This is a genomic window from Pseudomonas sp. Z18(2022), assembly GCF_036346535.1.
Lineage (GTDB): Bacteria > Pseudomonadota > Gammaproteobacteria > Pseudomonadales > Pseudomonadaceae > Aquipseudomonas > Aquipseudomonas yamanorum_A.
The window spans coordinates 1-57,671 of the sequence record NZ_JAOTOA010000002.1 but is presented as its reverse complement, the minus strand read 5'-3'; the positions used below and the strand labels follow the sequence as shown (position 1 = coordinate 57,671).

Here is a 57,671-nt window from a genome sequence, read left to right as displayed (position 1 = left end):
ACTCAACACAACCGAAGTTGTAGACCTCTTCCTCCCCCTGATCCGAGCTATGAATAGCAACTTTCCATGAGTCTGGCTCTCCTTCAACCAACCAAACAAGAGTTTCTCCATTATCCGTTACCGCCCAAGGAAGAAAAGAACCTTCCGCAGGGTAATCTGGTCTTGGATAGTCCGATAAAAACTCCTGCCTCATTACAGCATATGCATCTACAAAGTACTTACTTTTTTCAAAGTTCAAATTTGGGTTTTTTGAAAATGGGTCTAACACCCATACGAAATCGTCTACTGCTCCACATCCGTAAATCGATATAAGCTGTTTAAAATCATTTGGCAATCGCAGACCTACCTCAGACTCAAAAGTCGCCCAAGCCGCATTATCGAAGTTTCGCTGAGAGGGTGGCGAAAGAAGACTAATCAGTTTATCTATCATTCTTACTTAACTCCACTCACGTTCGGAATTGATACATCAAGGGTAAAACCGCTTGACCCACGAGCAGACAACGTTACACCGGTTGGCATTAGGTTTGTGCCTGTATAAACAGGCACCGCCCTATAGCTTACTGTTTCACCACTCTGCACTGCGCCCCTGACTTGACGCTCAAATGAACTCATATTCGGATGATTTGCGTTGCGCTGGAAAAGTGTTACCAAATTTCTTGCATCATCACCAGCCCCTCCTAGTGAATTTGCAAGCAAATGTCCTCGCGCATGGTTAGCAGGCTGCCCCTCAAAACCTGGAGGTCGAATCGCTGGGTTAGCGCTTGACCCCCCGCCCAATGAATCCTCCCTAAGGACTGCTGTAACCCCAGTAGGTCGACCAAGTGAGTCAAGCTCGCCAAGAATTACACTGCTTGGGGCATTTGGACTTGGCTTGGCAATCGACGGGTAGCTACTTTCTGGAATTGCTTTTGTCCCAAAATACCCCTCCGGCAGCGCACACGGCCCCGTATTGTGCACCCACGTCTTCAAATCCCCAACGTAGAACGTATGCCCCACATCAACCGTCAGGTTGTACGTTTCGCCCACTGGCAGATAGAGCTCCAGCGACTCAACCTCAGATGACGTGTTGTCCGTGTCGCCATCTGCCAAGGATTGCAGCAGGTCCCCAGGCTTCAGATCGATTACAGAGATAAAGTCGCGCTTGGCCGGTACGTAGAACGGATGGCCGGGGGTGACCAGCAGGGTTTCGCCTTCCGCTTTGCCGTCTGCGCGAACGCTTTTCAGTTTGAGGCGGTAAATCGGTTGGTCGGTGCGTTGATGGGTGGCCAGAATTTTTGCGGCGAAGGGTTTGCCGCCTTTTTCGGGTTTGCTCCAGACCACGTCGCCGACTTTGAGCGACTCGATGGTACGGTCGCCGTTGGGGGTCGAGACTTTAGTGCCGGCCGCGAAGCAGCAAGGCTCTTTGTAATTCGAGAGAACGACGTCATCGCGTCGAGTCGCGAACAGGTCATCGGCCCTGGCGAAGCTGCCCACATCACCGGTGTAGGCGGTTTGCTCGTATTTCCCAATCGAAGTTGTCGGGGCTGTCGCATTGGCGCCGGTGCGCTCGAAGCGCACGGCCGAGTCAAGGCTGTTGGGGCTCAGGCCATAGTTGGGGATGTCATCCGCAACGCGTACGATTCCGTTGCTGCCAAGCGTTTCCTGGCGCCCCACGTTGGTCAAACCGACGTCGCTACGGGCCACAAGTGCGCCGTCGGCCCTGACGACGCTTGAAGCCTCGCCAACCTTGGAAACCTGCCCAAATCGGCCGGAAGGCGCGATCATGGTTAAACCATCAGTCATTAACTCAGTGACTTGCGCCGCTGACTCATAGCTGTTGCCTTGCAAGCGCGAGACAAATTCTCTGCCCGTCTGCCTGGTGATCATTTGGCCGCCACGGTCCACCGTCGGGTCGGCAATCGGCCCCAGCAGGCCGTTGGTCATTTCCAGTGGGCTGCTATTACCTAAAAGCCCACCGACAGTCTTGGCAAAGCCTTGCACTGACCCCCATAGACTGCGGCCAGCCCCTACTGCCAGGCCTTTGGCAACGTCGCTGTAGTCAGTCGGTTTGCCGCTGTAATCCAGGTTAGTCTCGTAAAAATCCACCAACCCTTGGGTGTTGCGCCCTTTCGGATCACCCAGATAGTCGATGTTTATAGTGCTGTCTTTGTAAGCAGTCGGCCGAGTCGCGTGGAAATCAAGAATCAAGGCCGCTGTTTCATTACCTGAGTACCCCCGCTTACTGCCGTCTGCGGAAGCGTCGGTTCGGGCGTATTGATCTGCAATAGATGCAAGCGCAACACCCAGATGCTGCAAAGTAGCCGTGTCGATAGCGTCTACGTCTTTTTGCGAGATCGACTTGTTCCAACCTTCATCGGTGTTGTACGCCAGGGCAACGCCCATCAGTCGCGTGGCTTCTTCGACACTGATGCCTTTTTCCGCTGCCAGCGCCGGCGCTTGCTTTTCAATCAACTCAGGCGCGCTTGGGTGCAACTGCTCGTTGTACCGCTCAACATTGCCCGCCACCCAGGCGGCGTCATTCGGGTTGCCGTTAACCAGCGAGCCGGCGGCGATACCGATGAGCTGCGCGGTGGCGACTTTGAATTGATCATCGGTAGCGAAACGCTCATCCAGGTACTTACCGAGGTTCTCGTTCGCAATCGCCGTCAAGCCCTCCGCCGCACCGGCGGCAATGGCGCCGGTTTTGAAGTCGCCGCCTCGGGCCGCTGAGAGTGCGCCACCGAGGAGGGCATGCATCAAGACCTTCTGCGTCGAGCCGGGGCTCAGGTCCAGCTCGTTCGCGAGGTTGCCAAGGCCCTTGTTACCCGCTGCTGCGGCAAGGTCGAAACCTTGCGACACCAAGGCCGAGCCGAGGTTGTCTTTCAAGCTACCGCCGTTGATGGCGGTAGAGATGCCACTTTCGATGACGGCATGGGTGCCACCGCGCAGCACCGCATCCTGCGCTTTCTGCCAACTGAGCCAGTCACTGGAATAGCCTGGGTTTTGCACCGGCCCCGCCGTGGTGACTTTCGCGCCCGCACCGTCGGCCGGGCTTGCGCCCTTGAACCAATTACTGTCTGCGTAGTTCAACGCGCCGGTTGCAAGGCCGGCGATGGCGGCGTTTTTCAGGCTGCTGCTGCTGAAGGTGTCCTTTAGCGCAAGGCCGAGGTTGCCTTTGTTATTGATCGTGCTCACAGCACCGGTACTGGCCAGCGAGGTCAGTGCGGCGGTGGCCATCATGTTGCCAAGCCCGGCACTGGTGGCTGCAACCGCAGCCGACGTACTGGTCGCCGCAACCGCAGCTGTGCCGGCGGCCATGGTAGAACCGGCGCCTACAGCACTGCCCGCTGACGCTGCCAATGCGCTTGCACCCCCAGCCGTCACAATGGTGACAATGATGATGACCGCCAACATGGCACCCTGGCCCATGCCCGAGTTGCTGTACTTGAAGGAGTCATGCAGCTCTTTTACCTGGCGCCAATCCACGTCGCCGCGTTTCTCGGCATCCTTTAGCCAGGCCAACTGCGGGTCGGCCTTGACCATGGTGTCGATGGTCTGGCTGACGGTTTGCTGGTCGACTTGCTTGACGTCGATTTTCAGGCCATTGACGGCCTCGATGACGGTCTGCCCTTTGGCAACCAGTTCGCTCTGGCGCAGGGTTTCATCGGTTTTGCCTTTGCCCTTCATCGAGAACCAAGCCATGTCGCTCTTGCTCTTGGTATGGCTCTCGTCGTGATAGTCCTTCACGCCTTCAAACGTCACGGCGCCGCCGCTTTTCAGGATCAGGTCGTTGCCGCTGTTGAGCTTGGCGACCTGGTAAAGCTGGTCGCCGTTGCTAACCAGTGTCAGGTTGCCTGCGGTCTTGATTTCAGTGCCGACGTTGGTGGTTTGGGTGACTTCGTCGCGCTTGGCTTTCTTCGCGCCCCAGCCAGCGTTCTCCTTCATGTCATACAACGTATGCGTACTGTTCTGCGCCGCCAGCAGGTTCAACCTATCCCCGCTGTAAAGATACGCCTCATTCCCCGCACTGATCTTGCTCGCCACCAACGTGGTGTCGCGCCCGGCCTGGCTCGTAAAGTCCCCGCCTGCCGTCAACACACTGGCTAACTGCGTGGTCTGCTCATCCGCCGTCTTGATACGTTTCTTGCCGTCCTTCTCTTTGCCTTCGACGTTGTGCACATCGCTGACAGACGCAACGTTGAAATCGCGCCCAGCCTGAATATTCAGGTCCTTACCGGCAGTGGCGGTGCTGCCAATAATGTTGACGTCTTGCCCGGCCTGCATGTTGACGTTGCCGCCCGCCGTGACGCTGGCTGCAAGGTTTTTGACGTCGGTGGTGATGGTGGATTTTTCGCCGCCATCAATGGTGTTGTGGATCACGCTGGTGTCGCTGACGGCGACGAGGTTGAGGTCGCGGCCGGCGGTGAGGGTGGCGTCGTTGCCGGCGACCAGGGCGCCGTGGTTGTTGAGGTCGCGCCCGGCTTCAATGGCCAGGTTGCCGCGCGCGCTGATGGTGCTTGCGCTGGCATCGGTGAGGGTGCGCATGCCCACGCCTTCACGCACTTGGATCGCGGTGTTGTCGTTGGTGATGTCGCCTTTGAGGGTGGTAAGGCTGACTTGATTGCCGCGAATTTCGCCGCCCATGGCGTTGCGGATGCTGTCCTGGGCCAGCAGGCTCAGGTTGTTGCCGGCTTCGATCAGGCCGCCGTTGTAGAGGCTGCCACCACTCGCGGCGCTGAGGCTGTTGCTGGCGCGCAGGGTGCCGACGTTAACCAGGTCGCCACCGGTGACCAGGTTGAGGTCGCGGCCCTGGATCAGGCTGTTGCCGCGCACGTTGCGCGATTCGGCCTGGGCCAGGTAGAGCACCGGCACGAGGACGGTCTGGCCGTCGACCACGCGGTTTTCCATCCACACGATGTCGTGGGTCAGGGCGCCGACTTGCTGGCCGGTGAGGGACACGCCGACGCTCAGGCGCAGCGCGTCTTTGCTGGCCAGGGCGTTGTCCATCAGGTAGCGGAACTGGTCGGCGTCGCTGAGTAGGCCGCCGGCGAGGAAGCGTTGGCCGGTTTGTGCGAGTACCGCGTCGCGAATCAGGCGTGTCTCGTATTGGCCATCGCCGAGGCGGCGCCAGGCGTTGTCGCTGTTGAAACCGAGTTTGCCGAGCATGTAGTCGGAGCTGAAGAAGCCCGACGCGGTGGTGAACTCGGGGTTGGTTTCGATCAGGTAGTGGCTGGTGGGGTCGGCGCTTTTGACGAACAGGCCGTATTCACCCTTAGGCAGCTGGAAGTACGGCGAGGTGGTGGGGTCGACCGGGGCGAACGGCGTGCCGGTGTAGTCCACGGGCACGAAGCCGCCACCCGGCGCGAGGGTCACCACCGGCAGCACGGTGCCGGGCGCCTGGGCGCTGGCGTCGTTGACGTGCTTGCTGAGGTTGATATTGATACCGCCGACGGGGATGCCGGTCTGATCGTTGTCGAGGGTGCCGGTCAGTTGCGCCAGGGTGTTCTCGTGCAGCGTGCCGTTTTGTACTTTGTGGGTGACTTTGGACAGGTCGACGGTGCCGCCGGCTTGCAGGGTGGCGTCGTAGGCGAGGCCGCCGTTAGGGGTCCAAGTGGTGACGTCACTCGATTGCCGGAACGGATCGCTGTTGGGCGACAGGGCTTTCAGCGCTTCAAACGTTGTCTTGTTGAAATTCCCGGCCGCCGTCGCGTTGTTGAACGCAGGCACATCGACGTATTCCATGCGCTCCCACAGGTGCTTGTCGACATGCCCCGGGGTGCCGATGACAATTTTGCGTTGCCCGGTGCGCGTGCTGGAGCCTTCGTTGAGCAAATCCTGCGCGGTGATGCTCAAGTTACCGTTAGCGGCCATCAGGCTGTTGCGGTTCTGCACGGTGTCGCCTTGCAGCAGCATGTCTTGGCCAGCCACCAGCCGCGCCGAGGCCGAATCCTGGATCGCTGCTTCAAGGTAGGTCTCATTGATGGTGATGGTACCGCGCCGCCAGCTGTCCTTCTCGCCGCAGTGCTGCCCGCACACCCAGCTCAAGCTGCCGGTCTGGAGAGTTTGACCCAGCTCGAACTTGTCTTTGGCGTTTTCGATAAAGCCTGCGCTGATGCCGATGTAGCCTTCGCTTTCCACCGTGCCGGAGCGGTTGCTGAACAGCACCGCACGCCCGCCGTCCACGCCCGCAAACGTGAGGTTGCCTTTGCTGTAGACGTCGCCGTAGCTGTTGGCGAAACCGTTGGCACGCAGGCTCAGGTCGCCACCGCTGAACAGCAGCGAATCGGCGCCATTGGTGATGCCGTTGACGGCGGTGAGATTCACCGCGCCCTGGGCACCCATCGTGCCACGGTTGCCGATTTGTGCCGCTGCGATATCCAGTTGCTGACGTGCGGTGAGGAAGCCGAGGTTGTCGAGGGTACCGCTCAGTTTGAGCTGGGTGGAGTTGCCCGCCAGGCGTCCGCCGTTCTGGCTGAGGTTGTTGGCCGTCACGCTGAGGTTTTGCTGGGTGGCAATGCGGCCGCTATTGTTCAGGTCGCCGCTCAGGGTGATGCTCACGTTGCCGTCGCTGAGCAGTTCGCCGCCGTTGTTCAGGCTGGCCACGTCGAGGGTCAAGCCCTTGCTGCTGGCCATGCGGTCGCCGGCTTTGAGGGTCAGGCCTTGGGCGCTTCGATAAGTGAGGGCTTCGTTGAGCTGCAAGCGGCCCAGGCCGTCGACGCTGCCGAATGCCCAGTCAGCGGTGCCCATGCCATTGATGCTGCCCTGGCTGCCGGTGAGGCTGGCGGTGTTGATGCGGAACAGGCCGTTGCCCGCGTGCTGCAACTGGCCACCCTGGTTGTTCAGGTGCGTAGCATCAAGGCTGAAAGCTGTGCTGCCGAACTCGAGGGTGCCGTCCTGGTTGTTCAGCGTGCCGCTGAGGTCAAGGCTGCTGGAACCGGCCAGCGCACGCAGTTGCCCGCGTGCGCTGTTGTCGAGGTTGCCACCGTTGAGGGTCAGGCCCTGGTTGGCTTCAATCAGGCCGCCTTGGTTGGTGAGCGTGTCGCGTGAAGTCAGGTTGAGTTGGTTGCCGCTGATCTGGCCGCCCGCGCTGTTGTTGAGGGTGTTGCCTGTGATCGTCACCTGTTCTTTACCGAACAGCTTGCCACCTTGGTTGGCCAGGGCTTCGACGGTCAGTTGCAGGTTGCCGACCAGGCTGGCCAATGTGCCGTTGCTGGCGTTGTTCACGCTGTCGGCGGTGACGGTCAGGGTGTCGCCTTGCACGGTGCCGCCCGTGTTATCCAGGCTGCCGGTATCCAGTTGGGTATGTGCGCCGCCGCTGAGCATCAGGCCTTTGCGGTTGGTCGCGTCCTGGCCGCTGTAGCTCAGGCCCTGGTTACCGGCCAGCAGTTGGCCGCCATCGTTGTTCAGGTGCTGTGCAGCGATGTCCAGGCGCTTGCCGCGCAGGGTGCCGCCGCTGTTGTCGAGGGTGGTGAGCGCCTTGACCAGCACGCTGCGCTCGCCAGCGTCGATGACCCCGCCAGCGTTGGTCAGCAGGTCGCTGACGTTGAGGGTCACGTCGCTGCCATTACTGACTAGCGAGCCTTTGTTGCCGTTGTTGAGGGTTTGCGCGGTGACGTCAACCGAGGTGCCGATCAGGATACCGGCGCTGTTGTCCAGCCGCTCGCCTTGTACCTGCAACAGGCCTTCACTTTGAATACGGCCCTGGGCATTGAGCAACTGGCCCGGGCCCTTGAGCAGCAGGCTCACGCTCGGCGCGCCACCGGCCAGCAGGCCTGCGTTGCGGTTGTCGAGGCCAGAGGCGCGCACGTCGAGCTGGTCGCCCACCACGCGACCGGCGCGGTTGTCGATGTCACCGCCGGTCACGTCGAGCAGCAGTTGTTTACCGACGATTACGCCGCTCTGGTTATCCAGGTTCGCCGCGTGCAGCTCGATATCGCCCTGCCCGGCCTGCAAGCGTCCTTGGGCGTTATTGAGCTGTTGCGCCGTGACGAGGGTCAACTTACCGGTGTTGGCGCTCAGTACGCCGTTGGCGTTGCTGCTGAGGTTGCCGGCGCTGAGGTTCAGGTCGGTGCTGGCCTGGGCAAAACCCTGGCTGTTGTTGAACCCATTGGCGACGGTGAGGTTCAGTGCGCCGTTGTCGGCCTGGATCAGGCCCTTGAGACTGTTGTCGAGGTCGCTGGCGTCCACCGTAAGGGCACCTGCGATCAGCTTGCCGTTCTGGTTATTCAGGCTGCCGGCGTTGACGGTAAGGGTGTTGGCGATAACTTGCCCGCCGCTGTTGTTGAGTGCGGCGCTGGTCAGCACCAGGCTGCCGCCGGACATTTCGATGCGGCCTTGGCGGTTGTCCAAAGAGGCGCTGTCGAGGGTAGCGACCTGGCCTTCGCCGAAGCGAATCAACCCGCCCAGGTTGACGATGGCCGGTGCGCTGATCGCCAGGCTCTGCTCGCCGTACACACGGGCGGTGGCGCCCTGGTTGGTCAGCTTGGCGGTGCTGATGCTGACGGTCTTGGCCTGGATGATACTGCCCTGGTTGGTCAGCGCCTGCGCGGCGGTGATGGCCAACGCGCGACTGGCCAGCAGATCGCCGCTGGTGTTCACGGTTTGCGCGTTCACCACCACATCGCCCGTGGCATTGCGGCTGTTGTCCGCCTGTACGCCCGCTTCGATGATGCCCGGGTTAGTAACCTTGATCGCGTTGAGTTCGATGCGTTGGCCGGCAGCCAGGCTCTTCTGGTTGACCAGTTCTTCGGCGCTGCTCACCTGCACATTGCCGGTGGCGTAGACCTTGTCCGTCAGGTTGACGCTTTGCGCGGTGACCTTGAGGTTACCGGTGGCTGCCGTCTGCGCCATGCTCAGGTGCCCATTGGCATCGAGCTGGATATCGCCGCCACTGGCAGCCAGTGTGCCGTCGAGCTTCACGCCCACGCCGGCCTCGGTGCCCACCAGTTTGATGGCGCCTGCGTACATGCCGCCCAGCGCCGAGGAGTCGATGGCCAACTCAGGCTTGGCGCTGCCGTCATCGGCGCGTGCGGTGGCTTTCAGACTTTTGGCATCGACGTCGTTACGCCCGGCGATCACGGTCAATTCGCGGGCATTGATCTGCGCGTTGATCTTGGCCGAGCGGGTGATGATTTCGAAGCGGTCGACGTTGCTGGCGTTCAGGCCCTGGCCGTCGATGGTCACGGCGCCGCCGTCAACCTGATAGCGCTGCAACTGGCCGTTCGCGTCGAGCACCGGTTTGCCGGTGGTGAGGGTCACGTTGGGGGTGTTGATAAAGCCGCAACCGCTGCACGTGACGCCGTACGGGTTGGCGACGATGACCTTGGCCGACTGGCCCGCCACTTCGGTGTAGCCACGCAGTTGGCTGGGGCGGCCGCCGTTGACTTCGTTGAGGATAACGCTGGCCGCGCCGCCCTTGAGGTTGGGGTTGCCGACGATGTAGCCACCCAACTGGGTGTTCGTCATGGGGCCGCTGGCGTTGTTGAGGATCACGCCGTTGGGGCCGACGTTGTAGTCCTTGAATTGGTTGTGGGACAAACCACTGCCATTGGGGGTGGCGATGTTCACCACCGGCACGCCATTGCCGGCCTGGCCGACGGTGGTGCCCGGCGCACTGACCACAATGCCTTCGGCCTGGGCCAGCAGCGGCTGCCAGAACAGCGCGTTGGCCAGGATCAGCACCAGGCCGCGCTTGGGCAGGCCGAAGAACGAGTCTCGCGGTTTCAGCGCAGCAGAAGGTTGGCGGGCCAGGAAGGCAAAGTGGCGAACATCCATTGTCATATTCTCGATGTAACGGGGCGTTGAATTACAGGAAGAAATCCATGCGGAAGTAGATCGGCGCTTCGCGCTCGCTCATCACTGCCGGGCGTTCCAGGGAATGGGCAAAGGTCACGCTGGTGCTGACGTATTTGCCGCGGGCAAACAGCTCCAGGGAGTTGCTCGAGACCCGGCCGTGCACGTTGTCGTTGTAGCGGTCGTTGCGGATCACGCCCTGGTCGTAGCCGACGCTGGCGCCGTATTCAGCGAAGGCCGGGCGCATCCAGTCCCAGGTCACCGGGCGCGCCCAGCGCACGTCGTTGCGCCAGTAGCCGCCGCTGTCGCCGGTGAGCTGCTGGTCTTTGAAACCGCGCACCGAGGCCGAGCCACCCAGGCTCATGCGCTGGGGGCTGAACAGGATGTCTTCACTGCGTTGGCCGGTGGCCAGGCTGGAGAAACTGAACGACTCGCCCCACAGCGTGAACGGCTGCAGGTAGCTGACGGTGGCGGTGTATTTGCGATAGCGCGCGTTGGCCAGGCGATTGCCGTACTGATCGCGCTCGTTTTCGGCTTGGGCGTCGAAGGCGCCGATACCGTTCTGCATGCCCAGGTCGAGGTTGACGAAGGCATTGCCGATGCGCCGGCCGTGGTTGATGCCCAGTTGCAGTTCGCTGAGGCGGTTACTGCTGGGCTCGGTGCGCACGTCGAGGATGTAGTTGTTGGTGCGCAGGTGCGACAGGCCGACGTTCACCGAGGTCTTGCTCACGTCGTCACGATGGATCACCCGCTCGGCGCGCAACTGGTGGTTTTCGTTGTCGCCGTTCTGCTTGAATTTAAAGTCGTTGGTCACGCCAAAGGTGCGGTAATCACTCTCGCTGTAGGTGTAGCTGAAGTTCCACCAGCCCCACGGTACGTTGTAGTAAAGCATGGTGTTTTTCGAGGTTTTCTGGTGATCGCTGACGGCGTCGTGGCCACCGCGCAGCACCAGTTGGTCGGCCAGGCCGAGCGGGCTGTCCCACTCAAGGCCCGCGCCCCATTGCTGTTCGCCGGTGCTTTTCTGCCCGTCGTTGTTACGCGACAGGCTCGCGCGCCAGGGCTTTTGCGGTACGTTCTTGACCTGTACTTCACTGCCGCCCACCTGGCTGCCGGGGGTCAGTTCCATTTGTGCCTGCTTGGACGGCAAGCGATTCAACTGGTCCACCAACTGCTCGATTTCCCGCAGGTTCAATTGCTCGCCGACCTTGCCGGGAAAGGCCATGGCCAGCTCGCGTTGGGACAGGTTGCTGCCATCGGCGCCCTTCAGGCCTTCAAGTTTGCCTTCCACCACCAACACCTGAAGGTGGCCGGTAGAAAGGTCCTGCTGCGGCAAGTAAGCCCGGCTGGTGACCATGCCTTTGTCGATGTAGTAGTCGGTGATCGCCTTGAGCACCTGATTGAGCTGGGAGACGCCCAGGCACTGGCCGATGTAAGGCTTGAGCAGGCGCTCGCGATCCTTGGCGGGCAGGCTGTCGGCGCCCTTGAGCTCAATGTCTTTGATCGGGAAGCAACGGGTGTCGACCGGGGTGGCAGGCGCCTGGGGTTTGGCTTCTTTACCGGGCAGGTCCTTGAGTTCTTCAAGGCGCCGGCGCTGTTCTTCCAGCAGACGGTTTTGCCGGTCGCGGATCAGGTCCTGATCGCCAGGCGTAGGCGCCGCCACCGCACTATTGAGTGCGAAGCAAGTCAGCAGGCAAACGCCCAGCAGCAGCCGAGTCCGTGGCAGTAATAAAGACATGTTCGATCCGTCGAAAAAGCGGGGGCCGGCAAACTAACATCGAACTTCCGGTGGGCCAAGATTCTGGCTTAGTTGGAAGCCATGATTAACAGGCCTATAAGTTGCTGATTATTAACAATAAATAAATCATGCAACGTTTAATCGCTTGCAATTGGAATTTTTATTCCGACAAGCGGTAACAGTTTTGATACAACTTAAACGGGGCACTTACAGTTGCCACTAGTTAGCCATCAAGTTGTATCAAGACTGATTAGTAGCCAAAAGACGAGAAAAGTTCGCACTGATTTTGTGAATTGGATCCCATTTATCGGCCTGAGGCTTCCTTGATCCGCTCCTGTTCCGCTACCAACTTCAATCCTGGCCGCTCCACATGCCGCGACACGTGCGCGGTCACTTCCTGCACACCGCCTTCCTGGTCGTTATGAATCACCAGCACACCCGGGCGGCGCAGTTGCTCCAGGTCGCCTTCGCCCAGGCTGAAACTGTCGCTCAGGCGCTGGTCGCTCAACGCCTTGGCTGCCGAACGCCGCTGGGCAAAACGCTTGCCGCGCCGCTGCTGGTAACGTGCCCAACCGATCAGCACCACGGCGTTGAACACCGCGATCCACAGGTAAATCTGCAAGGTATCCAGCGCTGCAAAAATCGGCGCTTCGACCCGGGGGCCGCCATGGCTGTCGAGCATCGGCACCAGCCCACGCACCAGCAGGATGATCAGGCCGGCCCAGGCCAGCAGGGTCAGGAACACGTCGATCGCCCACATCACCGGGCGTTGTTGGGTACGAATCAGGTTCATGGTTGCAGTTCCTTGGTGGGGGCTTTGATACCGCGATCCGGGCTGACCCAGCGCGCGCGTTTCTGGTGTTGGCGGAACAGCACTTTGGGGAAGCTGACCAGGGTGGTGAACAGGCTCACCAGCCAGAACACCAGCGGGTACCAGACGGTCCAGAACAGGGTTTTCCACAGGCCCTTTTCATAGCGCCGGTCGATCATGATGCTCACCGCGAACTGCACCAGGCACACCACCGCCAGCAGCAGGCCGGTGAAGGCCGGCGGCATCAGCGAGTCGACGGCAATGGCGGCGGGCAGCGTCACGACTTTGCCCACCGCCCAGAAAATCACCGAGAGCAAAAAGGTGAAGGCCCAGCCGGTGGACAGGCAGTACTCGAACAACAGCGGCCACAGGTAGCGATGGCGCCACTGCCAGATGCCCCGGATATTCTTGAACAGCACTTCGGCGCCGCCCTGGGCCCAGCGCAGGCGCTGCTTCCACAGGCCGCCGAGGGTTTCCGGCATCAGGATCCAGCACAGCGCGCGGGGCTCGTAGAAGATGCTCCAGTGGTCCAGTTGCAGCTTCCAGCTCACGTCGATGTCTTCGGTGATCATGTCGGTGCTCCAGTAGTCGACCCGGTCCAGGGCCGCCCGCCGAAACGCCACCACCACGCCGGAGACGGTGAAGATCCGGCCGAATACCCGCTGGGTGCGCTTGATCAAACCGATGATCGAAGAGAACTCGCCCACCTGCACCCGGCCGATCAAGGTCGAACGCGTGCGGATCCGTGGGTTGCCGGTGACAGCCCCCAAGCGCGGGTTGTCGAGCATCGGTGCCACCAGGTACGCAGCGGTGTTCGGTGAGAGCAACGCATCGCCGTCGATGCACACCAGATATTCACTGCGCGCCGCCACCGCGCCCATGCGCAGGGCCACGGCCTTGCCCTGGTTCTGCGCCAGGTGCAGCACCCGCAGGCGCGGCTCTTTCAATGCCAACGCGTCGAGCACGGCGGCGGTGTTGTCGCTGGAGCCGTCGTTGATCGCGATCACTTCGATGTTGCGGTACTGCTGGGCCAGCGCGGCGTCGATGGTCTCGGCGGCGTTGTCGCCTTCGTTGTAGCAAGGGATCAGGATCGAGATCAGCGGCTCGCCGGCCAACACCGGCGCCGGGGTGTCGTCAGCCCACGGCCAATGGCGCTCCCAGTGCAGCCAGAAGTACAAGCCGCCGGCGATCCACAGGCCGGACATGAACAGCGGATAAAAGAACACGAAGTCCATCAGGAACTGCCCGGTGACCAGAAAGATCAGGCCCAGGGGCACACCCAATACCAACGACAAGACAATAAGCGCGAGGATTCTGTCGAACATGAGTCAAGGATTCCACTGGTTGGAAAGGGCCGGACGCACGGTTTTCAGATCCGGCGAATTCTCCAGGAAGTTGTCGGGGTAGTAGCCAAAACTGGTCACGCCCTGGCGCTTGAGCACGCCCATCCACTCGGCCATTTGCGCGCCGGACAGGTCCGGGGCGGCCGGGGTGCGCCAGTCCTTGGCTTGCAACTCGAACACCGTGCGTTGCAGTGCACCGGGGCGGGCCTTGACGGTGGCCACGAGTTTTTCCAGCCAGGCGTTGGAGCCCTTGAGGTCCTGGCCTTCCATCAGCGGCATGGCCATCGGGGCGGTCCAGTCGTAGCTGGTGAGGAAGTCGTCGAGGTTCTGCGCGAACCAGGCTTCGCTGCCGGGGTTGAGCATCGGCTCGGCGAAGATATTGCGTGCGGTCTGCACTTGCGGGCCGCGCAGCGTGCGCACCTTGGCGGTCAGTTCGTGAGTGAAGTCGATCAGGTAGCGGCTCTTGAACCGGGTCCAGCGCTGCATCACCGCCGGGTCGGCACGCAGGGCCTCGATGCTGTCGGGCAGGCCGTTGGCGGCGTAGGCCTTGAGCGCCAGCGGGCTGGCGTCTTCAAAGTCCGACAGCACCGCGTCGTCGTGGAACAGCACGCCGTCGATGGCACTGGTGCGGGCCAGGTCTTCGTAGATCTCACCGATGATCTGCCGCACCTTCGGGTCAAACGGCGACAGGCGCTGGTACTGGTCGGGGTCGATGGCAACCTTGCCGGTTTCCGGGTCCCAGCGGGTGACGCGGGGCAGCTTGGCATCCAGGGCGAAACTGAGCACCGGCATCCAGGCAAACACATTCACATGGGCCCGGGTGCGCAGTTGCCAGGTGACGCGGTTGAACAGGTCGGCGCGCACCGGCAAATGGCGGTTGGGGAAGTACAGCGAATGCACCAGTCCATCGCCCTTGGGGTCGGCGAAGGCTTGCAGGAACACGGTGCTGGCGCCCATGTCGACCACGCGCTGGATCAGCTTGTCGAGGTTGCGCACCTGTTGTTCCGGGTCCGGGTCGTAGACGTTGTCCAGGTCCACATGCAGCACCCGCAGCGGCGCTTCGGTCTGGGTCGCGACGATGGCATTGGCGTAATGCTCGCCGTCCGGGTCGGAGGCCACCAGGAACCGCGGGCTGCTCATCAGGTTGCCGAGGCTGTCGAGGCCGTCTTCCAGGGTCAGGGCCATCTGGTAGCCCTGCTCGCCCACCACCGCCAGCGAGGTGCCATCGGCAGCGCCGTAAGGCCACACCCACACACGCGGCGCCTTGCCAGTGACGGCGCGGATCTTGTTGGAAATCGCCGTGACGTCGGTGCGCATCCGCGCCTGGAACTGGGCTTCGGTTTCGTAGCGGTTGGTCTTTGGATCAAAGCGTCGGGTGGTGGCGGCCGGTTGCAGGTTGCCCTGGGGGTTGGCCAGCACGCCCTTGTGATTGGCGTCGGTGTGGGCGGCGATTTCCACCAGGCCGGACTGGGCGATTTCCCGCACCTGCTGCCAGGTCAGGAAGTCGGAGCGGGGCCGTGGTGTGCCGGCGAAATCCACCGGCTGGTTCAGCGGCGTATCCACCCATGCGCCCACCGGCGCCAGCAGCGCGTGCCAGTTGTAGCTGCGCAGGATCGGCATCACACGGGTATAGAAGCTCGCGTAGCCGTCGTCGAAACTGAGCATGATCGCCTTGGCCGGCAGCTCCGGGCCACCGCTGCGGGCCGCCAGGATCTGGTCGACGGTGACCGGCTGGTAGCCGTTTTCCCGCAACCACGCCAACTGCTCGATCAAGCGTTCAGTGCGTACCGCCACCACCGCTTGATCGGGGTCGCGGTCCTCGATGTCGTGGTAAGCGATACCGAGAAAATGGTTCTTCGGCCACGCCGCTTCGCTGGCAGGCTTGAGCCGCTCGGCGGGTGGAGTGAAAGGCGCGGGTTGCTGGGCGCAAGCGCTGCTCAGCATTAACCCCAGGGCCAACAGGCAACGGGACAAGACAGGCATGATCGGACTCTTCTAGAAGCGGTACGTGAGGTCGACGATCAGGCGCAGGTCGCTTTCGCGCTCACCGTCATAAGGTCGGCTGATCCAGCTGAGGTTGGCGCCGGTTTCGAGCACGTCGTTCCAGCGAAAACGCTGGCCGTAGCCCACCAATGCAACGCCGCCGGTGCCGTAGTCGCGCTGGCTGTAGGTGCCCGCACCCACCTGGAACTGCTGGCTCCACTGGGTTTCGTAGCGGTGGTAGAGCACGTGGTTGACGGTGGCCGTGGGCAGCACGCTGAAGTCCGAGCGCGGGTTGAAATACGGCGTGTCTTCCTTGGTGTTGCGGCTGGTGCCGACTTCCAGGCCAAGGTCAACTTGCACGCCGGGCGAGCTGTACACGCCTTGGCGGCCGGTGAGCAGCGCTTCGAGGCGGTTGTTGCCGTCGCTGAAATGGGACGGGCTGAGGGCCAGTTTCCATTCGCGGCTTTCGTTGGCGCGCCAGCGGATAAAACCGCTGCCGCCGTTGGCGGTGATGTCGGCGTTCAGCGCCCGCAACGGGGTGCTGGCGGAGAGGTAGTCGAGGCTACCGCCGTACTGCCATTGGTCATTGATGTCCCGGGCAATCGCGACCCGCGCGCCCTGCTTGGAGCCAAAGCCGTAGGAGTGATTGGACACCTCGGCTTCCAGGGTCATGTCGCGGGTACGCCGCTCTACACCGAGGCGCTGCCAGCGGTGCTGGCCGGTGCCTTCTTCGAAATCGGCAGTGGCATAGCCGGCGCCGCCGAACACCCGCCAGTCTTCATCGATGGGCGGGCTGTAGAGCAAGGTCTCGATGCCGAAGTCGCGGCTGCCAGACACCGCGCCCGCGCCGTTATCGCCGCCACCGTTGCTTTTGCCGGTGTAGGCCTCGACGCGCAGTTCGGCCATGTCGTGCACATCCCGCAGGCGGCTGAGGCGTTGCACCTGGCGGTTGTCCGGGGCACGGTCGACGACGTCGTCGGTAAGTGCGTCGAGTTGGCGCCACTCCTGCAAATCCAGGGCGGTGTGGCCCTGGGAAACTTCCAGGCCGATGTCACGCGGGGCCTGGGCTTCGGTTTCCTTGAGGATGTTTTCGGCGCGCCGTGGCCAGTCGCGGGCGCGGTACATGTCGGCCTGGGCCAGGCGCAGGCCGATATTGCCGGGAGCCTGTTGCACCAGGGCTTCCAGGCCTTTTTCGCTGGCGGGCAGGTCGGCGCCATAGGTGCCGGCCTGGGCGGCCAATTGTTGGGCGTCCATCCAGGCATCGTTGGGGTTGCCGATGGGCAGGCCCTTGAGTTCGACCCGGGGTTTCTGGGTACTTGCCAGGTTGTCGGCGACTTCGCGAGCCTCTACGACCTGATCGTTTTCCAGCAAGGCGTAGAACAACGCGGTGCTGTCTTCGACGTGATCGCCGGCGTCTGCATCGCTCGCCGCCAGGGCCTGGCGATACAGCGGCGCCGCCTTTTCCGGCTGGCGCTGGTCGAGGTAGGCGGCGGCGACCCAACGCAATGCGTAGGTCGGCAGTTGCACGCCTTCGCCCTTCAGCACTTCGTAATCGCGCACTACGTCGGCGGTACGCGCCCGGGCTTTCAGCGCGCCCAGGCGGTCGATGCGCCAGCGCACCACGTCGTCATGGGCACTGGCATCCGGCGTCCAGGTGGCGAGCAGTTGGTCGTAATCCTTGAGGGCGCGGTCGGCAATCACGTAGCGCTCTTTCTCACTGCGGGTGGCGAACTCGGCCAGGCGCACGCGCTCGGCGGCCAGGTCGCCTTCGAGGCGGCGCTGGGTGACCGGGTCCAGCAGGCCCGGGCGCTTGGCAGCCAGGCGCAAAGCTGGCTCCGGCAGGCGTGCGCGCTGCAGGGCGATGATGTATTCCCGGGCGACTTCGGGTTTGTTGCCGGCGCGGATGAACGCCTGGTCGAATTCGAACAGCGCGTCATAGGTGGAACCGGCGCGGGTCAGCGCGTAGCCCAGGGCCATGCGGCGATCGGCGTCGTCGGGCTTGGCGGCCACCAGGGCACGGGTGCGCTGCACGGCTTCGGCGGTCTGGCCGGCGTCCGCCTGAGTCAGGGCCAGGCCCAGTTGCAGGTCGGGGTTATTCGGTTCACGTTGCAGCGCCTGGCGATACACGGCAATCGCCGGTTCCCAGCGCTGCTGGTTGCGATAGGTGCGGGCGACGGTGGCCAGCGCTTGGGTAGTGAGGCTGCGAGTCCGGCCCTGGGCCTCGTAGACCGTCAGCACTTCGGCGTCCTGGCGCGCCCAGCTGGCGATCAGCAAATGATCACTGACCTGCCCCGGCGTCTGGCGCTCGGCAGGCAGTTGGCGCAGCAGGTTGAGGGCCGGACCGTAGTTGCCGCTGCGGGCCTGGTTGATCAGCGAATCATAGGCCGCATCGGCCGAGGCCACGACGGGCCACAGCAGTTGGCTGCAAAGCGCCAAGCGGATAAAGGGATGAACATTACGCGACATGTCGTCAGCTTCCTCACCTGGGAAAGCTGTAGCGATAAATTCACCTGCACGACACACCAGGCGGCCGACATCTGATGACGCGGCCAAGCTTTCCTGGGGCGCAATATCCTTGAGAGGGGTACAAAAAAGGCCAATTCAGAACAATTGTTCAGAATTGGCCTACATCACTTTAAGCCGAGTCTTATTGAGCGCCGCTGACCGCGCCGAACTTGCCCAGCACAAAACCAATGAATTGCTCGACGGTCATTTTCTGGCCGTTGAAGGTCACTTCATTGTTGGCGTAGTGCAGCTTGGACACGATATCGGTGCCCACCAGGGTCGCCAGTTGAGTGCCCACGGCCATGCCGCTGATCATCTCGCTGGCCGCCTGGGATTGCTGCTCGATGGCTTTCGGATCGGTCAAACCACCGATCTGCGCCTGCAGGCCGGCAACGTCCTGGATCATCGGCTTGGACAGGCTCAGGTTGGCGTCCAGCAGCGCAACGATTTGCTTGCCCAGTTCAACCGGCGGCAAGTCCATGCTCGACGGCTTGGCCAGGTCCAGCACCAGGTTGAAGCGGCTCTCGCCATTGGTGGTTTTCAGCGACAGGTTTTCTACCGCCACTTGCGGCTTGGCAGCCAGCAGTTGGTCGACGTTGGCCTGGGCCAGGGCCTGCTCGGCTTCGGTCAGTTGCAACTCAGGCACCGGCTTGCCGGCAGCCGCAGCGGCCTGGGCTGGTTGGACTTTTTCCTGGTAGAGCTTGGTCAGGACCAGCATCGACGGGATATCGACGTTCTTCATGCTGACCGCCATGGCGGCCGAACCCACTGGCTTGCCCTGATAACCGATCTCGTCGATCTTGTAGTCGACACGGCCGGCCAGGTTGTTGTCCTTGGTTTCGCTGCTGTCTTTCTGCTCAAAGTTCTTGAGGGTCAGCACCGCTTGCTGCGGGCCGAAGGTGACCTTGGTGTTGGTCAGCTCGACAGTGTTCTGCCCGGTGTAGAAACCGAAGGTGGTTTTTTCCAGGTTGCTGGCGATGGTCAGGCCGCTGAGCTCGGCATCCAGCTTGGCGTTGTTGGCGTCGACAACCGAGACCTTGAGGCTGTCCATGTAGCCGCTGGCCTTGACCTTCTTGCCTTCGGCAGTGGAGTCGAAGTCCAGGTTGGCGCCGGAGAAGCTCACGGCCGACTTGTCGTCCTTGAGTTCCAGGGGCAGCAGTTCAATGTTGCCGGTCACCGAGCGGTCATAGCCAATGTTGGCCACGCCTTTGAGGGGCGATACGTCCTTGCTGGCGGCGAACCATTTTTCGGTGGTGGGGTTTTTCTCAAGTTCGTAGTGACTGGTGGCCATGACCGGCAGCCACTTCAGCGACACCAGGCGCGAGAACGGCAGCGGGCCGTGTTCGATATGGTCGACGAACAGCAGTTCGGTGTCCTGGTGGTTTTCGCCGAACACCGCGCCCTGGGCCTTGAGGCGATAGTGGGCAGTGCTGCTGAACAGCTGGCGGTCGAGGGAGACCAGTTCGAGGGTCACGGTGCCGTCGACACCGGCCATGGAGGTCTGCAGCTCCTTGTTGGCGTCCTGGATAGCGGTTTGCAGCACCGGCTCCAGTTGCTTGCCGGTGTACCAGGCACCGCCTGCGCTGATTGCACCAATGGCGACGACGATACCCAAGAGAACGACTGCTGGCTTATTCATGTAGTGACCTGATCAAATCCTGTGAAGTGGGCTGTCTTCCCTGAACCCCGTAGGGTGTCGGCTCAAGCCCGCCGAAATCCGGGGAAGATTAGCACTGGGTGAGGTGCAGAGCCCAGTTTTTCACTGACAGGGGACTACCGTGGCGAATATTAAATCGCCATCGCAGGCAAGCCAGCTCCCACATTCGATCGCATTCCACATGTGGGAGCTGGCTTGCCTGCGATGGCGCCAGTAAAGCCACCACAGCGCTCAGGAATACTCAGTCTCGATCTCATCGAGCTGATGGTCAAAGCTCTTGAGCCGCGCCGTCCACGTATACACCAGCACTTCAAACTCACGATGAATCACCGCATTGCCCGGCGTATCCGACTTGGGGTCATAAAAATCCAGCTGGTAACGCTCCCGCGCCATCGCGGTGGCCACGTCGGATAATTCCCGCGCGTTATTCAGCCAATGCCGTCCGTCGGCCGTTTGCCGATCGAGCATCACGCATTGTTTTTTCAGGGCTTCGAGGCTTTTTTCCAGGGGCGTGCCGGTCAGTTCGCCCATGACTTCCTGGAATGTGCGCCCCGGTTGCCAGTAGCTGCCCCAGAAGTAGCGGTCGAACACGGTCTCGACCCGGCGCAGGGCGACCTTGGTGTCCCAGATGGCCACGCGGGTCTTGCCTTGTTCAAGAAGTCTTCGCTTGATGCGTTGGCCCTGGTAAGAAGCCCAGGCCACCACGCCGATGGACAACACTGCGATCAGCGCGCTGGCGCTGTCGAGGAACACCATGGCCTTGTCGATTTGATGGGCCAGCATGATGCCGTAGAAGTAAGTCGCCGATAGCAACACCAGTGCGAAGAACACGCACCAGAAAGCGGGAGCATAAGGGTTTTTCATTATTGGAATCCCCATGAGCAAACGCGAGCAGTGACAAGCGGCTGCCCCACTTATAAAAAGCACGGGAGGCCGCCTGTCAAAGCATAGCAATCAGCTCAGGGTTTGCTGGCTTGTGTGGCTTGCGTTCGTCCACTTTCCCAGCCGCCGCCCAGGGCCAGGAACAAATCGATCTGGCTCATGGCAACCTGGGTGTTCGCCGCGGCCAGTTGCGCGCGCACATCGGTGTAGGTGCGGGTGGCTTGCAGGTCGGCCAGGAACGACGCGCGGCCGGCCTGGAAGAACCGGTGCGTCTGCTCCGCCGCCTCTTTGGCCGACGCGCCGGCATCGGCCAGTGCATCGCGGCGTTGCAGTTGCGCGGTGTATTGCGCCAGGCCCGTCTGGGTTTCGCGGATGGCGTTGAGCACCACGCCGTCGAAGTGCGCCAGGGCGCCCTGGGTCGCGGCTTCGGCCTCGTGGATGCGCGCCCGGGCGCCGTTGGTCGGCAGCGTCCAGCTGATCAGCGGGCCAAAGCCCCAACGGTTGGTGGCCGGGGTGCCGAGGTCATCCAGGATGCCGACGGTGCCCACGGTGGCGCCGATGCTGATATCCGGGTACAGCGCGCCAGTGGCCACGCCGATACGCGCGGTGGCCGCCGCCAGTTGGCGTTCGGCCTGGCGCACATCAGGGCGGCGCTTGAGCAGCGTCGCGCCATCGCCTACCGGCAACAGTTGAGCGATATGCGGCAGCTCGGCGCACTGGGCGGTGCCGGCTGGCAGTTGATCCAGCGGCTTGGCCAGCAACATCGACAGGCGGAACAGCCCGGCCTGGCGCAGCGCTTCATAGCGCGGCATTTCAGCGCGCAGGGATTTGTATTGGGTTTGCGAACGGGTGACCTGGGTTTCATCACCGCGCCCGGCATCCCGCAGGCGTTGGGTGAGGTGGGTGCTCTGGGCTTGCAGGTCGAGGGACTCGTTGGCGATCGCCAGTTCTTCGTTGGCCGCACACACCTGGGTGTAGGAGCGCACCACGTCCGCCACCAGGGTGATGCGGGCAATATCGGCGGCCGCCTGGGCTGCATCGGCAGTGGCCTGGGAGCTTTCAATGCCACGCTGCAAGGTGCCGAACAAATCAAACTGGTAGGAGGTACTGATGCTCGCGGCGCCGATATTGGCCACCGGGACTTTTTCCGTCAGCAAATAGGCTTCGCCGGACTCTTGCAGGCGCTGGGCCTCAGCCTTGGCGCCGACACTCCAGCCCCCGGCCGATTCGGCTTGTTGCACCTGATAGCGCGAGCGCTGCAAGTTGGCCGCAGCCACCCGCAGGTCGGTGTTGGAGGCCATGGCCTGCTCCACCAACTTGTCCAGGCGCGGGTCTTGATAGAGCTTCCACCAATCCGCCGGCACCGGCGCCGACACCACGTTGTTGCCCTCACCGGCCAACTGGCCCTGGAGGTCACCACGGTTCAAGGCCGCCTTGTCCGGCAGTTTGTAATCGGGCCCCACCACCTGGCAGGCCGACAGCAACAACCCCAGCCCGGCGGTTGCTAAAAGCCGTTTCATGGCTTGGTCTCCGACTGGGGTTTGTCGCCGATGATCGATACCGTGGCGGTGCGCCCGGCAATCATGCGGAAGTCTGCCGGCACGTCGTCAAATGCGATACGCACCGGAATCCGCTGGGCCAGGCGCACCCAGCTGAACGCCGGGTTGACGTTGGGCAGCAGGTTGGAGCCGCTGCTGCGGTCGCGGTCTTCAATGCCGGCGACGATGCTCTGCACATGCCCGCGCAGGCGGGCGTTGTCGCCGATCACGCGGATGTCGACGCTCATTCCGACATGGATACCGTCGAGCTTGGTCTCTTCGAAATAACCGTCGATGTGGAACGAGTTGCTGTCCACCACCGACAACACCGGGCGCCCGGCCGTCACGAACTCCTGGGCACGCGGCGCCCGGTCGTTGACGTAGCCGTCCACGGGGCTGCGGATCACCGAGCGGTCGAGGTTGAGTTGAGCGGCGTCCACAGTCACTTGCGCTTCTGCCAGGGCCGACTGGGCACGGGCCACGCGGGACTGGCTCTCTTCCAGTTGCTCGCTGGCCACCAGGTTGCCGAGGCCACGGTTACGCTTGTTCTCGCGCACGGCCTGGGCCAGGGTTTCCTGGCGGTCGGCCACGGCGGCCTGGGCTTGGCGCAAGGCCAGCTTGAAGCGGTCCTGGTCGACGGAGAACAGCACCTGGCCGCGCACCACCAACTGGTTGTCGCGCACGTCCACTTGCTGGATCAGCCCGGATACGTCCGGGGCGATCTGCACGATGTCGGCACGGATGTGGCCGTCACGGGTCCACGGCGCGAACATGTAGTACATCACCATGCGCCACACCACGACGCAGGCGAAGGTCACCACCAGTAACGTCAGGACTACACGGCCGATGGTCAAAAAAGGTTTTTTCATGTCATCAGGTATCGACTGAGTGAATCCACTGCGCCCAGCAACAGAGCGTAGAGACCCACATTGAACAATGCCCGGTGCCAGACCAGGCGATAGAAGTGGACGCGGGTCAACAGCCCGTGCACCACCAGGTACAACACATACGTAATGCCCATCAGCACCAGCAGCGTGGGCAGGAACACCCCGCTGATATCCAGATCACCGATCATAAAGGCGCTCCATCGGGTAACGGCGCTTCCATCTCTGTGCCGCCGAGAAACTCCACGCCCGGCAGCAGCGCCAGGCGCAAGCCGCTGAGGGCGTGCAACAAATGCAGGCGGGTTTCGTCCTCGCCTTGCAGGCCCTGGCCGTTGAGGGCGCGGCGGGTACGGTCGAGGGTCATCAGCAGACCGCTGGGGGCCGGCAGACGTTCACCGGCTTTCAGGCAGGCCTTGAAGTAACCGCCGACGCCTTCCACCACCTGGTTGAGCAGCACCCGCGGCACCCCGAGGATGCGTGGCGAGTAGGCCAGCAAGTCCAGCAGGTTGAGCGCCACGCGCACTTCGCGCAGGGCGATGCCGGTGTCCTGGCCGGTCATGGCCAGGCGCGGCAGGTGTTGCATCAGGCGGTCGAGCATTTGCACACCCATCTTGCGGTGTTCGGCCAGGGTCGCAGGCTCGGTGAGAGTGACGATGTCGCGCCAGCTGAAACGGGTCAGGCGTTTGGCCGCCAGCTCGGCGCCGAATGGCCGGGCGATCAGGGTCCAGACGAAGGCGAACAGCAAGCCCACCGGGCCGGCCAGGTTGGAGTTGGCGAAGGCCAGGAAGTCCGCGTCGTAGGCGCCCTGGATGCTGATGAACGACGAGGTGTTGACCAGCGTCAGCAGCATGCCCAAGTAGAAGCGCGGCTGTACCGTGAGCGTGCCGATACAGATAAAGGGCACCGCAAACGCCAGCACCAGCATCGGGAAATCGTGCAGGTTGGGCAGCACCAGAAACAGGTAGAGGCTGGCGAACAGCACCGACATCGCGGTCCAGAAAAAGAACCGGTAGATCTGCGGCGCCGGGTCGTCCATGGAGGCGAAGAAGCTGCACGCCACCGCCGCCAGGATCACCGCGCTGCCGCCGTCGGTCCAGCCCAGCAGGATCCACAGCACCGAGGCGACGATGATCGCGGTGACGGTGGAAAATGCCGAATAGAACATCAGGCCACGGTCGAGGAATGGCGTCAGCCGGCCCAACCGCCAGTGGCGGTACACCGCGCGCCAGTTGTCCTGACTTTCGCACTGGATGGCGGCTTGCAGGCTGCGGCAGTCTTGCCACAAATCCACCCACTCGCCCAGGCGGAACAGGGCGTTGGAGAACAGCAACTGGTGGCGATCATCCAGGGCGTCGGCGTCGGGCTGCAGGGCTTCGATCTGGTCCCGCAGCGCCCGCCAGCGTTCGAGGGGTGCGTCCTTTTGCGTGCTGTCCAGCCACTCGTTGGCGGCGCTCAGCAGCGGTGTAAAGCGGTCGAGCAACTCCGGGGCGCGGTGTTCCAGGGCGTACACGGCGTCGTCGAGGGCGTCGATCACCGGCAGCAGGTGGATCATGCGCCCGCGCAGCTCCTTGGTATTGCGCACCGTCTGCGGCCGCGAGCCCTCGTGGGGCAACTGGCCGATCATCAATTCCAGGGTGTTGAAGGTGGCAACCATGCCACCGCGCAAGGTGCTGATTTCTTCGGGTTGCACGTTGCGGCTGAGGAAGCGCTGGCTGTAGACCTGCGCGTCGGCAAACCACTTGCTCACCGAATCATCAAACACCGGCGCCAGGCGTCGTGGCCAGAACATTGCCCCCACCACTGCCGCCACGGCGATGCCGAGGAAGATTTCTTCGGTACGCGCTTCTGCCACATCCCACACCGCCAGCGGGTTATCCACCACCGGCAGGGCGATCAGCGGCAAGGTGTAGCCGGCCAGCATCAGCGCGTAGCTGTTGGCGGTGCGCAGGTGCAGGGACAGAAACAGCAGAATCCCGGTCCACAGCGCGATCACCACCACCAGCACGTAAGGCGTCTGCACAAACATCGGCACAAAAAACACCGCCGCGGCCGCACCCATGAAGGTACCGACAGCCCGGTACAGCGCCTTGGAGCTGGTAGGGCCGACAAACGGGCTGGAAACGATATACACCGTGGCCATCGCCCAATACGGACGCGGCATCTGCATCAGCATGGCGATGTACAAAGCGATCATTGAAGCGGCGAATGTCCTGACGCCATAGAACCAATCCCTGGCCGGCGGCATGCCGGTAAAAAATCCGTTCAAGAACTCACAACCATGGGATGTTGATTGGCGCCTTCGAAGGCCCGCAGTACACGCAGGGCCGCTTCCAGGTCATCGGGGTCGATCGTCGCCAGCACTTCGCGGCGCAGGCGCACCAGTTGTTCTTCCACCGCCTGCACCAGCTCGCGGCCACGCTCGGTGAGGCTCAAGGCCTTGGCGCGGCGGTCGTGGATATCTTCGGTGCGGCATACGTAGCCGGAACTGCACAGCTGGTCCAACAGGCGCACCAGGGACGGGCTTTCCATCCCGGCGGCCTGGGCCACCTTGACCTGATGCACACCGTCGCCGAGGCGGCCGATCATCAGCAGCGGCACGGCGCAGGCTTCGGAGATGCCATAGCTCACAAGCGTGGTCTGGCAGATTTTGCGCCAGGTCCTGGCACCTACCACCATGCTGCTGCTGATGTTCATCTGGAGTTGTTCGAGGGTCTGGGACACTGGATTATTCGCATACAGTTAGTTTGCTAACTATCAATATGGTCGATGGATCCAAAGCCGTCAAGTTTTGATACAAATTTTGGGATGGGTGGTGGCGGCGCGAAGATGTGGGTCAGTAAAGCGGGTTTTAAACCCCGCGCCCCTCTCTCAACCGCAAATTCAACTCATCAACCACCTCCGCCCAATCCGCATCCTCCAATATCTCTTCACGCAAAAACGCCCGCTGGCCAGGCGTCCAGAAAAACGCATCCGCCAGATGCAGTTCGGGTTTGAGTGGGGAATGAACCGCGATAAACCGCTCGATACTCACCGGGTCATCCGGCAAACCGAGCTGTTTGAACAAGGATGGCAAGCTGTGGACTGGGGATTCCATGGTGTGTTCCTGAAGAGAAGGTTCACCTGAGTCTAGCCCCCCAGGCGAACATAAACCTCAGGTGTCTGGCGGATTAATCACAACCCTCGCGATGCACACCCGCCGGCACGTTACACAACACGAACAGCCGGGCCCGTGCGCCACCGCCATCCTGCTGGCTGAGCTGGCGCCAGCCTGCCGGCAACGGCGCAAAATCATCCGGCGGCTCAGCGCCGCTGATCAGCCAGACGCGCTGGATTTCGGCAGGCAACGCCGACAACCGATCCAGGTAGATGCGCCCGCCGTCCTGGTCCACCAGGGTGCCGAACCCGTAGGCGTTCGGCCGGGTCGATTTGCCGGCGGCGGTGGGCGGTGTGAAGAGCTGCAACTGGGCGTCGGTCTCGTCGTAATAGACGTAAGGCAGGTACCACAGCATGTCGCTGATGACGATGCGGTCATCTTCCTGATAGTTGCGGTTGACGAACTCCACCATGGTGTTGAATTGATCATGCTCACCGACAGCGGTGTTGGTCTTCACGCCCACCACCTCGACCCCGACAAACAGCACGAGGAGTGCCGCCCCGGCAAGCGGCAGACGCGACGACAGACGATCGACTGCCAACGCCACGATGATCGGCAAGCTCAGCGCATAGGCGGTGAGATAACGCTCGATAAACACCGGGGAAACAAACGAAACCCCATATACCAGCAGTACCGGCAGCATGAAAAAAAGCGCCAGCAGCCAGCCGAACCGATAGCGGCTTTGATCGCGCCAGGCGGTTACGCCCACCAGCGCTATCAGCAATAACGGAAACACCACAAACAGTGGCCGCCACAGGTGATCGCCCGGGTCCTGGATAAGGAACTGCCACACCATCGAAGGTAAGGAATACAGATCGACAGGGTCTTCCCAGCCAATATCACCGCCCACCTTGAGCTCTTCGGTGTGCTGCACCAGGCCCAGCAGATTCGGCAGCCAGGGCAGGTACAGCAGCACAATCGCAACGTTGGCCAACCACCAGCCCGGACGCGTGACAAGCCGCAGGCCGCCGGCCCGTGGCATGCGCAGCAACACCAGCCATGACCAGTGCACCAGCACGCACAACGCAGTGAAGTAGTGGGTATAGAAGGCGGCTGTCATCAACAATGCATAGGCCACCAGGTACCGCTTGCGCTCAGGCTGGCGGACCCAGTACACCAAGGCCAGGGTGGCAGCCAGCAGCCACACACCCAGCAGCGAGTACATTCGCACTTCCTGGCTATAGCGAACCGCCGTGGGCAGCACCGCCAGCAGAATCCCCGCCAGCACCGCCGCGCGGCGGGTCGCGATCAGCCGCGTCAGCCAGATGCCCAGGCCCACGGCGGCGACACCAGGGATCGCACTCATGCTGCGCAGGGAAAAAACGCCGTCGCCAAACACCTCGATCCAGCCCCGCAGCATGACGAAATACAGCGGCGGGTGAACGTCATGGGCGGCGTGAAACCACAGGTCTTCCAGGGAATACTCGGCAAGCAGCAGGCTTGAACCTTCATCGCCCCAGATCGCGGAGGCGGTCAAACCGTAGAAGCGCACGGCCACGGCCAACGCCAAAAGCGGCACCCACCACAATCGAGCGAGCCAGCCGGCGTTCTCCCACAGGCCAGGATTGAGCACGGGAAATGCCCCGGCCTTGTTGTCTTGTTCCGCCACAGAGCGTCGCACCTCTACTTCCTCACCTACTACTGAACTACGCTTGCGCGAACACCCGCCACTCTAGGTCAAAAGGCCTCGATTCGCCTGCTGTTTTGCGCGCATTTGAACAGCGATCCGCTAATCGGACAAATCTGAATTTTGCGCAGGGCTTCTCCGACGCTTTGGTGGGTTCACGCTATGATTGCCACCTTCCATGGATTCAGGATCAAGGACACTTCATGCGTATCGGTCTTCTGTCACCCCTGGCACTGACATTGCTCGCCACCCTTCCCCTCCAGGCCCACGCCAGTGGCGATGACTCCTGCTACCCGGATTGGCGGGTGTCGCGTAACAGCCTGGAAGTGTGCAGCAACCTGCCGTTCCTGAGCCCGGGCAATGACAGCCGGGTCAACCTGCGCCTGTTGCTGGCAGACAAGAACGTCATGCCGCTGGCGCCGAATGCCTTGGGCGAGCAGGACTTTTCCGAAGGCTTTGGCCCGGTGCCATTCCCGGTGTATCGGCTCACGCCCGCGGCGGATGAGCCCGACAACAAGCCAGACGACTCTCGCACCGCCGAACTGGACGAACTGCTCAGCCCGCTGGGCATCAAGCGCGATGACTACAAGACCGCTGGTGAAGCTTTCCTTTCCGGCGAGGGCAGTCGCTGCCGCAGCAACGCCGATGACAGCGCCGCCGCGTTTATCAGCCAGGTGGTGAAGGCCGATGTACCGCAGGCCGAGCGCCAGTTGCTGGCAAAACTGCGCTTGCAGATGCTCGGCAGCTGTTCCTCGGACGGCGTAGCGGCAGGCGAGGCCGACCTGATTAAATCGACAGACGGCCAGGCATTGCTGGCCTACCTGAAAGCCGCCGGGGACTTTTACAGCGGTCGCTTCAGCGATGCGCAAACAGGTTTTGCCGGGCTGACGAGCAGTTCGCTGCCCTGGCTCAAGGAAGCAGCGCTGTACATGACCGCCCGCACTGCGCTGAACGACGCCCAGCAAAATGCCTTCGACGAATACGGCACACCGTCCCTTGAGCATGTGGATAAGTCCGCCCTGCAGCGGGCCGAGAGTGGTTTTGACGACTACCTGAAAACTTATCCACAGGGCGAATACGCCGCCTCCGCCCGTGGTCTGCTGCGCCGGGTGCACTGGCTCGCGCCCAACCCCGACAAACTAGCGAACGACTTTGCCTGGCAACTGACCCAGGCCACCGATGCCCAGCGCAACGTTTCGCTGGATGAACTGGTGCAGGAAGCCGACACCAAGCTGCTGACCAGTACCACGGCACCGGTGGGCAACCCGTTGATCCTGGCCATCAACGACCTGATGTGGATGCGCGCCGGCGAGCCGCCGAAGCTCACTCGCGAAGCGCTTGACGGGCAGAAGTCGATATTCACTCAGGAGCCGGCGCTATATGCCTACGTACAGGCGGCGTTTGCGCTGTACGTCGAGCACCAACCCGACCGCGCCTTGAAGCTGTTGCCGCAAGACGTGCCGTCGAATCTCGATTACTTCGCCTTCAGCCAACAGACCCTGCGCGGCCTGGCGCTGGAAGCCAAGGAAGACTGGAAAACCGCCGAAGCGTTGTGGCTGCAACTGCTGCCGTTGGCCAAGCAACCGTTGCAACGGGATCAGCTTGAGCTGGCACTGGCGATGAACTATGAACGCAGCGGGCAGTTGGCCAAGGTGTTCGCCGCCGATTCGCCAATCAGCGCCAAGCAGGTGCGTTACATCCTGCTGCGCAATGTTGCCGGCCCCGAGTTGCTGCGCCAGCAGCTTGCCAATGCCGACGACCCGGTGGAACGTCAGACCGCGCAATTCGTGCTGCTCTATAAAGACCTGCTGCGCGGCCAGTTCGAGACCTTTGCCGAGGACCTCAAGCAACTGCCCGCCTCGCTTCCCGACGACAAGCTCGGCACCAGCCTGGGCTACGTCTACAGCGGCGGCCAGTCGCTGAAACTGTTCCGTTGGAATGGCGACAAGGCCGAGTCCGGCTACACCTGCCCGAGCATCGCGCAAATCGCCAGCACCTTGCAGGCCGAGCCGAAAAACCCCCAGGGTCTGAACTGCCTGGGTGAATTCGTGCTGCGCAACGGCCTGGACGGCATGCCTCTGGAACAAGCGCGCTCCGCCGGCAGCCTGGGCAGCACCGCCTCACCCTTCAAAGGTGAAACCTTCTCGCGGCTCGAAGGCTACAAGCTCGTCATCAAAAACCCCAAGGCACCGCATAACGACAAGGCCTACGCGCTGTTTCGCGCGATCAACTGCTACGGGCCTTCGGGCTACAACAGTTGTGGCGGCGAAGACGTCGACAAGGCCGTGCGCAAAGGCTGGTTCCGCCAGTTGAAAACCGGGTTTGCCGATACCCAGTGGGGCAAGTCGCTGCAGTACTACTGGTAAGCCGTGAAGCGTTTCTGGCTGGCCCTGCTGCTGCTGACGAGCCCGGCCTTCGGCGCGGTGGACGCCCGCGACCATGATGCGTTCTGGCTGTGGAGCGGCGTCGCCCCGCAGCCGGTGCTCAAGCAGGCGAAAACCCTGTACATCCTCCAGGGCCAGATCAACTCCACCCGCCGCGCGCCCGCGCGTGGCGTGCAGTTCATCGCCCAGGGCATGAGCGTGCCGCGCATCACCCAAGGCGAAATCTGGGTGGTGTACCGCGCCCACACCCTGCACTGGCCAGAGTCGGTCTACCGCCAGATGCTCGGCCAGGTGCAACGCTGGCGGGACGCGGGCAACCCGGTGGTGGGTATCCAGATCGACTTCGACGCCCGCACGCAATACCTCAACGAATACGCCGACTTCCTGCGCGACCTGCGCCAGCGCCTGCCCAAGGACTTGCGCCTGAGCATCACCGGGCTGATGGACTGGAGCAGCAATGCAGATCCTGCAGCCATCGCACAACTGAAGGGCGTGATTGATGAGGTGGTGGTGCAAACCTATCAGGGCCGCCACAGCATTCCGGATTACGCGGCGTATCTGCCACGGATGAACCGGTTGGGGGTGCCGTTCAAGATTGGGTTGATTCAGGGTGGAGAGTGGGAGGAGCCCGGGTATTTGAAGGGGAATGAGTGGTTTCGAGGGTATGTGGTGTTTTTGCAGAATCCGACGTGACGCTTGACATGCGCTAAGACTCCATGCAAAAAAGTGTCCACGGTCCATGGACAGTGGACACTTGAGCTTGAATCAGCATGAAAAGTCAAGACATCGTAATCCTCTTCAAACTAATCAGCTTGGACCTCCAGGCTCAGAACGATCGGGTTAAAAAGCGCGAGTTCACTGTAATACTTGATATTGAGGATGCAATGAGTCTCGTATCAAGTGAGTCCCAAACTTATCTCGACCGTTTTCTTGATCTACGCCTAACTGGGAATGTGGAGAAAATAGCCCTGTCCCACACCAAAAACTGGGAAGGGTGGGAGGATATCGATAACGAATCGATCGCGCCCAATATTGATAGTTACTCTGTCCGAGCCCTGTCCGCTTCACTTGCACTCAGCAAAAGTGAGGTTTCCAACGCCCTGAACCGCTGTCGCGATATCGGCCTCATTCATACTGACCGATCAAGCGGACAACCATCCGTTCGGAAAGAGGCGCTTCTAGACTTGATTAAATACGGAATTCGCTACGTATTCCCCGCCAAGCCTGGGCCCATCGTGCGTGGCATCCCAACCGCCTTCGCAGCCCCTGTAATGGCAGGTAAGCTCATGAGCGGTGGAGACCTGATACCCGTTTGGCCTGATGCTTACGGAAAAAGCAAAGGACAGGAAATAATTCCCTTGTTTAAAACCGTACCGGGAGCCGTGAAAAAAGACGAACTCCTCTACCACTTCCTCGCCCTGGTCGATGCCATTCGCATCGGTGGCCCACGAGAAACCAAAGTGGCCGACGCCATGCTGAGGGAGTGGATCCTGTGAATTCAAACAGAGCCATGATGCTGCACATGCTGGAAGAGGTTGCCGAAGCACTGGGAGAAGAACTGCGCGAACAGGTGGCTTTCGTCGGTGGATGCACCACTGTCCTGCTCATCACCGATGAATACACTCAAGAATCCATTCGTGGCACCGACGACGTCGATCTGGTCATTCACCTGACCAGTACCGCTGACTGGTATCGGCTTGAAGAACATCTCAAGCCCAAGGGGTTCAGGAACACCGGGCAAGACGCTGTCACCTGCCGTTTGCGCCTGGGCGCCCTGAAAGTCGATTTCATGCCTACGGATGAAAGGGTACTGGGGTTTTCAAATACCTGGTTTGTCGGAGGACTGGAAAACGCCACCTATCACCCTTTACCCAACGGCATTCGAATCAAGGTCTTCGCGGCGCCGTGGTTTCTTGCCGCGAAACTGCAGGCGTATCAGGGGCGAGGAAACGGCGATGTGCTGATGTCCAACGACATTGAAGACATCATCGCGCTGGTGGATGGGCGCGAGGAGTTGAGCGGGGAAATGAAGCAGGCGCCAAACGCGCTACAAAAATTCGTCAGCGAACAACTCTCTGAACTGCTGCGGCTCAGGGCATTTCAGGACGTGATTCAAAGTACTGCCCAGACCCCTGATCGCGAGACGCTGATTCATGATCGCCTCAACGCAATGATCGCATTCGGGGCGCCCACTTGAACCTGCATCTGAGCGTAACCCGCCAAGGCACCCACAGATCAGAAAACAGGGATGTCACAGGCTCGGCACACAACAGCGGTGTCTTTCTCTACGTGATAGCAGACGGGGCCTCAAAGCCCGGCAGTGGGGCGTTGGCGCAGGCACTGATTCAACATTTGCTGACATCCTTTTCCAGCATCGCCTCCCCTGATCTTGCCTGCCCTGACAGGACCCTAGACCTGACGCTCACCTCACTCAATGAAGTGAGTTCAACGCTTTGCTCAAGCTACCCCTTCGCCGCCACCAGCTATCTCGCACTCCTGGTTCATGGCAACACAGCCATCTCCATTCATGCGGGCGACTGCTGCCTGGGACGACTGGAAGCAAACCACGCCGTAACCTGGTTAAGTCCGCCTCACTGCGGCCCCAATTGGAAAAGCGATCTTGGCCACGCCCTCATCGCCAGCAGCCCGGCACGTAAAACACTGTGGAACTGCATGAGCTATCGCAGGCCCCATGAACCGCATATCCAATCGCTGCAAGCAGACCCGGGCACCCGGTGGGTCCTGGCTACGGACGGTTTCTGGGCCGAGCTATCGGTTGAAAGTCAGCTCTGCGCGATCGCAAGCCATAGCCTTGCTGACTTCCCAGGTGAGGACGACAGTACCTTCATGTTGTCGCAGCCTTAAAATCAGGGCACCAACGGCACCCGCAATGCTGACATGATCCCGATCGTGTACAAACACAGCCCGATCACGATCCAGGTGCCATTGGCCCAGGTCAGGCGCTTGTTCGCTTCTCCCTCGGGATCGCTCTCTACCTGATTCACCGCACGCTGTAACTGCGCGGCCAGGGCTATCTGCACGATCGAGAGGCAGATACCGATCTTGACGGCAGTAAACGGCGCAATGAACCATATGTAAGCAAACGGCAGGCACCCACAGACGATCAGCCCGATGGCTACGCTGCGCGGCCACCAGCGATACGAAGCACCACTGAGCTCGCGCTTTTTCTCAACCTTCATCACCAGTGAATAGAAGAAAAAGACCGGAAAAAAAGCCCGGACCATCGGCCAGATTTTCGCACCAGTTTCCTGCCGATAGCCGCTCCATTGTTTGTACGACCAATACAAAACATACAAACCTTGTGACAGCAGCGCCATCAGCACCAGCTTGCGAGGCGCTACCACAAAGAACCCGGAGCGGCTGACAGACGGCTCGCTCAACACGGCTTGCGGCGGCGCATAAGGGTTATCGATCACGGACATCGGCAAATCTTCCAGGAAGTTATTCGGCGGAAAAGCTTAACGACCCCGCAGCCCGAATGTTTACCGCCATGAAAATAGAGAACGGTCCTACTTGGCTATCAGCGCCCAGCGGTTTGCAACGGATACACCGACTCCCAGCCCCCACCCAGCGCCTTGTACAACCCGACCATGGCCAGGGAAACACCGGTGGAGCTTTCCACCCACTGCTCCTGAGTCGCCAGCAACGCACTTTGCACCGTCAGCACGTTGACAAAATCCACCACGCCTTCGACGTACTGGTGTTGCGCCGTGGTGAGGGCGATCTGGTTCTGGCGTACCGCTTCGGCAAGGCTGTCGCGGCGCAGTTGGCTGGCGTTGTAGCGGGTCAACTGGTCGTCGATTTCATGCCAGGCCCGCAGTACCGTTTGCTGGTAGGCCAGGGCCGCTTCCTGTTGCTGGGCTTCGCGCAAATCGAGCATGCCTTGCAAGCGACCACCGTTGAAAATCGGCAAGCTCAACTGTGGGCCAAAAGCGAATGCGCGCGAACTCCAAGAGCCGAAATCCGCCAGCTGCAAGGCCTGGGAGCCCACGCTGCCGGACAGGGTAATGCGCGGGTAGAAGTCGCCCTTGGCCACGCCGATGGAGGCGGTGGCGGCATGCAAACGCGCTTCGGCCTGGCGGATGTCAGGGCGGCGCTCGGCCAGTTGCGACGGCAGGCCGATGGCGACCTGGCGCTGGGTTCGCGGCACGGCGGCGTCCTTGGACAGCTCGGTGTACAAGGCTTGCGGCGGCTCGCCCATCAGCAGGCTCAGGGCGTTGATCAGCTGGTCCTGGCGTTGCTGCAAGTCCGGCAGGCGCGCCTCGATGGCAGCGACTTGAGCGGCAGCTTCGGCGACGTCCAGGTCCGTGGCCACACCATCGGCCAGACGCAGTTGCGACAGCTTGAGGCTGTGACGGGCGACGTCGAGGTTTTGCTCGGTGACGGCCCGGGTGTTCTGCACGCCGCGAAGCTGGATGTAGTCCTGGGCGGTTTCCGCCAGCACTGATAACAGCACCGCGCGGCGGTCGTTTTCAGCGACTTGCAGGGTGGCGTCGGCGGCTTCGGTTTCGCGTTTTACCCGGCCCCAGAAATCCAGTTCCCAGGCAGCGGAGAAGCCCATGTCCCACTGGTTGTAGGCTGCGCGGCCGTTCTTGCCCGAGGCGTCGCTCAAGCCATCGGCGCTGTTGCGTTGGCGCAGGTAGTCGCCGGTGGCGTTGACGGTGGGGTAGCGCTCGGCGGTGATCACCTGGCGCGCGGCGCGGCTTTGTTGCAGGCGGCTGCTGGCGAGCTTCAGGTCGAGGTTATCGGTGAGTGCACGCCGTGTCAGCGCGGTGAGTTGCGCGTCGTGGAACACTTCCCACCAGCGCTCCTCCAGCGGGTCGTTGACCGCGTGGCTGGCGGCTTGCTGGCCATGAGGCGCGGTCCATTGGCCGACGGGATTTTGCGGGCGCTGGAAGTCCGGGCCGACGGTGCAGGCACTCAGGCTGAGCAGGCTCAAGGTAAACCAGGCGAGGTGTCTCATTGCTGCGCCACCTCACGTGGCTGGGCGGCGATGTGGGTGTCGACGCTGGCTTCCACCGACATGCCGACCCGCAGGCGTTCGGTCAGCGCCTGGCCGGGCTCCAGGATGATTTTCACCGGAATGCGCTGCACCACCTTGGTGAAGTTGCCGGTGGCGTTGTCGGGTTTGACCGAGGCAAACGTGACCCCGGTGGCCGGCGCCAGGCTTTCGAGATGCCCCTTGAGCACTTCGCCGTCGAGGCTGTCGACCTTCACGTCCACCGTCTGGCCGGCGTGCATGTGGGACAACTGGGTCTCCTGGAAATTGGCCACCACGTAGGCTTCGGCCAAGGGCACCACCGCGAGGATCTTGCTGCCCGGCGTCACATAGGCGCCGACCCGCACCGCCCGCTCGCCGACCATGCCGTCCACCGGCGCGACGATGCGGGTGTACGACAGCTGATAGCTGGCCATTTCCAGCGCCGCCTGGGCGCGTTTCAGGCCGCCTTCTGCCGCATCGCGCTGGGCGCTGAGGATTTCCACTTGCTTGCGTTCGGCCGCCAGCACCGCCGTGGCACTGGCCAGGCGCGCGGTAGCCTGGTCGATGCGGGTCTTGGCCTGCTGGGCGTTTTGCACCGTGCCGGCGCCGACGCCTGCGAGGTGGTTGTAGCGGTTCAGTTCGTGCTCGGCAAACGCCACTTCGGCACGGTCCGCCGCCACCGTGGCCTGGGCCTGGGCGATCACCGAGCTCTGGCGTTCCAGGGTCGCCGTGGCATTTTTCAGCTGCGCCTGGGCCACCAGCGTATCGGCATCGGCCGCCTGGGCAGCGGCGCGAAAGTCACGGTCATCGATCAGCGCCAGCAACTGGCCGGCCTTGACCCGCTGATTGTCTTCCACCAGCACTTCCTTGATAAACCCGGCCACACGCGGCGCCACCAGGGTGTAGTCGGCGGCGACGAAGGCGTCGTTGGTGCTCTGGCGCTTGCTGCCGAACACGCCCGGCGCCAGCAGGTAAACCAGCACCCCCACGGCGAACACGGTGATGACGGTTACAGCGATTTTGTCTTTGCGTTTCATAGCAATCCCTTTGGCTCAGTGAGCAATCAAGTCGGCGCGCGGGGCGGATAAATCCGCGTCGGCATCCAGAAAATCAGCAGGATCAACACCGCCGCGACACCGGCCATGACGTAGTAGAGATCCGAAGAAGTAAGCACCACGGCCTGCTCGTGCAGCCGGTGAGCGAGGCCGGCGGCATCGCTGTCGGCCAGGGGCGAGTTGCCCAGGCTGTCCACCAACATGGTCGAGTGGAAATGCAGGCGGTGGGTGGTCAGGGCATCGAGTACGCCGGTGGCGACCACGGCGGCCAGGCCTTTGACGGTGTTGAACCAGGCCGAGGCGAACGGCCCGTCCTGGGGGGTGATGCTGCCGGTGGAGAGCATCAGCAGCGGCAGCACCGCCATGGGTTGCCCGAAGATCTGCAGCAGTTGCAGCACGTAGAAATCATCGCGAATCCAGGCCGACGTCAGTTGCGCCCCGCCCACGCAGGACAGGATCAGCATGCTCAGGCCGATGCCCAATACCCAGCGGCAATCCACCCAACGCAGGTTGCACAGTGCGGCCACCAACGGCAGCGCGATCAACTGCGGCAGCGCCATGATCAGCATCACCGGGGCGGTTTGCAGCGGGCGGTAGCCTTGCACCTGAGCCAGGTAGCTGGACGGAATGATGGTCACCGCCAGCAGCACAATCAGCACCCCGGCCAGTACGATCAGGGCGAATGACAGGTTACGAATGCCGAGCATCTGCAGCTTGAAAAACGGCATCGGGTGCGACCACTCGTTGATCATGAACAGCACCAGCAGCACCAGGCCGCCGATCAGCAAGGTGGCAATCAGCGGCGACTCGAACCAGTCCAGCCGATTGCCCTGCAACAGGCCGATCACCAGCATGCAGATCGCCGGGAAACCCAGCAGCAGGCCGCGCCAGTTGAATTGCTTGAAGCGCTCCAGGCGCAGCGGGTCCTGAGGCAAGCCGTAGGCCACGGCCGCCATGGCCAGCAGGCACGGCCCGACGATCTGCCAGAACGCCCATTGCCAGCCGACGTATTCGGTCCAGAATGCGGCCAACGGTGTGCCCAGGCTGGGGCCGAATGTGGCCGTGAGGGCGTAGCCGGCCAGGCCGTACAGCTTGACGTTGGCCGGCAGGAACCGCAGGGCCACGGTCATCAGCATCGGCGGCAAGGCACCACCGGCCAGGCCTTGCACGGTGCGCAAAATCAACAGGCTTTCGTAGTTCGGCGCGAACGGGCACAGCACGCCGAGCACGGTGAACAGGCCGATGGCGCAGAGGGTGAAACGGCGCAGGGAAAAGGTCACCGAGCACCAGGGCGCGAATGCCATCGCCGACACGGAGGTGGCGGTGTACGCGGCCACCAGCCAGGTGCCTTCGTCGAAGCCGATGTACATCGCACCGCGAATATCGGCGAGGGCGACTTTGGTCACCATCTCGTTGAGGCCGGACACCAGCACCGCGAGCAATACGCCTACCAGGCCGATGATGATGCGTGGACCGAAAACGGGCGGGGCGATGGCGGTCGGCTTGGCTGCGGCCAGAGGTGCGGGGGCAGCGAGGGACGTCATGAACTACAACTCGGAATAGAAATACCCGAGCAGTTTAATAAGGCTTAGACATGACAAAAAGTGACTTATAGGAAGCTTATAAGTGCGCCAGACGCAACGATAAGAACCTACGCGATCCCTGTGGGAGCCGGGCTTGCCCGCGATGGCATCACCTCGCTATTCCTGAAAAACCGGGTCGCCCGCATCGCAGGCAAGCCAGCTCCCACACTGACCGAGCTCACTTCCGACTCACGTGGGCTGCGCTTCCTGCCATGTCGCATCGCAGCATTCACGCATGGTCTCGCGCAGCCACTTATGGGCCGGGTCTTTGTCGAAGCGCGGGTGCCAGGCCTGGGTCAGCACCAGGGTCGGCAGGGAGATGGGCAGGGTGAACGCGCGCAGCGGCAGCTTCAGGCGATTGGCGCTGTAGAGCGCTTCCTTGGGCACCGGCAGGATCAGGTCGGAGTCCGGCAGCATGAACATCGCGCCGTGAAACCCCGGGGCGATCATCGCGACCCGACGCTCCAGGCCCTGAGCATTCAGGGCGGTGTCAATCGGCCCACGGGCAATGCCGCGCCGGGAGATGCTGATGTGGGAATAGCTGGCGAACCGGGCGGCGGTGATTTCCCCATCGAACAACGGGTGCCCTTCCCGCGCCAGCCCGACGAAGGTGGTGGTGAACAGGTTCTGTACTTTCACTTCCGGGGTGATCGGCATGGTGTTGCCCACCCGCAGGTCGAGCCGGCCTTCACGCAGGGCTTCATCGTCGGTGTCGCCTTCGGGCACGAAGCGCAGCTCGCACAGCGGCGCCATGCGCTCCATGGTGTCGAACAAGCGCCCGCCATACACGCCGACAAAAAAGTCATTGGCCCGCACGCTGAACCGTCGACGCAGGGTGCGCAGGTCTACTTCGTCCGCCGAGCGGAACAGCAGCGCCGCCTGTTCCACCACGTTACGCACCTGGCCTTGCAGCTCCAGAGCCTTGGGCGTCGGCACCAGGCCGCGGCCGGCGCGTACCAGGATGGGGTCGCCCACCGCCTCGCGGATGCGTGTGAGGGTGCGGCTCATGGCGGCCGGGCTCAGGTTCATCCGCCGCGCGGCGCCCACCACGCTGCCCTCGTCGAGTAGCGCGTCAAGGGCGACCAGCAGGTTCATGTCCGGTAATTGCATGCCAAGCACTCGTGATCGGTTGGGAGTGAACTTGGCGCAATCGTAGCAGACTGTGGCGAGGGAGCTTGCTCCCGTTGGGCTGCGAAGCAGCCCAGAAATTTTCAATCGGGATTTGTCTGAAAGAATGCGGTGATCTTATTGGGGCCGCCTCGCGACCCAGCGGGAGCAAGCTCCCTCGCCACAGGATGGGTGTTTCAGTCAGCGTTGCATGCCCCAGCGCTTCACGGTGACCCGCTCCAGGGTGTCGAATACCAGGTTCTCCACCAGCAGCCCGATCAGGATCACCACCGCCAGGCCGGCAAACACCTTGTCGGTGTACAGCTCGTTGCGGTTCTGGAAGATGTACCAGCCCAGCCCGCCCTTGCCGCTGGTGGCGCCGAATACCAGCTCGGCGGCAATCAGCGTGCGCCAGGCAAACGCCCAGCCGATTTTCAGCCCGGCAAGGATCGACGGCAGCGCGGCCGGGATCAGGATGAACAGCACGAAGCGTATACCCTTGAGGCCGTAATTACGGCCGGCCATGCGCAGGGTTTCCGAGACGCCGAGGAAACCGGAATAGGTATTGAGCGCCAGCGCCCACAGCACCGAATGCACCAGCACAAAGATCAGGCTGTTCTGCCCCAGGCCAAACCACAGCAGCGCCAGCGGCAGCAGGGCAATCGCCGGCAACGGGTTGAACATCGAGGTGAGCGTGCTCAGCAGGTCGCGGCCCAGTTGGGTCGACACCGCAAGCGTAGTCAGGGCAAACGCCAGCACAATGCCGATCAGATAGCCCTTGATCAGCACCACCAGCGAGATGCTGACCTTGCTCAACAGCTCGCCACTGGCCATGCCGTCGTAGAACGCACTCAACGTCTGCAGGAAGCTCGGCAGCAGCAGGTCGTTGTTCTGATAACGCGCGGCCGCTTCCCACAGAATCGCAAGCACGATCAGAATCAGGCTTTTGCGCAGCCAGCCTTGTTGCCACAGGCGCTGACGCCACGGTAATTCGCGTTCTACGCGAACACCGGGCAACGGTTCGAGCGTGATTTCATATTCCTGGCGCATGGTGAAAACCCTTCAATAAGCGATACGGATATCGGCGAAACCCAGTTCGGTTTCCGCCTCGGGCGCTTCATCAAACAACAGCCGATGAATGCGCCGCGCCGAAGCCTGGAACTCCACACCGCCGAGGCTGTGAAGGTCGTATTGATGGCTGTGGATTTCCGCCCGTACCCGGCCCGGGTGCGGCGACAGCAACAGGATGCGGTTGCCCACCACCAGCGCCTCTTCGATGGAATGCGTGACGAACAGCAGGGTGAAACGCACCTCTTCCCAGAGCAGCAGCAGTTCTTCCTGCATCTTGCGGCGGGTCAGTGCGTCGAGGGCGGCGAAGGGCTCGTCCATCAGCAGGATTTTCGGCTGCATGGCCAATGCCCGGGCGATCGCCACGCGGGCTTTCATACCGCCGGACAAGGTGTGCGGGTAAGCATCGGCAAACGCCGTCAGGCCGACTTTTTCCAGGTAATACAGCGCCCGCTCTTCGGCCTCGCGACGCTTGAGGGTCTTGGAGGCGAGCAGCGGGAACATGACGTTCTGCTTGACGGTTTTCCACGGCGGCAGTTGGTCGAATTCCTGGAACACCACGATGCGATCCGGGCCCGGTTGCTCGACTTTTTGCCCGAGCAAGCGGATCTCGCCTTCGCAGGGTTTGATAAAGCCGGCGATGGATTTCAGCAGCGTGGATTTGCCGCAGCCCGAAGGCCCCAGCAGTACAAAGCGGTCGGCCGGGTCGATCGCGAAACTGACCTGGTGGGTGGCCCGCACGACCCGTTCTGGCGTGCGGTATTCAAGGCTGACTTTATCCACCGAAAGCAGTGCTTCGGTAGTTGTCGGGTTGCTGGCCGTGTGGCCTTGCAAGGGCGCGTTCATATCAGCTCCCTTGCAGCGGTTTGGCGTCCTGGAAGAAGTAATCCTTCCACGATTCGGGTTTGTTTTTGATCGCGCCGACGCGGTAGAGGAATTCCGCCAGCGGGTAGGTATTTTTCGGGGTGACGCTGAATTCGAACTGCGGGTTCTCGATGATTTTCAGCAACTCGGCGCGGTCGATCTTGGCCTTGGTCACGCGGATGTAGGTGTCGGCGGCGGCGCCTTTGTCGTTCTGGGCGAACTGCGCCGCTTCGGTCAGGGCCTCGACGAACGCCTTGTAGGTTTTCGGGTTGTCGTTGCGGAATTTCTCGGTGGCGAACAGCACCGTCGGCGAGTTCGGCCCGAGGATGTCGTAGGAGTTGAGCACCACGTGCACGTTCGGGTTGGTCAGGGCCTGTTCCTGGAACGGCGGGTTGGAGAAGTGCCCGGTCAGCTCGGTGCCACCGGCAATCAGCGCTGCCGTCGCATCCGGGTGCGGAACGGCGACGGTGTACTTGTCGAGGCGATTGAATTCCTTGTCGCCCCATTGCTTGGCAGCGGCGTATTGCAGGAAGCGCGACTGCACGGAGACGCCCACTGCCGGTACGGCAATGCGGTCTTTTTCGGTGAAGTCGGCAATGGTCTTGACCTTGGGATTGTTGCTCACCAGGTAGTAGGGGAAGTTGCCCAGGGAGGCGACGGCTTTCACGTTCTGTTTGCCGTGGGTGCGGTCCCAGATGGTCAGCAGCGGGCCAACGCCCGCGCCGGCGATGTCGATGGAGCCGGAGAGCAAGGCGTCGTTGACGGCGGCGCCGCCGGACAATTGGGTCCAGTCGACCTTGATGTCGATGCCTTCCTGCTTGCCGTATTTCTCGATCAGGTTCTGGTCGCGCACCACGTTGAGCAGCAGGTAGACGATGCCGAACTGCTCGGCGATGCGAATCTCGCCTTCGGCCTGGGCGGCGGCAGGTGCAACCAGGCTGCCGGCCAGCAGGCTGACGCCCAGGCCGACCGTGGCGGCCAGGCGCGCAAATGGGATTTTCTTGGACATGGTCATGCTCCGGATCAGAAAGGCGCGTCGCCCTGGATGGTGGTGCGGTACAGCTTGCGCCGCAGGTGGGCTGGGCAGCCGGCCGCCAGGTGGATCAGTGAGCGGTTGTCCCAGAACACCATGTCGTGGGGCTGCCACTGGTGGCGGTAGATGTTTTCCGGCAGCACGCTGTGGGCGTAGAGCTGGGCCAGCAGGTCGCGGCTTTCGTCTTCCGGCAGGCCAACGATGCGGGTGGTGAAACCTTCACTGACGAACAACGCCTTGCGGCCATTTTCCGGGTGGGTGCGTACGATGGGGTGCACCACTTCCGCCACTTGAGCCAGTTGCTCGGGGGTGAGGGTCGGGCGCCAGTTACCTTCGAATTTGGTTTCGCTGTAGCGCGCGGTGTACGAATGCGCGGCGCTGCGGCCTTCTACAGCCTTGCGCAGGGGCTCGGGCAGGTTGTCCCAGGCTTTGTGCATGTCGGCGAACAAGGTGTCGCCACCCTCGGACGGCAGCTCCTGGGCATGGAGCATCGAGCCCAGGCTCGGCAGCTCTTTATAGGAGAGGTCCGAGTGCCAGAACTTGCCGGCGTCTCCCAGGCCGATGGACTGGCCGTTTTCGATGATGTTGGAGACGATCAGGATTTCCGGGTGGTTGGCCAGCAGGAATTGTTTAAGCACGTGGATCTGCAACACACCGAAGCGGCGGCTGAAGGCGATCTGTTGTTCGGGGGTGATGCGTTGGTCGCGGAAGACCACGACGTGATGGTCCAGGTGCGCGCGGTGAATGCGCGCGAAGTCCGGGTCGCTGACCGGGCGGGTCAGGTCCAGGCCTATGATCTCGGCGCCGACGCTGCCGGGAAATGGACGGATCTCGAAGGTTTGTGTGGTGTCGGTCGCTGTTGGAACAGTAGAGGTGGCAGACATGAGTTCACTCCCGGGCGGTCAGGAGAGTGACTTTATAGTCATAAGAACGGCATTTTAAATACCGTTAGTGAATATCGATATGCAGCAATACCGCTGTAGCCGCGACTTTCGGGAATAAAGTGTGTCTCACAGACGTTAAGCCTGTAAGACCTGACAAAAGGTCGTTGTGGGCCCACGGAACGCGCTGTTGAGTCGCTTACAAGCCGAAACCTTGCCCGTTTGACAAGCTTGTGGACAATCTCTAGTGTGCATTGGATCCAATTAGCCACATCACCCTGAAAAGGAGGATAGCGTAGTCGTGACGCAGAAGCCGAACCCTTTGAGCAGCATCCAGATCAGCGGGCCTATCCCCGCCCATCTCGCCCGCTCCGTGATTGAAGAAACATTGCGCAACGCCATCCTCGATGGTCGCTTGCCCTGCGGCACCGCCATGCGCCAACAGGAGTTGGCCAGCTTGTTCGGGGTCAGCCGGATGCCGGTGCGCGAGGCATTGCGTCAACTGGAAGCCCAGTCGCTGCTGCATGTGGTGACCCACAAAGGAGCGGTGGTGGCGCCACTGATTGAGGACCATTCGGCGGAAACCTATGCGCTGCGCATACTGCTGGAGTCCGAAGCGCTGCGCTTGTCGATTCCCTTGCTCACGCCCGAAGACATTGCCCAGGCCGGCGCCTTCATCGATGCGCTGGAACAGGAAAGCGACTACACCGAAATTGGTCGCCTCAACCGCCTGTTCCACATGGCGCTGTATAGCAAGGCGGGCAACCAGCGGTTGCTCAAGCTGGTTGAGCACGGCTTGAACGAAGAGGAGCGTTTCCTGCGCTTCAACCTCGAGGCCATGGGCCTGGGCGAGACGTCCCAGGAAGACCACCGTGAACTGCTCGACCTGGTGGCGAAAAAGAAGGTCGAGGAAAGCATCCTGACCTTGCGCAACCACCTCACCCGCGGCATGGAGGTGATTACCGGTTATCTCAAGAGCCTTGAAGAGACTGCACAAAACGCTGCACCGTAAATTCTCCGTGGAACCGAGACGCCTCCCTCGACCACAAAGCGCTGCGCAGCGACTTTGGCCGATGGAGGTCAGCGCATAACAGTCAAACCATTAATTCGAAAGAACACTTCCTACACTTCGCAGAGCAATTCAACTACAGCACTATTTTTACTCGCAAAACTTATAAAACCAAAAACGCCTGAATACTTAATCAGATTATTACCAACACCCCAATTCTCCCCAATCGACAGCGTGAACCCTGCTCGGGCGTCACTGCGCGTGGCGTTCCTTTAAATAAAGCTTTGGTGTTTTGTCACCGCGTGCTGCTTGCTTGATCAATAACAGCACGTGGCTGCTTGTTATCAGGGAAGAAATAACGACTTATAGGCATCAATCATGCTCCAGCACTCACACCTGCTTAAACAAAAAAAGCAGAAGTTACACAGCCATCCATTATTTACACAAATAAACACACTTCCAAAGTTGCGATACTTTATGGAAAACCATGTGTTCGCTGTTTGGGACTTCATGACGCTGACCAAACGCCTGCAGCATGACCTAACCGGAATGCGCTTGCCGTGGTTGCCGCCACCGGACCCACAAGCGGCACGCCTGATCAATGAGATCGTGTTGGGCGAAGAATCGGACGCCTATCCCGGTCACGGACACGGCAGCCACTTCGAGTTGTATCTGCAAGCCATGGCTGAAGTTGGCGCGAGCACCACGGCCATCGACAGATTCATCACCCTGCAACGTGACGGCAGCGATGCGCAAACGGCCCTGCAAAAAATCGATATCCATCCTGCCGTGGCCCGTTTCGTCAGAAGCACGTTGCAGGTTGCCCTGGACGCACCCACCCACTGCGTCGCGGCCGCCTTTCTCCATGGCCGCGAGAGCGTCATCCCAACGATGTTCAAACGCATCCTGGGAGGGTGCGAGATGCTTCACCGCCAGGCACCGACCTTCTGCTACTACCTCAAGCGCCACATTGAGCTTGATGCCGACGAGCATGGCCCCGCGGCGGTGCAGTTGCTGCAACGCCTCACGCTTGGCGACCCGAGTCGCGAGCAGCAGGCTGACACTGCCGCGCTGAGCGCCGTGGAAAACCGCCTGGCCTTATGGGACGGGCTGCACCTGCGCCTGCCGGAGGTGAGCGTATGAACCCGGCCGATTACCGCTCATTCGCCGAAGACTGGGAGCGCCGTGCGACCATCCGCACCCGCCCGCGCCGATTGCTGGAAAACGATCAGAAACTGATCTTTCCCTTGAGCCGTCAACCCTTGGTATTGAGCGCGACCTTTGTCGAGCAATGCCCGCAGTGCCGCGACTTTGTCTTGTTGCAGACGTTCTACAAGTTCATCAACGATGTGGTGATCTTTGAAACCGAAATCGTCGACAAGACCGCACGCAGCATTGCCAAGAATCGATTTTCGGTGCCCTTCCCGCTCGCCTGTCGCTACGACGCCATGACCGTCGTGGTGGATGAGGATTACCACGCCCTCGTCGCCCTCGACTTCATGCAACAGGCCGTCGAGATGACCGGCACTGCGCCTCTTGAACTGCCCGGGGAAATCGAGCTGAGCCGCGCCTTGCCTGCCGCGCTGGCGCTGGCTCCCGAACACCTGCGCGATGCCATGGAGCTGATCGCCGTGGCCATCGCCGAAAACACCGTGACCCATGACGTGGCGGCGTTCTCCAGGGACGACAGCGTCAAGCAATCCATCCGTGGATTGATGGCCGACCACTTGTTTGACGAGGGGCGTCATGGCCTGTTCTGGACGCGCCTGGTGCGAATCTATTGGCAGTCTGCAAACGCCGAAGACCGTGACTGCATCGCCCGGATCCTGCCGGTATTCCTCCAGCATTACCTGACCCACGACCTGCAAAAAAATTTCGACCTGCAGTTGATCGAGCACCTGGATATCAGCGCCGGCACGCGTGCTGCCTTGCGCGCTGAAGTGCTGGCGATGGACTTTCCCATTACCCGCCAGCATCCGCTGCTCGGCAATATCATGGGATTCCTGAATCACAGCGGCCTGCTGCAAACGCCGAGTGTGGTCCAGGCCCTGGACGCCTTTCTTCCGGCAACAGGAGCCCACCCATGAGGCGTTTGAAGATTGGGCTGGCAGGCTGCAGCGCGGCGTTGAAAGAAGTCGGGCTGACACTGGAGCAATACGGTCACGAGGTAGCGCAGTCAGACGAGGAAAAGCGCGTGGACCTGCTGATTGATGACGGTAGCGAGTCGATCCCGCCGGGCTTGGCCTACACGGCCTTGATGAGCCTGCGCCTGGGGCTCGGAGCACTGACCGACAACGGGCTGCCGACGCTGCAACTCAGGTGCTACGCCAGCCCACATCGACTGCTGGCGACCCTGGACATCGCTGGAGAACCCAGCGGCAACGGCCAACGGCTGCGGCAGCAGGCGATAAGCCGCTTGGTGGAATGGGTAGCCCAGCACGTCAGCGGCTTATCGCGGGACGCGGGCTATTTTTCGCAAACCGCAGTCGCCTGCGATGCTCCCGAACACGGCCTGCAAGCCCTCGAATCGTTGGCCTACCTGCATCGCTTCAACCAGACCGCCGACCTGGCACTGCTGGAGCAAGCCCGGGTGCCCATGATCGAACGGCTGGAGCGCAGCCTTGAAACCTTCGCCGAACGACCGGCGCTGAACATCGCTGGCAGCGTGCTGAGTTATCGCCAGTTGCAGCGCAAGAGCCTGGCTATCCAGCAGCATCTGTGGCCGTTGCTTGGGGCCAGCGATACACCGCAGGTGATCGGCGTCTGCCTGGGCAAATCCCTTGAGCTGTACGCCAGCATTCTCGCCGTACTGGGCTGCGGCGCGGTGTACCTGCCACTGGAGCCGGGCCATCCGCTGCAACGCCAGCAGGCCATGCTGGAAAACGCCGGCGTCTCGGTGCTACTGGATGACGGCCGGCATCCACTGCGGGAGTTTTTTTCGGCGCTGGATGTCAGCGCCCTCGACACTCACGCCAACCCGCCGCCACCGCGCCAGCGCCCAGCGATGGACGCGCCCTGCATGGTGCTCCACACCTCGGGCACCAGCGGCCAGCCCAAAGGCGTGCTGCTCAGCCAGCACAACCTGGCCCACTTCACCGCCTGGTTCGGCGACCATGTGCAACTGAGTGAACACAGCCGGGTCTTGCAGTTCTCGCCGTTGAGCTTCGACTCTTCGCTGATTGATATTTTCGCGCCCCTGATAGCGGGCGCCGAGCTGATCGTGCCCGGTGAAGACCCGCGCCGCGACCCGCAACAACTGGTGGACTTCATCCGGCAACAGCGCGTCACCCATGCCTTCCTGCCGCCGGCGCTGCTGAGCATCCTCCCGCTGGATCAACCCTTGGGCCTGGCGCACCTGATGACCGGAGGCGACGTATGCGAGCCCTATGTCATCGAGCGGCTGGCGAGACAGTGTTCCTTGCACAACTTCTATGGGCCGACGGAAGCCACCGTGCTGGTGTCATGCCGCACGCTGCAGCGAGGCGACAGCAATCGCAATGTGGGCACGCCCATCGCCAACAGCCGGGTGCTGATCCTCGACGAGCAACGGCAACCGGTGGATGAACAAGTGACAGGCGAGCTGTACATCGTCGGCCCCGGTGTCGGGCTGGGTTACCTCAACCAGCCACAGCAGACCGCCGAGCATTTCGTACACATGAAGTTGCCGGACGGCCAGACCTTGCGGGCCTACCGCAGCGGCGATCTGGCGAAGTGGACAGAGGACGGCATCGAGCTGGGCGGGCGCCGGGATCAGCAGGTGAAAATCCGTGGCTTTCGGGTCGAGCCCCAAGAGATCGAACACTGCCTGCGCGCCAGCCTGCTGTTTCGCCAGGTGGCGGTGGTGATCGACCCTGATCAGCGGATCCTGGCCTTTGTCGCGCAGCCTGAGGCCCAAGGCGCCCTGGCTGTGCTCCAGCAACATGCGCGGCAGGCGCTGCCGGATTATCTGCAGCCAACCCTGTGCACGGAGCTTGCGAGCATGCCGTGCACGCCCAACGGCAAGGTCGACCGCCAGGCCTTGCTGGCGCTGCCGACTCAACCGCTGCCAGCCACCAACCGCTGTCCGCCGCAAACGCCGGTGCAAGCACAGTTGCTGAACCTGTGGAGCGAGTTGCTGGGCGTGCCGGTCGCGCAGTTGTCGACGGAGGACAGCTTCTTCAATCTCGGCGGTCATTCCATCCTGTTGTCGACGATGTTGCTGCGTATCCGCGAGCAGTTCGGGCGCAGCCTTTCCCTCAACCGTTTTTTTGAAACGCCCACCGTCCGTACCCTGGCTGCGCTGATGGGTGACGGCGCGGCCCCTGAAGCACCGGCCGGCCAGGCGATACGGGATACTCTGCGTGAACTGGATACGCCGATATTGCCGGCGGACCAGGCAGGTGAACGCCGCAAGGTCATCGTGACCGGCGCCAACAGTTTTCTCGGCGTCCATATCGTCGAGGCGTTACTGGCCGAGGACGCACTTGAAGTGGCGTGCCTGGTGCGCGAACGCCCTGGACATTCGGCTGCTGTGAGGTTCGCCGAGGCGCTGCGTGAGTACCGCCTGGAACACCTGGACCTGAGCCGGGTACGGGTGTATGCCGCCGACATCAGTCAGCCGCGCCTTGGCTTGACCAGCGAGGTGTATGAGTACCTCGCCGGGGAGTTCGGCGTTCTGGTGCACAACGCCGCCCACGTCAATCATGTGATGGATTACGCCACCCTGGCCAAGGACAACGTCGAGCCGGTGCTGGAATGCCTGCGCCTGTGTGAAACCCGGCGCAAGAAGGTCTTCAATTTTATCTCCACACTGTCGGCGGCCAGCAGCATCGATGCCCAAGGCCAGGTCCTCGAAACGCCCGCCGCGACCACGCCACCGCTCTACCTCCAGAACGGCTACAACCTGTCCAAGTGGGTCGCCGAACGCCTGCTGGGACGCGCCGCCGAGGAAGGTGCCTGGGTCACTATCCATCGCCCCGGGAACATCAGTTTCAACAGCCGCAACGGTGCTTGCGAGCCACAGAAAAATCGCCTGATGTTGATGCTCAAGGGCTCGCTGCAACTGGGCCTGGTGCCCAACCTGGGGACGAACTTTGACCTGATGCCCGTGGACTTTCTCGCGCGGTTTATTGCCTTCCACTGTGGCCGCCACTGTGCCGGAGGAAACGTGTTCAATCTGCACAATCCGCAGCCCTTGAGCTGGGAATCCTACGTCGATGCCTTTCGCCAGGCAGGCCATGTTTTCGAGCTGGTGAGCGTCGCCCACTGGCAACGTCACCTGCACACGGTGGATAGCCACAACGCGCTGTTCGGTGTGCTGGGGTTCTATCTCAATGGTGTGGACGGGGACATCGGCGATACGTCGATGATCCGTCATGACAACGCACGGCGCGGTGTCGAGCAGATGGGCGCGCACTACCCGGAAAAAAACCTGGCGCTGCTACGCAAGGGCTGCGCGTACCTCAAGAGCATCGGCTTCCTGTGATCGGGCGCCTAACAAAGGAAAACCGAATGAAACCCGATACGTTGATTCGCAACCCCTGCGCCAGGCCGGTGGTGTCTTCAGTGGTAATTGCCGGCGATGCCGCCCGCGTGTGGACGGTGGTGGGCAACTTTGCAGGGTTTGACAGATTCATCCCCGCGCTGTCGCACATCGAGATGACCGGCGCGGGCGCAGGGTCGCTGCGCAAAAAGTTCTTCCACGATGGAAACCTGGTAGTGGAGCAACTCAACAGCCGCGACGAACAGGCCATGCAGATGACCTGGACGACGATTTACAACACCCTCGGCGTGGCCCGGCTATGGGCGGGAATGCGTGTGGAGGCTGTGGGGGAACGCAGTTCGAGGGTGACCTGGACGATCATCGCCGAGCCGGTTGAACACGGTGTGGAAGGGTTTGATGCCTTTGTGCAGGCATTCGCCGACAGTGCGCTGGAGAATGTACGGCAGATGTTTGGCTGAACTTACCGTAGGAGCGGGCTTGCTCGCGAAAAACGAGAAGGCAGCACGGGCTATCTGATAGCGCTGCGTTATCGTTGACGCTCTTCGCGAGCAAGCTCGCTCCTACAGGTTCATCCTCAGATTTTGAAGCTGTCGACCAACTGCTTCAACCGGTTGGCCTGTTGAGACAATGCGTCGCAATCCTTCAGGGTTTCGTTGAGGTTGGCCACGCCCTGCTGGTTCAACAGGTTGATCTGGTTGATGTCGACGTTGAGGGTTTCCACCACGGCGGTCTGCTCCTCGGTGGCGGCCGCTACCGATTGGTTCATCCCGTCGATCTCGACGATCCGCTGCGTCACGCTGACCAGGCGCTCACCGGCCTGGTTGGCAACCTCGACGCTTTCTTCGCTGGAGGTCTGGCTGGCGTTCATCGTGGTCACGGCTTCACGCGAGCCAATCTGCAGCGAGGTGATCATTTTGTGGATCTCTTCCGCCGACTCCTGGGTGCGGTGCGCGAGGTTGCGCACTTCATCCGCCACTACGGCAAATCCGCGTCCGGCTTCACCCGCCCGTGCGGCTTCAATCGCGGCGTTGAGGGCCAGCAGGTTGGTTTGCTGGGAGATGCCTTTGATCACATCCAGGATGTGCCCGATGTTGTCGGTACTGGCGTTCAGGGTTTCAATCTGAGTGCAGGACAGGCTGATTTTCTGCGACAGTTCCGACATCGCCAGGATGGTTTTCTCCACCACTTTGCGGCCGTCATCGGCCTGCTCGCTGGCACCGCTGGCGTGCTGCGAAGCATCGGCGGCGTTGCGCGCGATTTCCTGGGTGGCGGCCCCCAGTTCGTTGATCGCCGCGGCCACGCTGTTGGTGCGGGCGCTTTGTTCGTCGGAACCGATGATCGATGCGTTGGACGAGGCCATTACCCGCTGGGACAGGTCGTGCACCTGGCGGGTGGCCGAGGACACTTCGGAAATTGACGCATGAATACGCTCGACGAACTGGTTGAAAGCGCTGCCCAAGTCGCCGAACTCATCTTTGCTTTCCACCGTCAGGCGGCGGGTCAAATCACCCTCGCCCTGGGCGATGTCCTGCATGGCGCGGCCCATGGTGGTCAGGGGACGCATCAAGACCTGGATCAGCAAGCTCAGGAACACCGCAATGGCGGCGACCGCGATGAACATGGCGATCAATGCCGAGGTGCGGAACTTGCCCAATGGTGCGTAGGCTTTGTCTTTGTCGATCGACAGGCCGATGTACCAGTCTGCGTTCGGCAATCCGCTGATCGGGGTGAAGGACAGGATCCGGTCCTGCCCATTGAGCACCACTTCCTGATTGACCTTCTCGATGCGCACGTTGCTGCCAGGGTAGATGTCCTTGAGGTTTTTCATCACCTGGTCCTGATCCGGGCTGACGATCACCTGGCCGTCACCGCTGACCAGAAACGCATGGCCGATACCGCCAAAATCCACCGAGTTGATGATCTTCACCAGGGTTTGAAGGCTCAGGTCACCACCGACCACGCCGAGCAATTCGCCATTCTTTTTCACCGGCATCGCGATGGTCACGATCAGCCCACCGACTGCGGCCATGTAGGGCGGCGTGAGCATGGTCTTGTCGGCTGCGACGGCTTGCTTGTACCAGGGACGCTGACGCGGGTCATAGCCATCAGGCATTTTGGCATCGGGCCGTTGGGTGAACACGCCGTTGGTTGAACCGACGTAGGTGAACTGGAAGTTGGAGGTAAATGCCGACTGGTCGACCAACCCCGCAAGATCGGCAGCGCTGCCTTGATGGGCGACGTTTTGCGCCAGGCTTTCCAGCACCAGCACACGGCCACTGAGCCAGTTCTGCACACTGCTGGCGGTCAGTTCACCGGATTGCTGAATCGAAGACTCCAGGTTTTGCCTGATGGTGTTGCGCTGCAGGTAGTCGTTGTAGAACGTGAATAACGCGAAGGCCAGAACCACAACGCCTGACGCGGCCAACAGAATTTTATGACTGAACTTGAGATTCATTTCATTGACTTCTTTTTGCCAAAAGGGGGTGAGCGTGCCGGATGCAACATTCCATGTAACGGTATAGGCAGACTCTGCGACTGCTCTATTTCGGTGCACGCATGGCTCGTCAGGCTTTCGGCCACTCCAGGATAAATCTTAGGAATTTGTGAGAAGCATCCGCTTTTAACGTCAGAAGCCGACCGGCGGTAGCCATGTAACGCCAGGAGTTGCAAAATTTTTCCACCTTGTCGACAATGCGACTAATTATCATTTGTGACGCTTTGCCAGGCCGTGTGAATGCCCTCTTCCGAGTACGCAGTACAGACGCTTTACAGCAACCATCACGGCTGGCTCAACACCTGGTTGCGCAGCCGCCTGGGTAACGCCGCGGATGCTGCGGACCTGGCCCAGGACACATTCGTGCGCCTGCTGCAAAAAACCGAACGCTTCGAACTCAAGGCCCCTCGCGCCTTCCTGCGCACCATCGCCCGGGGCTTGGTGATCGATCACTGGCGCCGCGAAGAAATCGAACGGGCTTATCTGGAATCCATCGCCCATTTGCCCGAAGCCGTGGCACCGAGCACTGAGGAGCGTGCGTTGATTCTGGAATTGCTGGAGTCCATCGCCCGACTTCTGGACGGGCTCAAGCCCAAGGTGCGTAAGGCGTTTTTACTGGCTCAGTGCGACGGCCTGACTTACAAGCAGATTGCGCAGCAGATGGGCGTGTCGTTGCGCTCGGTGGAACGGTATGTCGCCGAGGCGCTGTATCACTGTTATGTACTGCGGTATGAGGCATGACTTCGAGGGATAACGCGGCACGCGCAGGAATCGATCCGCAAGTGGTCAAGCAGGCCATCAGCTGGATGCTGCGCTTGCGTAACAATCGCGCCAATGTCCGCCTGAAGATGCAATGCGAGCACTGGCGCGAGGCTCATCATGAACACGAGCTGGCCTGGCAACGGGTGCAGGCTTTGCAACATGAATTGAGCAGCCAACTGGCGGCAATTCCCGGGGCCCATGTGGCGCTGGAGAGCAGCGCCCAGCAGCTCGGGCGCCGGCAAGCGTTGAAGGTGTTGTCGGGTGTGCTGTTAATGGGGTCGGCGGCCTGGGTCAGCCGGGACCTTACCGGCTGGCAACGCTGGACCTCGGACCTGGCCACCACCACCGGCGAACGCCGCAGCGTGCAATTGCCGGACGGCACACGCCTGCAGCTCAATACCGACAGCGCAGTGGACCTGGACTTCAATCCGCAGCAACGCTTGATCACGCTGGTACGCGGGGAAATCCTGGTGACCTGTGCCGCGGCTGCGACTGCACCGCTGCTGGTTCGCAGCCGCCATGGTTTGTTTGAAGGCATCGACGGGCGTTTTGTCGTACGCCAGGACAGCGACTGCACCCGATTGAGCGTCACCTCAGGCAACGTGGCGATTCACTCGCCGCACACCGCAGACGGCCTTTTCACTCAGGTGCATGCAGGAGAAAGCTACCTGGTGCGTCAGAACGAGGCCATCCTCGCGCCGCCTCTGGATATGGACGCCGGGGCCTGGGCAGATGGATTGATCGTCACCCGTAACATGCGCCTTGCCGACTTCCTGGCAGAGGTGGGGCGCTATCGCCATGGGTACCTGGCCTGCTCGAGCGATATTGCAGACCTGCGTTTGTCCGGCGTTTTTCGACTGGAAGATCCCGAGAAATTGTTGGCGATTCTTCCGCAGACCTTACCTGTGCGCTTGCGCTACCGCACCCGCTGGTGGGTGAGCCTGGAGCGTCAGGCCTGATTTTGTTGTCGCGCCTGATTTATTTTTGGCGGCTTTTTTCCGTGAGTCCGGCTTAGACAGTAAGCATTTCAATCTGCCTTCAGCGACCTCTACGGATCTCGATAATGACTGTGCGTTTTTTCAGTAACTCACCCTCTTCCTACCCTCTGCTCGGTAAAGCCGTACGTGCAGCGTTGCTGTCGACCACGATGGGCATCGGCTTGTTGCCGGTGGCCGGTGTCGCGGCTGATAGTGGGGTCGAGCGCATCAGCCAGCGCTATGACATCCCTGCCGGGGCGCTGAGCGATGTGCTCAACCAGTTTGCCCGCCAGGCAGGTATCACTCTTTCCAGCACGCCTGCGCAGACTCAGGGCCGCCAGTCTGCCGGGCTGCACGGCGAGTATTCCGCGGAGCAGGGCCTTAGCCAGTTGCTCAATGGATCCGGCTTGCAGGCACAGCCACAGGACGACGTGAGTTTCGTGTTGCAGGCCCAACCCGAGAGCGAGGCGCTGACCTTGCCGACCACCGACATCAAAGGCTTCGCCCTGGGTAACGCCTTGGGCAGCATGGACGGCTACAACGCAACCCACAGCCAGATCGCCACCAAGACCAGTACCGCGCTGCTGGAGACATCACAGACGGTCTCAGTGGTGACCCGCGAGCAGATGGACGATCAGGGCTCGCAAACCGTTGCCCAGGCCATGCGTTACACCCCTGGTGTGCTGACCAACCCGTATGGCGCCACTCACCGCTATGACTATGTGGCGATGCGCGGCTTCAATGACGGTTCGGTGGATAACATTTATCTCGACGGTTTGAAGTCCATGGGGGACAGCGGGACCTACAGCACCATGCAGGTGGACCCGTATTTCCTCGAGCGGGTGGATATTCTCAAGGGCCCGTCGTCGGTACTGTACGGCCGCAGCTCGCCGGGTGGGCTGGTGGCATTGACCAGCAAGAAGCCGCTGTTTGAGCCTTACCATCAGGTACAGGCCACCGTGGGCTCGCAAGGGCAGCGCGGCATGGGTTTCGACTTCAGCGGCCCGGTGGATGACGACAAGCGTATTGCTTACCGCCTGACCGGGCTTGCGGATAAGTCCGACACACAATTCGACCATGCCAAGGAAAAACGCTACGCGCTGGCGCCGACCTTGAGCATCGACTTTACCGATGACACGTCGCTCACGCTCCAGGCCTACCTGCAACACGATCCCGACGGTGGCTACCACGGAGGCATGCCAGCAGATGGCGCGTTGCATCAGCGCAATGGCCAGCGGATCTCCAATCACTTCTTCGAGGGTGAGCCGGGCATTGATGGGTACAAGCGTGATCAGCAGTCGTTCGGCTATCAATTTGAGCACCGCTTCAACGATGTTTTCACGGCGCGACAGAACTTTCGTTATCTGGACTCCAAGGTCCGCTTGGATCAGGTGTACGCCTATGGGTGGACTACGCCCACCAGTAATGAGCTGAACCGCTATTACTCAGGCGGTGACGAGAAGCTGCATGCATTCATCATCGACAACATGTTGCAGGCCGAATTTTTTACCGGCGCGACCAAACACACGGTGTTGATGGGGGCTGACTATCAACGGCGCAAAACCGTGGTGGACTGGAGCAGCGGTTCGCTGGCACCGATCAATGCGTTCAATCCGGTGTATGGCAACTCCGAGATCAGTTATTACAGCCCGACCAGCTACCTGCGTCGGCTTGAGCAGACCGGCGTTTACCTGCAAGACCTGATTGAAATGGACAAGTGGCGGTTCTCCCTCGGGCTACGTCAGGACTGGGTCGAGACCTCTGATGAGAATCGCATTGCTGAGGTTGGCCGGCCGTTAGGTACCGAGATCAGCGATAAACGTACCAAGCTAACCGGGCGTGCAGGAGCGCTTTATCTATTCGATAACGGTCTCGCGCCTTACGTCAGCTATTCGGAATCCTTCAACCCGAACTCCTACTCGGACAGCGCTGGTAATCCTTTGGCGCCTACCGACGGCACCCAGTGGGAGGTCGGCTTGAAATATCAGCCGCCGGGTACCGACAACCTGTTCACCGCTTCGCTGTTCCGCATCGATCAGGAAAACCTGGCGACCAAGCTGCCGCAGGAAAACTTCTATCGCGCGGTAGGTGCTGTGCGCTCCCAAGGCCTGGAGTTGGAGGCGCATATGCAATTGACAGACAACCTCAAGTTGTTGGGCAGCTACACCTTCACCGACATCGAGTATTCGAAATCGATGGTCAGCACGTTGAGCACTGCGGACAACGTGATCGAGAACAAGGGTAATTCGCCGACCCAGGCGCCGCGCCATATGGCTTCGGTGTGGGCAGACTACAAATTCGATAGCCGCGCCCTGGATGGCCTGCGCCTCGGTGGCGGTGTCCGTTATGTCGGCTACAGCTGGGCGGATGCGGAGAACACCATGAAGGTACCGGCCTACACGTTGTTTGATGCCTCGATGGGCTATGACTTGGGCAAGGTGGGGTTGAAGGGTGTGGATGTACGCCTGAATGCCAACAACCTGACGAACGAGTCCTACGTGGCGTCGTGCGCCAGTCTGAACTTCTGTTACCTGGGTGAAGAGCGCAACGTGAGTGCAACGGTGAGCTACCAGTTCTAATCCCACTCGATTCATACAAAGCCAGTTCCTGACTCCAGGCGCTGGCTTTGTCGTCTCTGCAGGAAAATTTTATGCGCGCATTGATGGTTTTACTTCATCGCTACATCGGATTGGCGACGGCGTTGTTTTTGATGATGGCGGGGATCACGGGCAGCCTTTTGGCGTTTAACCATGAGCTGGATGAGTGGCTCAATCCCGGCTTCTATGAGGCGACGGCCAAGGGCTCGGCATTGCCACCAGGCGAACTGGTGGACACGCTGCAGGGGCAGCATCCCAAGCTGCAAGTCTGGTACATGGAGTATCCGCAGGAGGCCGGTCATACCGCCATGTTGGCGGCAGTTGCGAGAAACGATCCGGCGACCGGCAAACCCTTTGAGGAACCCAACCAGGTCTTCTATCTCGATCCGGTCAGCGGCGAAGAAATGGGCCGGCGTTTTTGGGGCGCATGCTGCTTTCAGCGTGAGAACTTAATACCGTTCATTTTAGAGTTTCACTACAACCTCACGCTGCCGGGCAATTGGGGGTTGTGGCTGATGGGGCTGGTGGCGATTGCGTGGGTGTTAGATTGTTTTATCGCGCTGTGGCTGACCCTCCCGAGGGGCAAACCGTTCTGGAAGAAATGGTCGACGGCGTGGAAGATCAAGGGCGGTCATGCTTATCGGTTGAACTTCGATCTTCATCGCGCTGGCGGGTTGTGGCTTTGGCTGTTGTTGCTACCGATAGCGGTCAGCAGCGTGGCGATGAACTTGCCGAGCCAGGTGTTCAAGCCAGTTGTCTCGCTGTTTTCACCGGTTGAGCCAAGCGTCTATGAGGCTCGTGGCAGGCTGCCAAGCGAGCAATTGGGCGTGACGCAACTGAGTTATCAACAGGCCTATGAACGGGCACTGGAGGAAGGAAAGCGTCTGGGACTTACGGCTGCGATCGGAGAGCTGTATTACAGCTTTGAGTACAACTTCTATGGCGCGGGTTTTGGGCAACACGATACCGAGGCCCATGGGAAATCCTGGTTGTTTTTCCACGGGACGGACGGGCGTCTATTAGGGCAGGAAATAGCAGGGCAAGGTACGTTGGGAGAGCGCTTTTATCGGCTGCAACTGCCGATCCATGGGGGCAGGATCATCGGGCTGACGGGGCAGGTGTTGATTGCACTGCTGGGCGTTGTGATCGCGATGCTATCTGCTACCGGGATCTATATCTGGTGGCGCAAGCTACTGGCCAGAAGAAGCGGTAAAGCACGCAGGGGTTGAGTCTGCTTTGCTTAGCCCTTAAACGACAAAACCCCTGTCTGCGCTAGCAGACAGGGGTTTCGGAATTCAATCTTGACGATGACCTACTCTCACATGGGGAAACCCCACACTACCATCGGCGATGCATCGTTTCACTGCTGAGTTCGGGATGGGATCAGGTGGTTCCAATGCTCTATGGTCGTCAAGAAATTCTGTGTACCAGACCGTTGCGCTGGCAACGTGCCGGTGAAAATCATGTACTTCTACATAAACAG

39 protein-coding genes, 1 rRNA gene and 1 pseudogene (1 of these 41 running past the window's edge) are annotated in these 57,671 nt (G+C 61.3%); 14 read left to right on the top strand and 27 right to left on the bottom strand.

Annotated features, from left to right (window positions below):
- From V3W39_RS05550 to V3W39_RS05475, 16 genes and pseudogenes are all read right to left on the bottom strand, one after another.
- Window positions 1–430, bottom strand: the 5' portion of a protein-coding gene (locus V3W39_RS05550; RefSeq protein ID WP_177042367.1) for an SMI1/KNR4 family protein. It extends 101 nt beyond the left edge of the window; the window shows 430 of its 531 coding nt (coding positions 1–430); it begins with the start codon at window positions 428–430; the stop codon falls past the left edge of the window.
- Window positions 431–504: 74 nt separating this feature from the next.
- A pseudogene (locus V3W39_RS05545) lies at window positions 505–9,753 on the bottom strand (two-partner secretion domain-containing protein); the annotation flags it as partial.
- A 31-nt stretch (window positions 9,754–9,784) separates the two neighbouring features.
- Window positions 9,785–11,506, bottom strand: coding sequence for a ShlB/FhaC/HecB family hemolysin secretion/activation protein (locus tag V3W39_RS05540; RefSeq protein ID WP_177042371.1), 1,722 nt, complete (start codon window positions 11,504–11,506; stop codon window positions 9,785–9,787).
- A 304-nt stretch (window positions 11,507–11,810) separates the two neighbouring features.
- Window positions 11,811–12,299: a poly-beta-1,6-N-acetyl-D-glucosamine biosynthesis protein PgaD gene (gene pgaD / locus V3W39_RS05535; protein WP_177042372.1), complete on the bottom strand. Its 489-nt coding sequence runs from the start codon at window positions 12,297–12,299 to the stop codon at window positions 11,811–11,813.
- Window positions 12,296–13,642 carry a poly-beta-1,6-N-acetyl-D-glucosamine synthase gene (pgaC, locus tag V3W39_RS05530; RefSeq protein WP_330212332.1) on the bottom strand — a complete coding sequence of 449 codons (1,347 nt, stop codon included), beginning with the start codon at window positions 13,640–13,642 and terminating at the stop codon, window positions 12,296–12,298. Before pgaC ends, pgaD begins: the two co-directional genes overlap by 4 nt.
- A 3-nt stretch (window positions 13,643–13,645) precedes the next feature.
- Window positions 13,646–15,643 carry a poly-beta-1,6-N-acetyl-D-glucosamine N-deacetylase PgaB gene (pgaB, locus tag V3W39_RS05525; protein WP_330212331.1) on the bottom strand — a complete coding sequence of 666 codons (1,998 nt, stop codon included), beginning with the start codon at window positions 15,641–15,643 and terminating at the stop codon, window positions 13,646–13,648.
- 12 nt (window positions 15,644–15,655) lie between these two features.
- Window positions 15,656–18,109: a poly-beta-1,6 N-acetyl-D-glucosamine export porin PgaA gene (gene pgaA, locus V3W39_RS05520; protein ID WP_330212330.1), complete on the bottom strand. Its 2,454-nt coding sequence runs from the start codon at window positions 18,107–18,109 to the stop codon at window positions 15,656–15,658.
- 181 nt (window positions 18,110–18,290) lie between these two features.
- Entirely contained in the window at window positions 18,291–19,787 is a 1,497-nt protein-coding gene (locus V3W39_RS05515) for a YdgA family protein (RefSeq protein WP_177042380.1), read from the bottom strand.
- 249 nt (window positions 19,788–20,036) lie between these two features.
- Entirely contained in the window at window positions 20,037–20,669 is a 633-nt protein-coding gene (locus V3W39_RS05510) for an NADH:ubiquinone oxidoreductase subunit N (RefSeq protein ID WP_177042382.1), read from the bottom strand.
- Between the two features lie 95 nt (window positions 20,670–20,764).
- On the bottom strand, window positions 20,765–22,207 hold the full coding sequence (locus V3W39_RS05505) for an efflux transporter outer membrane subunit (protein ID WP_177042384.1): 1,443 nt from the start codon (window positions 22,205–22,207) through the stop codon (window positions 20,765–20,767).
- Window positions 22,204–23,094, bottom strand: coding sequence for an efflux RND transporter periplasmic adaptor subunit (locus V3W39_RS05500; RefSeq protein WP_177042386.1), 891 nt, complete (start codon window positions 23,092–23,094; stop codon window positions 22,204–22,206). Before V3W39_RS05500 ends, V3W39_RS05505 begins: the two co-directional genes overlap by 4 nt.
- Window positions 23,091–23,300: a DUF1656 domain-containing protein gene (locus tag V3W39_RS05495; protein WP_003218193.1), complete on the bottom strand. Its 210-nt coding sequence runs from the start codon at window positions 23,298–23,300 to the stop codon at window positions 23,091–23,093. The genes V3W39_RS05500 and V3W39_RS05495 overlap by 4 nt, the downstream gene beginning before the upstream one ends.
- Window positions 23,297–25,375 carry an FUSC family protein gene (locus V3W39_RS05490; protein WP_330212329.1) on the bottom strand — a complete coding sequence of 693 codons (2,079 nt, stop codon included), beginning with the start codon at window positions 25,373–25,375 and terminating at the stop codon, window positions 23,297–23,299. The genes V3W39_RS05495 and V3W39_RS05490 overlap by 4 nt, the downstream gene beginning before the upstream one ends.
- Window positions 25,372–25,803 (bottom strand): MarR family winged helix-turn-helix transcriptional regulator, encoded by a 432-nt coding sequence (locus V3W39_RS05485; RefSeq protein WP_010168758.1) that lies wholly within the window; start codon window positions 25,801–25,803, stop codon window positions 25,372–25,374. The genes V3W39_RS05490 and V3W39_RS05485 overlap by 4 nt, the downstream gene beginning before the upstream one ends.
- 154 nt (window positions 25,804–25,957) lie before the next feature.
- Window positions 25,958–26,203 carry a DUF2789 domain-containing protein gene (locus V3W39_RS05480; RefSeq protein WP_076015581.1) on the bottom strand — a complete coding sequence of 82 codons (246 nt, stop codon included), beginning with the start codon at window positions 26,201–26,203 and terminating at the stop codon, window positions 25,958–25,960.
- 73 nt (window positions 26,204–26,276) lie between these two features.
- On the bottom strand, window positions 26,277–27,884 hold the full coding sequence (locus tag V3W39_RS05475; protein ID WP_442968394.1) for a glycosyltransferase family 39 protein: 1,608 nt from the start codon (window positions 27,882–27,884) through the stop codon (window positions 26,277–26,279).
- Window positions 27,885–28,093: 209 nt separating this feature from the next.
- On the opposite strand from V3W39_RS05475, the gene V3W39_RS05470 reads away from it, so the two are divergent.
- The 5 genes from V3W39_RS05470 to V3W39_RS05450 all read left to right on the top strand — a co-directional run bounded on the left by V3W39_RS05470 (window position 28,094) and on the right by V3W39_RS05450 (window position 33,139).
- Window positions 28,094–30,256 carry an outer membrane assembly lipoprotein YfiO gene (locus V3W39_RS05470; protein WP_330212328.1) on the top strand — a complete coding sequence of 721 codons (2,163 nt, stop codon included), beginning with the start codon at window positions 28,094–28,096 and terminating at the stop codon, window positions 30,254–30,256.
- A 3-nt stretch (window positions 30,257–30,259) separates the two neighbouring features.
- Window positions 30,260–30,967, top strand: a complete 708-nt coding sequence (locus V3W39_RS05465; protein ID WP_177134516.1) for a DUF3142 domain-containing protein — start codon at window positions 30,260–30,262, stop codon at window positions 30,965–30,967.
- A gap of 77 nt (window positions 30,968–31,044) precedes the next feature.
- The gene (locus V3W39_RS05460; protein ID WP_177042397.1) at window positions 31,045–31,770 is read left to right on the top strand and encodes a hypothetical protein; all 726 of its coding nucleotides are present in this window, start codon (window positions 31,045–31,047) and stop codon (window positions 31,768–31,770) included.
- Window positions 31,771–31,796: 26 nt separating this feature from the next.
- Window positions 31,797–32,471 carry a hypothetical protein gene (locus V3W39_RS05455; RefSeq protein ID WP_256348040.1) on the top strand — a complete coding sequence of 225 codons (675 nt, stop codon included), beginning with the start codon at window positions 31,797–31,799 and terminating at the stop codon, window positions 32,469–32,471.
- Window positions 32,468–33,139 (top strand): protein phosphatase 2C domain-containing protein, encoded by a 672-nt coding sequence (locus tag V3W39_RS05450; protein WP_177042399.1) that lies wholly within the window; start codon window positions 32,468–32,470, stop codon window positions 33,137–33,139. The genes V3W39_RS05455 and V3W39_RS05450 overlap by 4 nt, the downstream gene beginning before the upstream one ends.
- A gap of 2 nt (window positions 33,140–33,141) precedes the next feature.
- Here the strand turns inward: V3W39_RS05450 and V3W39_RS05445 are convergent, their stop codons facing one another.
- The 9 genes from V3W39_RS05445 to V3W39_RS05405 form a co-directional block, all read right to left on the bottom strand.
- Window positions 33,142–33,717: a hypothetical protein gene (locus tag V3W39_RS05445; protein WP_177078917.1), complete on the bottom strand. Its 576-nt coding sequence runs from the start codon at window positions 33,715–33,717 to the stop codon at window positions 33,142–33,144.
- A gap of 98 nt (window positions 33,718–33,815) precedes the next feature.
- Complete coding sequence (locus tag V3W39_RS05440; RefSeq protein WP_330212327.1) at window positions 33,816–35,258, bottom strand: efflux transporter outer membrane subunit; 1,443 nt, start codon at window positions 35,256–35,258, stop codon at window positions 33,816–33,818.
- Window positions 35,255–36,313 (bottom strand): HlyD family secretion protein, encoded by a 1,059-nt coding sequence (locus V3W39_RS05435; RefSeq protein ID WP_330212326.1) that lies wholly within the window; start codon window positions 36,311–36,313, stop codon window positions 35,255–35,257. Before V3W39_RS05435 ends, V3W39_RS05440 begins: the two co-directional genes overlap by 4 nt.
- 26 nt (window positions 36,314–36,339) lie before the next feature.
- Window positions 36,340–37,875: an MFS transporter gene (locus tag V3W39_RS05430; RefSeq protein WP_177042406.1), complete on the bottom strand. Its 1,536-nt coding sequence runs from the start codon at window positions 37,873–37,875 to the stop codon at window positions 36,340–36,342.
- 228 nt (window positions 37,876–38,103) lie between these two features.
- The gene (locus tag V3W39_RS05425; protein ID WP_177042409.1) at window positions 38,104–39,024 is read right to left on the bottom strand and encodes a LysR family transcriptional regulator; all 921 of its coding nucleotides are present in this window, start codon (window positions 39,022–39,024) and stop codon (window positions 38,104–38,106) included.
- 198 nt (window positions 39,025–39,222) lie between these two features.
- Window positions 39,223–40,071: an ABC transporter permease gene (locus tag V3W39_RS05420; protein WP_177042411.1), complete on the bottom strand. Its 849-nt coding sequence runs from the start codon at window positions 40,069–40,071 to the stop codon at window positions 39,223–39,225.
- Between the two features lie 12 nt (window positions 40,072–40,083).
- Window positions 40,084–40,935: an ABC transporter ATP-binding protein gene (locus V3W39_RS05415; protein WP_102605411.1), complete on the bottom strand. Its 852-nt coding sequence runs from the start codon at window positions 40,933–40,935 to the stop codon at window positions 40,084–40,086.
- A gap of 1 nt (window position 40,936) precedes the next feature.
- Window positions 40,937–41,962, bottom strand: a complete 1,026-nt coding sequence (locus tag V3W39_RS05410) for an ABC transporter substrate-binding protein (protein ID WP_177042412.1) — start codon at window positions 41,960–41,962, stop codon at window positions 40,937–40,939.
- A gap of 14 nt (window positions 41,963–41,976) precedes the next feature.
- Window positions 41,977–42,870, bottom strand: a complete 894-nt coding sequence (locus V3W39_RS05405; RefSeq protein WP_177042414.1) for a TauD/TfdA dioxygenase family protein — start codon at window positions 42,868–42,870, stop codon at window positions 41,977–41,979.
- A gap of 298 nt (window positions 42,871–43,168) precedes the next feature.
- Here V3W39_RS05405 and V3W39_RS05400 point away from each other — a divergent pair, with 298 nt between their 5' ends.
- From V3W39_RS05400 to V3W39_RS05380, 5 genes are all read left to right on the top strand, one after another.
- Entirely contained in the window at window positions 43,169–43,879 is a 711-nt protein-coding gene (locus V3W39_RS05400; RefSeq protein ID WP_177042416.1) for a GntR family transcriptional regulator, read from the top strand.
- Window positions 43,880–44,254: 375 nt separating this feature from the next.
- Window positions 44,255–45,019, top strand: coding sequence for a DUF3050 domain-containing protein (locus tag V3W39_RS05395; protein ID WP_330212325.1), 765 nt, complete (start codon window positions 44,255–44,257; stop codon window positions 45,017–45,019).
- A complete protein-coding gene (locus V3W39_RS05390; protein ID WP_177134530.1) occupies window positions 45,016–45,963 on the top strand; it encodes a diiron oxygenase in 948 nt (315 codons plus the stop codon). Before V3W39_RS05395 ends, V3W39_RS05390 begins: the two co-directional genes overlap by 4 nt.
- Window positions 45,960–49,340, top strand: a complete 3,381-nt coding sequence (locus tag V3W39_RS05385) for an amino acid adenylation domain-containing protein (protein ID WP_330212324.1) — start codon at window positions 45,960–45,962, stop codon at window positions 49,338–49,340. The genes V3W39_RS05390 and V3W39_RS05385 overlap by 4 nt, the downstream gene beginning before the upstream one ends.
- 26 nt (window positions 49,341–49,366) lie before the next feature.
- A complete protein-coding gene (locus V3W39_RS05380; protein ID WP_259195124.1) occupies window positions 49,367–49,816 on the top strand; it encodes an SRPBCC family protein in 450 nt (149 codons plus the stop codon).
- A gap of 116 nt (window positions 49,817–49,932) precedes the next feature.
- Here the strand turns inward: V3W39_RS05380 and V3W39_RS05375 are convergent, their stop codons facing one another.
- Window positions 49,933–51,813: a methyl-accepting chemotaxis protein gene (locus tag V3W39_RS05375; RefSeq protein WP_177042422.1), complete on the bottom strand. Its 1,881-nt coding sequence runs from the start codon at window positions 51,811–51,813 to the stop codon at window positions 49,933–49,935.
- Between the two features lie 279 nt (window positions 51,814–52,092).
- Between V3W39_RS05375 and V3W39_RS05370 the strand changes: the two genes are divergently transcribed.
- The 4 genes from V3W39_RS05370 to V3W39_RS05355 all read left to right on the top strand — a co-directional run bounded on the left by V3W39_RS05370 (window position 52,093) and on the right by V3W39_RS05355 (window position 57,417).
- Entirely contained in the window at window positions 52,093–52,593 is a 501-nt protein-coding gene (locus tag V3W39_RS05370) for a sigma-70 family RNA polymerase sigma factor (RefSeq protein ID WP_177078910.1), read from the top strand.
- Entirely contained in the window at window positions 52,590–53,573 is a 984-nt protein-coding gene (locus tag V3W39_RS05365) for a FecR family protein (RefSeq protein ID WP_330212323.1), read from the top strand. Before V3W39_RS05370 ends, V3W39_RS05365 begins: the two co-directional genes overlap by 4 nt.
- A 104-nt stretch (window positions 53,574–53,677) precedes the next feature.
- Window positions 53,678–56,170 carry a TonB-dependent siderophore receptor gene (locus V3W39_RS05360; protein WP_259195121.1) on the top strand — a complete coding sequence of 831 codons (2,493 nt, stop codon included), beginning with the start codon at window positions 53,678–53,680 and terminating at the stop codon, window positions 56,168–56,170.
- A gap of 71 nt (window positions 56,171–56,241) precedes the next feature.
- Window positions 56,242–57,417, top strand: a complete 1,176-nt coding sequence (locus V3W39_RS05355) for a PepSY-associated TM helix domain-containing protein (protein WP_177042426.1) — start codon at window positions 56,242–56,244, stop codon at window positions 57,415–57,417.
- A 70-nt stretch (window positions 57,418–57,487) separates the two neighbouring features.
- Here the strand turns inward: V3W39_RS05355 and rrf are convergent.
- Window positions 57,488–57,603: ribosomal RNA gene (gene rrf / locus V3W39_RS05350) — 5S ribosomal RNA — on the bottom strand.
- Between the last annotated feature and the right edge of the window lie 68 nt (window positions 57,604–57,671).

What these genes read in the sequence shown, in the direction of transcription:
- V3W39_RS05445 (WP_177078917.1), bottom strand. Translation starts at nt 33,717, where the DNA reads ATGTCCGTGATCGATAACCCTTATGCGCCGCCGCAAGCCGTGTTGAGC.
- V3W39_RS05410 (WP_177042412.1), bottom strand. Translation starts at nt 41,962, where the DNA reads ATGTCCAAGAAAATCCCATTTGCGCGCCTGGCCGCCACGGTCGGCCTG.
- V3W39_RS05395 (WP_330212325.1), top strand. Translation starts at nt 44,255, where the DNA reads ATGCTCCAGCACTCACACCTGCTTAAACAAAAAAAGCAGAAGTTACAC.
- V3W39_RS05505 (WP_177042384.1), bottom strand. Translation starts at nt 22,207, where the DNA reads ATGAAACGGCTTTTAGCAACCGCCGGGCTGGGGTTGTTGCTGTCGGCC.
- pgaB (WP_330212331.1), bottom strand. Translation starts at nt 15,643, where the DNA reads ATGCCTGTCTTGTCCCGTTGCCTGTTGGCCCTGGGGTTAATGCTGAGC.
- V3W39_RS05425 (WP_177042409.1), bottom strand. Translation starts at nt 39,024, where the DNA reads ATGCAATTACCGGACATGAACCTGCTGGTCGCCCTTGACGCGCTACTC.
- pgaC (WP_330212332.1), bottom strand. Translation starts at nt 13,642, where the DNA reads ATGTTCGACAGAATCCTCGCGCTTATTGTCTTGTCGTTGGTATTGGGT.
- V3W39_RS05355 (WP_177042426.1), top strand. Translation starts at nt 56,242, where the DNA reads ATGCGCGCATTGATGGTTTTACTTCATCGCTACATCGGATTGGCGACG.
- V3W39_RS05500 (WP_177042386.1), bottom strand. Translation starts at nt 23,094, where the DNA reads ATGAAAAAACCTTTTTTGACCATCGGCCGTGTAGTCCTGACGTTACTG.
- V3W39_RS05460 (WP_177042397.1), top strand. Translation starts at nt 31,045, where the DNA reads ATGAAAAGTCAAGACATCGTAATCCTCTTCAAACTAATCAGCTTGGAC.
- V3W39_RS05415 (WP_102605411.1), bottom strand. Translation starts at nt 40,935, where the DNA reads ATGAACGCGCCCTTGCAAGGCCACACGGCCAGCAACCCGACAACTACC.
- V3W39_RS05385 (WP_330212324.1), top strand. Translation starts at nt 45,960, where the DNA reads ATGAGGCGTTTGAAGATTGGGCTGGCAGGCTGCAGCGCGGCGTTGAAA.
- pgaA (WP_330212330.1), bottom strand. Translation starts at nt 18,109, where the DNA reads ATGTCGCGTAATGTTCATCCCTTTATCCGCTTGGCGCTTTGCAGCCAA.
- V3W39_RS05380 (WP_259195124.1), top strand. Translation starts at nt 49,367, where the DNA reads ATGAAACCCGATACGTTGATTCGCAACCCCTGCGCCAGGCCGGTGGTG.
- pgaD (WP_177042372.1), bottom strand. Translation starts at nt 12,299, where the DNA reads ATGAACCTGATTCGTACCCAACAACGCCCGGTGATGTGGGCGATCGAC.
- V3W39_RS05360 (WP_259195121.1), top strand. Translation starts at nt 53,678, where the DNA reads ATGACTGTGCGTTTTTTCAGTAACTCACCCTCTTCCTACCCTCTGCTC.
- V3W39_RS05390 (WP_177134530.1), top strand. Translation starts at nt 45,016, where the DNA reads ATGAACCCGGCCGATTACCGCTCATTCGCCGAAGACTGGGAGCGCCGT.
- V3W39_RS05470 (WP_330212328.1), top strand. Translation starts at nt 28,094, where the DNA reads ATGCGTATCGGTCTTCTGTCACCCCTGGCACTGACATTGCTCGCCACC.
- V3W39_RS05510 (WP_177042382.1), bottom strand. Translation starts at nt 20,669, where the DNA reads ATGAAAAACCCTTATGCTCCCGCTTTCTGGTGCGTGTTCTTCGCACTG.
- V3W39_RS05495 (WP_003218193.1), bottom strand. Translation starts at nt 23,300, where the DNA reads ATGATCGGTGATCTGGATATCAGCGGGGTGTTCCTGCCCACGCTGCTG.
- V3W39_RS05440 (WP_330212327.1), bottom strand. Translation starts at nt 35,258, where the DNA reads ATGAGACACCTCGCCTGGTTTACCTTGAGCCTGCTCAGCCTGAGTGCC.
- V3W39_RS05480 (WP_076015581.1), bottom strand. Translation starts at nt 26,203, where the DNA reads ATGGAATCCCCAGTCCACAGCTTGCCATCCTTGTTCAAACAGCTCGGT.
- V3W39_RS05375 (WP_177042422.1), bottom strand. Translation starts at nt 51,813, where the DNA reads ATGAATCTCAAGTTCAGTCATAAAATTCTGTTGGCCGCGTCAGGCGTT.
- V3W39_RS05540 (WP_177042371.1), bottom strand. Translation starts at nt 11,506, where the DNA reads ATGTCTTTATTACTGCCACGGACTCGGCTGCTGCTGGGCGTTTGCCTG.
- V3W39_RS05515 (WP_177042380.1), bottom strand. Translation starts at nt 19,787, where the DNA reads ATGAATAAGCCAGCAGTCGTTCTCTTGGGTATCGTCGTCGCCATTGGT.
- V3W39_RS05365 (WP_330212323.1), top strand. Translation starts at nt 52,590, where the DNA reads ATGACTTCGAGGGATAACGCGGCACGCGCAGGAATCGATCCGCAAGTG.
- V3W39_RS05455 (WP_256348040.1), top strand. Translation starts at nt 31,797, where the DNA reads ATGCTGGAAGAGGTTGCCGAAGCACTGGGAGAAGAACTGCGCGAACAG.
- V3W39_RS05435 (WP_330212326.1), bottom strand. Translation starts at nt 36,313, where the DNA reads ATGAAACGCAAAGACAAAATCGCTGTAACCGTCATCACCGTGTTCGCC.
- V3W39_RS05485 (WP_010168758.1), bottom strand. Translation starts at nt 25,803, where the DNA reads ATGAACATCAGCAGCAGCATGGTGGTAGGTGCCAGGACCTGGCGCAAA.
- V3W39_RS05405 (WP_177042414.1), bottom strand. Translation starts at nt 42,870, where the DNA reads ATGTCTGCCACCTCTACTGTTCCAACAGCGACCGACACCACACAAACC.
- V3W39_RS05430 (WP_177042406.1), bottom strand. Translation starts at nt 37,875, where the DNA reads ATGACGTCCCTCGCTGCCCCCGCACCTCTGGCCGCAGCCAAGCCGACC.
- V3W39_RS05370 (WP_177078910.1), top strand. Translation starts at nt 52,093, where the DNA reads ATGCCCTCTTCCGAGTACGCAGTACAGACGCTTTACAGCAACCATCAC.
- V3W39_RS05420 (WP_177042411.1), bottom strand. Translation starts at nt 40,071, where the DNA reads ATGCGCCAGGAATATGAAATCACGCTCGAACCGTTGCCCGGTGTTCGC.